Below are 57671 nucleotides of genomic sequence, written 5' to 3'. Positions count from 1 at the left end.
GCCTCGACACACCCGCCCGATAACGAGCCGTGCACCTCGCCGTCCGCGGTAACCACCATCGCCGCGCCCAATTCGCGTGGCCCCGGCCCAGTCGCATCCACGATGCGGGCCAACGCCACCGGCTCTCGATCGGCCAGCTGCACCAACTGCTCGAGCATCGTGCGCACGGCCACCGATCCTTTCCCGGGCGGACCCTTTCGTCGTCGCTGGCATCAAGCGTAGCTACCGACCAGTTCTTATGCGCTGCGCCCGAGTTCCCGCGGTGCTGCGTGCTCGACACCGTCGGAATGCAATCGCTCGGCCTCCTCGGCCAACCGCGCCTGCAGATCCGCGACAGTCAGATGAATGCGGTTGGGCCGCGGCCGCACCAGCATGGTGACCACCGCTGCGATCATGGCGACAACAAGTACGACACTCACAATCACGATGACACTCATGGTCGTCCGCTCCAGACGCCGCACATCAATCGAGAACCGCACGAAGTTGGAAGCCCGCCGGGATATCCCCGGTATGGAAGTAGGTGGCGAATATCTCGGCCGCATATTCGGCGTCGAAGATCTCGTCGGGGTACACGCGCATCGGCTCGGTTCCATTCGGCACGTCGACGCCCGGGTGGCCCACCCGATCGCCGGGCAGGCCGAGCAGGTAGCGGCGCGGCGTCCCGTCGGCCCCGGTGCACAGCTCGATGACCAGCACGTCGGCCGAGCCGATGCACTCCACGTAGTTCCTGCCCGGCGTGGCACTGAGCGTCGCCGTGATCTCGGATGCGGGCATCGGATGCGGGAGCCGGGTGAGATTCACCGAATAGGAATCGAATCCGTCCAGTCGGCGCAGCGGGCGCAGGAAGTTGATCACGGAGTCGTCTGGACCGATGAAGACCCTGAGTCGATTGCTGTAGGTGAATCGATGGGTACTGGTCATCGGTTCCGCTGGCGGACTACCCGCTTCGGTGCCCAACCCGAGTGCGGTACGGGCACGCACCGAACGTCGAACATTCATAGGAAACCCGCCTATTGCCGTAGTTATTGGCTAGCTAACTCAGCATTGCGGTTATCGAGCCGATATGGAAGCTATTGGTGACTGTGACACATCACGGATTCATTGCGGTTTAATGTGAGCTACCTGGGTTGTTGGGGCGCAAGCGAATATCGCGCCGCACCGCTGAACGTGCGGTACCGCGCGGCTGCCCCGATCTCCACTTGGTTGCCAAAGGGTTTCCGGCGGTCGAACTTTTCAGCGTCGGAGGCCTGAGGTCGATCTCGGCTCTGCATCATGCCGGTACACCGGTGTGAGCAGATCCGCATCGACCGGTTCACCGGTGGAACGGTCGTAGCGCACCGCGACCAGCACCGAAAACAGATGTGTCGCAGCGCGTTCGTGCAGGGTCGCCAATCTGGTTGCGAGCAAACGGATTGCGCCGAGCGAGCCGGGCGGATGCAGACCGTCGATGATCAGCGCCGTACCACGCCCATCGGGACGCGGGAGGCGCGCGACATAGGCAATATCGTGCGGCTCCGGACCGCCCGGCCGGTATATCCGCCTGGCCGCCCGATCCTCGATGCCGCGCCGGGCATCTCCTGCCCGCGCGACCGCACGCCGCAATCGCGGATCGGCCGCGATGAGCTGACGAATACTGGGCGAGAGTTCGGGCCCGCCGAGCACGATCAGCCCCTCGCGATTCAGGTCGACGGGTCGGCCCGGCAGGAAGTGTTCGACCGCTGCGGTGAAGCCGAGTTCGCCCAGTAGCTCCACCAGCCGTTGTGCCGCACTCGGATCCGGCGCACCGAGCACTCGGCCGCCGCGCACCTCCGGTGCGATTACCGTGAGCGATCCGTGTCCGAAAAACAGACCTTCCGGTGCGGGCCCCTGGGTACTCACCTGATGGATCCGCGCGCGGGAAAGTCCCGCCGCCGCACCGATTCTGGCGAAGGTCCAGCCTTCGGCATGAAGTTCCCTGATCACCGCCCTGCGGATCCGGGTCAGCTCATTGATGGTCTGCTGGGCCGCCGCCACCCCATCAGTGGCTGCCTTGAGTCGCTCGACTTTATCTTCGATCGCGAAAACGCGCGCCACGTCATCGGCCGACATGTGCGAAGTCTAGACATCTCGACACGATCAAGCGTCTAGTCTGCTTGACGTAACAGACTCGTTGCGACCCTTGGAAACCACAACGGAGCGAGTCTTACGGGCGACCGTTCGCGGCCCGTCGCATGTCCGAGGAGTCGAAGCGCATGCGCCGAAGTTTGCGAGTCTCGACTATCGGGCCCGCGTGCATCAGGGCCGGATGTCTCGCATAACCGCCCGCAACGGAGCGAGTCTTAGGGGTCCCGCCGCAGGCACGGCAAAGGTAACTTCACGTCGCGTCGGTATCGATCGGTGGACGTTCGTTGTGCTCCAAGGGCTTTTCGAACTTGGGCATCGGGTAGTCCGGCATGCCGCTATTGGTGCCGAGCAGGTCCTGCTTATCCGGGATCGCCTTCTCGAATTCGCGGAAAACCGAATCGTCGCCATTCAGAAGATGTTTGGTGACCATCTGGCGCGGCGACATCTGGCGCAACTCGTTCAGGTCGGCCAGCGGCTTACGCAGGTCCTCGAATTCGGGTCCGAGTTCCTGCTGCAGCTGCTGGGTCGCACCGCTGGCGTAGTCGCGGACCTTGCGCAGGCTCTGCGTGGTCCAGCGAATCGCCCCGGGCAGTCGCTCCGGGCCGAGGATCACGAGGGCGGCGACGAGGAGGATGATCATCTCGCCCCAGCTGATGTTGCTGAACACGAGTCCAGGCTACCTGGGCCGACGTTGCCGAGCCGCTCGGGATTGCATCCGCGGCTCAGTCCGATTCCAGGGTGACCGGCACGTCCACCTGCCTGCCATCGCGGATCAACTGCACGTTCACCGTCTCGCCGATCTTGCGCTGCTGTACCGCGACCACCAGCTCGTCCGGACCGGTCACCTCGCGATCGCCGATCTTCACGATGACGTCGTTCTCGACGATTCCGGCCTTGGCCGCGGGTCCGCCGGGTTCCACATCGGCAACGGCCGCACCGCTCATCACATCGTTTGCGACCTGCTTGCTGCGGGCACTGAGACCGATCTTGGGGTGGTGCACCTGGCCGTCGTGGATCAGGGCCTGCGCGATATTGGTCACCATATCCACCGGAATCGCGAAGCCGAGGCCGACCGAACCGCCGGTCTCACTGCGGATCGCGGAATTGATGCCGATTACCCGGCCCTCCATGTCGACCAGTGCGCCACCGGAGTTACCCGGGTTGATCGAGGCGTCGGTCTGCACCGCGTCGATGACGGCCTTCGTATCGCTGCCCTCACCGGACAGCGCCACGGGACGGTGCAGGGCACTGACGATGCCGGACGTGACGGTTTTGCTCAGGCCGAGCGGCGAACCGATCGCGAGCACGTCGTCACCCACCTGGACGTCCTTGGACTTGCCCAGATTGGCGACAGTGAGATTCTTCACATCGACCTTCAGTACCGCCAGGTCGGTCTTCGGATCGCGTCCGACGATATTGGCGGGCACCCGACTGCCGTCGGAGAAGGTCACCTGAATGGCGGCCCGGTTCGACTTGTCCTGTGCCGCCATCGAAATCACGTGATTGTTGGTCGCGATATAGCCCCCACCGTCGATCACCACGCCGGAACCGGTCGCGCCGTTGTCGCCGACCGTGACCCGGATCGAGACGACCGAGGGCAGCACCGCATTGGCCACTTTCGCGATCAGACCGTGCGGACGCTCGACCTCACCGGACTGCTCCAAAGTGACCTTGCGTGAGGTCAAAGGGGACGTCGCCTCCGCGGTCAACCGGCCGACCAGGCCGCCGAGCACACCGATGGCCAGCGCGACGGCCGCGAGCAGGGCCAGCGCCTTGGGCGCCACCCGGGAACCGAAGAGCACCTCCCTGGCCGCGAGCTTGCGCGCCTGGGGCAGCGATGCGGGACGCGGGGTAGCGACGGCGGGTGCGCCGAGGCGTGCGGCGGCATCCGGATCGCGCCACGGATCGGCCGGACCAGCCACGGGTGCGCCGGTATCAGCGGCGTCCGGATCACGCTGGAGGAGTTCGGTGGAGCCTTCCGGGCGTCCGAAGGCCTCGGCGAGTACCGCGTCGGGCGGGCTGTTGTGCAATTCCGGACCGACCTGCGGCACAGCCGAACCGGTCGACCTCGGCTGCTCGCCGAAGGAACCGGACTGGCCGGTGGGGCGGCGGAATGCGCTCGCCGTGTGATTGTCCACATGGGGGCGGTAGACCGGGCGCGGTCCGAGGGTCGGCGCATCCGACGGCCTCAGGGGGGTGGTAGCCGGCGGAGCCGGCGGGGCGGGTGAATCCAGCTTCCCCCGGGCTGCCGAATCGTTCGTGTCGCCTGCGGAGGGCCGCGATTCCGACGGCCCGGAATTCGTCGATTCGGTGGTCACTCGGCAAACTCTACTTGCGCCACCAGGTGGTCCACCGGGTCGCGGTGAACGAATCGGTCAGAAATCCGAAAACCGCCTCGTTTCGGGAGCTTCCGGCGGGCGGCCGGGCGGTGGCGCTCGTCGCGCCGCCGGGCAGTTCGGCGAGCGGAATGCGGGTGAGGCTGTCGTGCAGATCGGTCGGAATCGACACCTGACCGGCCCGACGCAGTGCGATGCGCGCCTGCTGCTGTGCATCGACCTCCGCCGCGCATTCGGGGCACACGGAAAGATGTTGGGCGGCACGCAGATAGGCATTCATCCGCAGTTCGCCGTCCACATAGGCCGCGATCGCCTCGCTGGCCAGATGCTCGGTGGGACGGAAACGGGGACGACCTGACGTGCTGGCGTCGCCACTCATTCAGTGCTCACCCTTCCAACCGACTCATCCACTTCTGCGCTCGACCGGACGGATATCCGGCCGCCGGGTGCTTACGGCTCGCGCCGGATCACCCCAGGTTCGCGTCAGCGGCGAACCGCTGCTCACTTCCATTATGCGCAAGGTAGTCGCGCAGCGCCTGACGGCCGCGGTGGATGCGGCTACGCACGGTGCCGAGTTTGACACCGAGGGTCGCACCGATCTCTTCGTAGGACAGACCCTCGATATCACAGAGCACGACCGCCGCGCGGAACTCCGGAGCCAACGAATCCAGGGCGGATTGCAGGTCAGGATCCAGGCGAGCGTCGTGATACGCCTGCTCCGGGCTCGGGCCCTCGGCGGGCACCCGGTCGTAATCCTCCGGTAGCGCCTCCATCCGGATCCGGTTGCGCCTGCGCACCATGTCCAGGAACAGATTTGTGGTGATGCGGTGCAGCCAGCCCTCGAAGGTGCCCGGCTGGTAATTCGACAGTGAACGGAATACCCGGATGAAGGTTTCCTGGGTCAGGTCATCGGCGTCCTGAGCGTCGCCGGAAAGTCGGTAGGCCAGCCGGTACACCCGGTCGGCATGTTCGCGGACCAGCTCGTCCCAGGACGGCATCGCGGAACGATCGCCCGTCGCGTCGAAGGCCGCAGTGCCGGTCAGCTCGAGTTCGTTGATGTCATCGTCGTGCATTTCGGCCTCCGTCGGGAGAACTTGCGCTGCTTCCGTCGGGAGAGCTTGCGCTGGCAGGGTGGCGAACTCGCGCGCCGCCCCGGCGTGAGCGACGTCCCAGGAGGCGGTAGCTGGCGTAGCCACGGAGGGCACCGGGAGCGCCGAAAATGACCCTCTGTCCATGTGGATGGTGATACCTCCTACTCGAGACCGTGGCTGCGGATCTAGTGGCGATCCGGGTCTCGGATCGTCATGGACGGTTACAACAGTCGATCGGTATGTCGTTGTTCCCGCGCCCCGTGCCGCGGTCGGCTGGTCTTGCTTGCCCATACTCTTTCTTCCCTCGATATGCCGAGGGTGAGGGGATCCTGAGGGACACCTGAGAATCCGCCCCCGCCCCCGACAAACAATTAATCGCACGGCCACGGGATAACGCTTCACCGATGAGCCAAACTTGCGACTTCGTGCCCTAGATTCATAGGCGTGGCATCGAATCTGGAGCGAAATCTCTCCTACGTGGAGGAATCCGTCGTGGAAGACGAGGTCCTCGTCAGCGCGCGTGAGCGGGCCACTGAACTCGGTGCGTTACCCGTACCACCCTCGGTCGGCGCCCTGCTGAGCATGTATGCCCAGTTGCTGAGCGCACGCGCGGTGGTCGAGGTGGGGACGGGCGCGGGGATCAGCGGGCTGTGGCTACTGGATGGCATGCGCGAGGACGGGACCCTGACCACGATCGATTCCGAACCCGAGCATCAGCGGGCGGCCAGGGAGGCATTCCGCACCGCCGAGATCCCGCCCGCGCGTACTCGGTTGATCAACGGCCGTGCCCTCGATGTACTGCCCCGGCTCGCCGACGGTGCCTATGACCTGGTGTTCATCGATGCGGCTCCGCTCGAGCATCCGCAATACGTCACCCAGGCCGTGCGGCTGCTGCGCGCGGGTGGCGCGATCCTGCTGCACAACGCGCTGCTCGGCGGCCGGGTTCCGGACCAGACCCAGCGCGATCCCGCGACCCAGGCCGTGCGCGCCGCGACCAGGGCGATCGCCGAGGATCCCGAACTCACCAGCGTGCTGATCCCGGTCGGTGACGGTCTGCTCTGCGCATCGCGCGGCTAGTAACTGTTCGGCTATTCATAAACGTTGGGCGCGTTCGGATTTCGTCAGCCGGGCGCTGATTTCGCCGCCCCCGGACGGGTATTCGAGCTCATGCCAGGTTCGACGACGGCAAGGTATGCCCATGTGGGAGCGCGGAATCCAGATTCTAGAAATCGGCCATATCGGCCACGCGATCAATGCGGGACGAGAACGCGGCGGTTGTCTGCTGCCCGCACTCGGCCTGCTGATTTTCATCATGGTGCTGGCCGTGGTGGTGCTGGTGTGGGTCAGTAATGCTGATTTCGGCACCGAGCGGACAAAAGTCCCGCTGACTCCCGGTCCGTGCGAACCGTTCTGCACCGTCACGCCACCACAGCCCGGTCCGGGATAACCGCCGGAAATATTTTGCGCGAAACCGCCGCCGACGGGGTATCCAAGGAGTAGAGGATGTCCCAGGGGGCCATCGGGGAGAGGTTCAGCGTGTTTCGCGATGATAATGATCGTGACCCGATCAACTGGGGCCGGTCGGCGATCATTCTTGTGCTGGTGCTCGGTATCGCCGTTGTGCTGATGCTAATGGTCGTCACCGCCGATTTCGGCGATAAGTCGCCGGCCACCACCGTGCCGAAAACACCCGGCGCCTGTGCGCCGTTCTGTCCATCGAAATCGCAGTAGCGATTTCGGCTAGACCCAGACGCCCTTGCCGACGGTCACCACGCCGCCGTTGCTGACCGCGAAGCGATCCCGATCCCGATCCAGATCCACGCCGATGATCTCGCCTTCGCCGACGACCACGTTCTTGTCCAGAATCGCGCGCCGCACCACCGCGCCGCGCCCGATCCGGACGCCGGGCATGATCACACTGCCCTCCACGGTCGCGCCGTCGTCGACCATGACATTGGAGCTGAGCACCGAATTGCGTACGGTCGCGGCCGAAAGGATGCAACCGGCGCCGACCACGCACTCCTGCGCGAGACCACCCTGCGCGAACTTGGCCGGCGGCAGATTCTCCGCCGCACCGCGAATGGGCCAGTGCTTGTTGTAGAGGTTGAAGACCGGATGCACCGAGACCAGATCCATATGGGCCGCGTAGAAGGCATCGATGGTGCCCACATCGCGCCAGTAGCCGCGGTCGCGCTCGGTGGCGCCGGGCACCTCGTTATCGGCGAAGTCGTAGACCGAGGCCTCGCCCGCGGCGACCAGCGCCGGGATGATGTCGCCACCCATATCGTGATCGGAATCGGAGTTGTCGGAGTCCGCGCGGATCGAATCGACCAGCACCTTGGTGGTGAAGACGTAGTTGCCCATCGAGGCGAAGGTGACGTTCGGATCGTCCGGTGTGCCCGGCGGATGCGCGGGTTTTTCCAGGAATTGGGTGATTCGTCCGGACTCGTCGGAGTCGATGCAGCCGAACGCGCTCGCCTCGCTGCGCGGCACGCGGATGCCCGCGACGGTGACGCCCGCACCGGAGTCGATGTGGTGCTGGACCATCTGCTCCGGATCCATCCGGTACACGTGATCCGCGCCGAAGACCACGATGTAGTCCGGATCCTCGTCGTAGATCAGGTTGAGCGACTGCATGATCGCATCGGCGCTGCCGGTGTACCAGCGCGGACCGAGCCGCTGCTGGGCGGGCACCGGCGTGATGTATTCACCGGCGAAACCCGATAGTCGCCAGGTCTGCGAGATGTGCCGGTCCAGTGAATGCGATTTGTACTGGGTGAGCACACACAGGCGTAGATAGCCCGCGTTGACGAGATTGCTGAGTACGAAGTCGATCAGTCGATAGGCACCGCCGAAGGGAACTGCTGGTTTCGCCCGATCCGCGGTGAGGGGGAACAGGCGCTTACCCTCGCCACCGGCGAGCACGATCCCGAGTACGTGCGGCTGGCTCCTCACACCTGCCAAACTACCGCGCGAGGCGGGTACAGGTGGCCCATGCCGAAGTGAACGTCTAGTTTGAAGCCGTGAGTTTCGGCACGGGCGGCGGGGGTGCGGGGGCGGGAGCCGGCGATCACGACCGGCTGCGCGTTGCTATGTTGACGCGCGAATATCCCCCCGAGGTGTACGGCGGGGCAGGTGTCCATGTCACCCAGTTGGCCGCGCAGTTACGGCAGTTGTGCGAGGTGACCGTGCACTGCATGGGTGTGCAACGCACCGATGCCGTGGTGCACCAACCGGATCCGATGCTCTACGCCGCCAATGCCGCGATGCAGATGATGTCGGCCCAGCTACGCATGGCCGATGCCGCCGGTGACGTGCACGTGGTGCATTCGCATACCTGGTACACCGGGCTCGCCGGACACCTCGCGGCGTCCCTCTACGGCATCCCGCACGTGTTGACCGCGCATTCTTTGGAGCCGCGGCGGCCGTGGAAGGCCGAACAACTCGGCGGCGGCTACCGGCTCTCGTCCTGGTCGGAGCGCAATGCCGTGGAATATGCCGACGCGATCATCGCGGTGAGCGAAGGTATGCGTCACGATGTGCTCGACGCCTATCCGACGATCGATCCGGACCGGGTGCACGTGGTGCACAACGGCATCGATGCGACCGTCTGGCATCCGGGACCGTCCGCCGAGGGATCTCGCCCGATTCTGGACGAATTGGGTGTGCGGACCGATCGGCCGATCGTGGCCTTCGTTGGTCGCATCACCCGGCAGAAGGGCGTCGGGCATCTGCTCGCCGCCGCCCGCGAATTCGATCCGGAGATCCAGTTGGTGCTGTGCGCGGGCGCGCCGGACACCCGCGAATTGGAAACCGAGGTGGCCGCGGCCGTCGCCGAACTCAGCGCGGCGCGCGGCAATGTGTTCTGGGTGCGCGAAATGCTGCCGACCGAGCAGATCCGCCAGATCCTGGCCGCGGCCACGATGTTCGTCTGCCCTTCGGTTTACGAACCGCTGGGAATCGTGAATCTCGAGGCCATGGCATGTGCGACCGCGGTGGTCGCCTCGGATGTCGGCGGCATTCCCGAGGTGGTGGTCGACGGACAGACGGGTCGTCTGGTGCACTACGACGCGAATGCGCCGGAGCAGTACGAACACGAGCTGGCGGAAGCGGTCAACGAGGTCGCCGGTGATTCGGTGCTCGCCGCCGAATTCGGGACGGCCGGACGACACCGTGCCATCGCTGAATTCGACTGGCTGCAGATCGCCGCCCAAACCGTTGCGATCTACGACCAGGTTCGCAAATTCTGACGTTGGTAGGTCCAGACCTGGACCGAGGCGGTTACCTCGAACGTGTCCGGTAGGGCATCCAGGTGGTTGGTCGCGTGGTGGGCGGACGGGCCCATCGCCACCACGTTGCGAATATCGGTGCGGCTGAGTTGCATCCGATATTCGACGACGGTGCGGTCTACCGCGTCGAAGTGGCCGGACATGGCGTCGGTGAGACGGCGTTCCTTATCCGGATCGACCGTAACCATGCCGAGTGGCCGGATAAGTTCAGCCAGGTGGCGTGGGGTAGGTGTGGCGACGACGAAGCGGCCATCGGAAGTAAGAACCCTGGCGACCTCGCTCGGATTACGTGGTGCGAATACCGAAACCACCCGCTGCAACGCACCATCTCGAACCGGCAGTCCGCGCCAGGCGTCGGCCAGTACCGAGGCGGCACGCGGATGGGCGCGGGCGCAGCGTCGGGCCGCGGGCTTGGCCACGTCCAAGGCGATCCCGACGGCCGGGACGGCATCGAGCACGGCGGCCAGGTAGTAACCGGTTCCGGCACCGACCTCGAGCACGGCGGCACCGTCGAGCACCGGATCGTCGGCCGCGACGGCCATGGCCACCGCATCGGCGATCGGCGCGAAATGTCCCCCGACCTGGAACGCGGCACGCGCGTCCAGCATCGCCGACGTATCGCCGGTCATCTTCGTCGACGCACCGGTCAACAGACTGACGTAACCCTGTTTGGCGATGTCGAAACTGTGCCCGCGTCCGCAGCGCAGCACCCGATCTTGCGACTCCATTTCGGAACCGCAATCGGGACAGGCCAGCAGACCGGCCACATCAGCGAGTGTGGGATTAGCTGGTGACACTCTTCAGTTCGTCACCGAGCGCTGCCGCTTCATCCGGCGTGAGCTCAACGACCAAACGCCCGCCACCCTCGAGTGGAACCCGCATCACGATTCCACGCCCTTCCTTGGTTGCCTCGAGGGGACCGTCCCCGGTGCGGGGCTTCATGGCCGCCATCCTCTGCTCCCTCCAGATCTGCGCGATATGCTGCGCACTTTCTTGGAACTCCAGTTGTCACCAACTAGTGAGCTCGCCGGCATTTGGCGAGCTACACCCGTCCCATTCTTCCCTATCGCCGGAGTGGACGGATACCTGAGTTCGAAATGTGACCGCTCGGCCTGTGTTGGGCCGTCCTCGTCAGACCCAACAATCGACCAAGTGGTCATCGACCATTCCGGTCGCCTGCATCAACGCGTAGGCGGTCGTCGGACCGACGAAGCGGAACCCGCGCCGCTTCAATTCTTTTGCCAGAGCTATGGATTCGGGGGTGGTCGCGGGCACCTCGGCAATCACGCGCGGACGCGGCCGGGCGGCCGGTGCGAAGGACCAGCTCAACTCGTCCAGTCCGATATCGAGGTCGGCGGCCACTCGGGCGTTGGCGATCGACGCTTCGATTTTGGCCCGATTGCGGACGATACCGGGATCGGTCAATAGCCGCGCCACATCGTCATCCCCGAAGGCGGCGACACGCTCGATCGAGAACCCGGCAAATGCGCTACGGAAGGCCGGACGCTTACGCAGAATGGTGATCCACGCCAGCCCCGATTGGAATGCCTCGAGACACATCCGCTCGAACATTGCGTCATCGCCATGCAGCGGTTTGCCCCATTCGTTGTCGTGATAATCCCGGTAAAGCTGGGACCCCTCCGACCACGGACAACGGATCTTCCCATCGGACTCGGTCGCCGCCGACCCGGACACGGTTTCTGCCGTCATTACTGGCCCACCCCGAACCGCATGTGTTGCTGCGCGGACGGGCCGTGCTGCGTTCCCGGGACTTGGTCTGCGGCTGGGTGGTGCTGTGCGTTCGGGGACTGCTGTGCAGCCGGGACTTGCTGCGTCGTCGGGGGTTGCTGCACGGTCGGGGACTGTTGCGTCGCAGGGACTTGCGGTGTGCTCGAGACTTGGCCTGTGGCTGGGGGTTGCTGTGCGGCTGGGGCCTGCTGTGCGATTAGGCCATGCTCGACGCCTGGGGCTTGCTGGGCAGTCGGGAGTTGCAGCGTCGTCGGGGGTTGCTGCACGGTCGGGGACTGTTGCGTCGTCGGGGGTGGCTGTGTGCTGAGGACTTGGCGTGCCGCTGGGGTCTGCTGTGCGGTTAGGCCGTGCTCCACGCCCGGGACGTGCTGTGCAGCTGGGACTTGCTGCACGGTCGGCGTCTGCGATGCGGTTGGGACTTGCAGTGGGCTCGGGCCGTGCTGTGCGGCCGCCTGCGGGGTGGCAGTGGGCTGCGTAGTTGGCGGCTGGGCGATCGCGCTGTTCTGCGGGACGGTCGTGGTCTGCCCGGCAGTCGGCAGTTGGGGTGGGGCGACTGAAGGCTGTGCGATCGGCGCCGCTTCGGTTGAGCCGTTCGGTCGACTGGTCATCGGCTGCGGCGGGGCGGCTGATGGCTGTGCGGTGAGTGTTTGGGTTGTGCCGGTCGGCGGGGTGGTCAGCGGATGTGGTGGCGCCGCAGGCGGCTGGACGGTCGGTGTCTGCTGGGGAACCGAGCCGTTCGGCGGGGCAGTGGGGGGCTGGACGGTCGGGGCTGGGGGCTGGGTGATCGTGCCGGTCGGTGCTGGTTGAGCAATCGTGTCGTCCGGCTGGAGGGGTGTGGCGTGCCGAGCACTCGGCGGCTGGGGCGGGGCGGCTGATGGCTGTGCGGTGGGTGTTTGGGTTGTGCTGTTCGGCGGGGTGGTCAGGGGATGCCGTGGGGGCGCAGGTGGCTGGACGGTCGGTGTCTGCTGGGGAATCGAGCCGTTCGGCGGGACAGTGGGGCCCTGGGGCGGCCGGACGTTCGGGGCCGGGGGCTGGGTGGTGGTGCCGTTTTGCGCGGTCGGTGCCTGGGGCTGTTGGTATGGCGGGCTCGGCTGGGCTGGCTGCTTCGGCAGCTCGACGCTCGGGGCATGAGTGCCGCGCGCTTCGGCCAGTTGGAGTTGCAGCTCGTCGATTCTGGCGGCGAGGCGGGTCAGCGCCCAGTCGACTTCACCGGCCTTATAGCCACGTACCACCTGTTGGAAGCGCAGGGCGCGCACATCCGCGCCACTGATGCCCTCGGCGGGCAGCACGGTCGCCGTTGTTCCCTCGGGCAGTGGTCCGAGTTCCTCGGCTCGCCCGAAGACCGCACTGGCGAGCAGGAACAGCACCGCGGCGACCAAGCCGACAATCAGCACGTACAACAGCAGGGTGAGCATGTCCCCGAGCTTATTGGCCCACGCCGACACCTGACATCCGCCCGCCCGCGAAAATTGGACCTCGAATTGCGGCGACCATGTCATCGGCAGCCCGAGCTGCAAATCGCCCCGTCCATCCGAGTCGACGCATTGCCTGGGCCTGACCGTCATCGCGATGGCGCCGCGGGGGCGTTGGACCTCGAATTGCGAGCGACCATGTCATCGGCAGCCCGAGCTGCGCATCGCCGCGGTCCATCCGAGTCGACACAGGGCCTGGGCCTGACAGTGGCCACGCCATCGCGATGGCGCCGCAGGGGCGTCGGCAATATCACCCCGCTTCGTTACTGTGGCGCACTCTGACGGCGCGAACCGCAGTGACAGCTGTGGCGCCCGGGTGGCAGCTGTGCGCGGCGGTGACGAGCGGCCCCCGGTGACGGTGCGGCCCTGCGGCCCGCCCAGTGACAGCTGTGCCCTGCAGTGACATGTGGGACGGTCCGCGTTTGACAGGTGCGCAGCGGTTACAGTGTGGTCCGCAGTGATAGGTGCGCCTCGGGCCACAGGTGGCGTGTCGTGCCGATTCTGAGCGGCGTGCGTGCGAGTGTCGGCGTGCCGGAGGAATGAGGTGGTCGCGGATACCGCCGCGTTGTGTCGATTCGGTGCGGCGTGCTTGGGAGTCGTGAGTTTGTCCGCAGCGGGTTAGTGGCCGGTGTGGCCTGTGGTGACAAGTGGCGCTTGTGAGGTGGACCGCTGCGTCGTGTCGATTCAGGGTGGCGTGCCTGAATTCGTGTCGGCGCGTCGTGGTTTGTCGGCGGCAACGTCTCAGCCGCAGGTATGGCCTCTGGCTAGAGGTGGCGTGTCGTGTCGATTCCGAGTGACATGCCTGCGAGTCCGCGGCGCCGCACCGCGAGTTTGTCGGCGACCTCGAGTAGTGCCTTCGCAGCCGGATTCTCCGGATCGCACAAGACGATCGGGGTGCCCTCGTCGCCTGCTTCGCGCAGGCGCTGTTCGATCGGAATCTGGCCCAGCAGTGGCACGTTCGCTCCGACGGCTCGGGTGAGGCGGTCGGCGACGGATTGGCCGCCGCCGGAACCGTAAAGGTCCATTCGGGTGCCGTCGGGCAGATCGAGCCAGGACATATTCTCGATGACGCCCGCGATCCGCTGCCGGGTCTGCAGCGCGATCGCACCGGCGCGTTCGGCGACTTCGGCGGCCGCGGGCTGCGGGGTGGTGACGACCAGGATCTCCGCATTCGGGATCAGCTGTGCGATGGAGATCGCGACATCGCCGGTGCCGGGGGGCAGGTCCAGCAGCAGTACATCGAGATCGCCCCAGAACACATCGGCGAGGAACTGCTGCAGTGCCCGGTGCAGCATCGGACCGCGCCACACCACCGGCGTATTGCCCTGGGTGAACTGCGCGATGGAGATCAGCTTCACATTGTGCGACTGCGGCGGCATGATCATCCGCTCGACCTGAGTCGGGCGCGCGTCGGTTCCGAGCATCCGCGGAATCGAGTGGCCGTAGATATCCGCGTCGAGCACACCGACGGACAGTCCACGCGCGGCCATCGCGGCGGCGAGATTGACCGTGACACTGGACTTTCCGACGCCGCCCTTACCGGAGGCCACCGCGTACACGCGGGTGAGCGAACCGGGCTGGGCGAATGGGATCACCGGATCGGCGGAGTCTCCGCGCAACTGCTTGCGCAGATTGGTGCGCTGCTCATCGCTCATCACATCGAGGTCAACCGTGACCGCGCCGACGCCCGCGACGTCGGCCACCGCCTTGGTGACCCGCTGGGTGATCTCGGTGCGCAGCGGGCAGCCCGCCGTCGTCAGGTACACCTCGATATGGACATTGCTATCGGCACCGATCGCGATGCTCTTCACCATGCCCAGTTCGGTTATCGGTTTACGGATCTCCGGGTCGTCGACCTTCGCGAGGGCTCCCCGCACATCCGCTTCCGTTACCACTGGCATGGCACGAATTTTACGTTGTGTCAGATTCGCGGCAGGTCACCGGGCTTGGGTGCGATGCCGGAGGCGTAGGACCCGGCCCACGCCATGACATTCGCGACATAGGCCATGGAGTTGTTGTAGCGCAGGATTGCACGGGTCTGCTGGGTGAGATCGCGCATATTCAGCCCGCCGTCGCACAGGTACCGCCCTGCGGTCAGTGCCGCGTCGAACAGATTCTGCGGATCGGCGATGCCGTCGCCGTTGCCGTCGGCGCCGTAGCGCTTCCAGGTCTCCGGCAGGAACTGCATCGGGCCGATGGCCCGGTCGTATCCACTGAGTCCGTCCAGCGCGCCCCCGTCGGTATCGCGAATGACGTGGTTGCCCGAGAGGCTGCCGTCGAGCACCGGGCCGTAGACCGGTGTCAGCGGATTGCCGTCCGCATCGGCCTTACCGCCGAAGGCGTGCGTCGATTCGACCCGACCGATACCGGCGAGCATGGACCATGGCATTCCGCAGACCGGATTCTCGGCGGCGAGTATGTTTTCGGCGTTCTGATAAGCCGCGACGGCGACGCCGGGAATGCCGAGCGGGCCGGATGGCAGGGCAGCCGGTTGCCTACCATCCGGCAGCGCAACGGTTTTCACGATCGGCGGTGCACTCGGTGCCTGCTTTGCCATTGCGTTCGCGACGAATTCGGTCGCCGCAGGTTCCGCGGCGACCGAAAGTCTCGCCGCTTGGTCGTCTTGATCGTCCCCCGGAATGTGTTGCAGGACAGAAGATGCGGTCGGATCGCCGGTGCCCGCGGACGCGGCGACAGCCACCAGTCCAGCGGGAACCAATCCGGTCAATGCGATAACGGAACTGCGCTTGATCGTCGCTGGCGACTGCTTTCGGTGACGCCCCACTGTGCGGTGACCCTCCCATTGACTCGATAACGAGCCCTTCGTGATGGACGAAGAAGAGAGTACCGCATCCGAGACCTTTTTGTTACTGCTTCGTTATCAGGTCTCGGTGTGGCGTAGTCCGTTAGCTATCGGCCCTGGTCTCAGCCCTGCGGGGCCGGTGCGGGCGCGGGCAAGGGGATCACGATGCCGAACGGCAGCGTAATGCCCGGGGCGGGCGGCGGGGTGGCTGTCTCGGTCTGCGTCGGCTCCGGAGCCTCGGCCACGCCGGGCTCGGGTGTCTTCTCCGGGGTGCTCTGCGGCGCTTCGCCCGGCGACTGCGCCGGATTCTGCGGATTCGGTGCGGGCACGGGCTGGGCCGCATCGGGTTGGGCCGGAGTGCAATTGGCGGGTTGCTGCTGCGGCTGCTGCTGATCCGGGTGCTGCTGGTCCTGCTGCCCGGGATCCTTCGGCTCACCGTTTTCGGCAGCACCGAAGGTCTGCGCGGGTGCGATGGGCGACTGTGCCGGATCGCCGGGTGCTGGCAATTGCGCCGGAGCCACCTGCTGCGGATCGCACGGCGGCTTGGGTACCGGCCGCGGGCAGAAGATGCCACACGGGATCGGCGGCAGACCGGGAATGGTGATCATCACCTCGGTCGGTGTCGGGATGATCACCGTGTTCGAGGGAAGTTCGGGCTTGGTTGTTGTGGTCGTCGGTGCCGCCGAGGATGCGGCCAGCATGTCCGGGCCCGTGGTGATCGGCGCGGTACCCGGCGGGATCAGGTCGGGAGAGATATTCACCTGGCTGGGCGTGCCGCCGGTGCGGTAGGCCGCCGACCAGCTCAGCACATTGGCGGCGTAGGCGAGGGAGTTGTTGTAGCGCAGCACCGCACGCAGTTCCTGCTGCGGATCGCGCAGATTCAACCCGCCCGAGCACAGGTACTTGCCCGCGGCGAGCGAGGCGTCGAAGACATTGTGCGGATCGGCGACACCGTCACCGTTGCCGTCGGCGGCGTACCGGCTCCAGGTGCCGGGCAGGAACTGCATCGGCCCGATCGCGCGCACCGCACTGCCGTCGGCCGCCTTGATCACCTCGTTGCCCGGTAGCGAGCCGTCCAGCGCGGGTCCGAAGATCGGCGTCACGGTGGTGCCCGCCGCATCGGTGCGTCCGCCGCCCGCGTGCAGCGATTCGATCCGCCCGATTCCGGCAAGCAGGCTCCACGACAGACCGCAGCCCGGCATCGAGGATTCCAACGCGAGTTCGGCATTGCGATATGCCGCGAGCACGATTTCCGGGATGCCGAGTGCGCCGCCGGTCGCGGGCAGGGCGATGTCGTGCAACGGCACCGAACCCGCGAACGGCGGGGTGCCATCGGCAAGCGGAGTCATTGCTCGAAGTTTGCGGGGTGCTTCCGGCGTTACCGAAAGGAGACCAACTGTCCGGGACAATGCGGCGTCGCTGGTGTTGCCGGATGTTCCGTCGGTGCCGGACGCGCCGGTTGACGCCGCGAGCAAGGCCTCGGGGGCGGTGTCGGGAGTGGTGGTCCGCGTGGCATTGGTACCCGAGCCGGTGGCCACAAGACCAGCGACGACCAGGGCCGAGACGGTTATCGGAGCAGAGATTCGCATTCGGCCACACCAATCCTCTACGTCGTGAGAGCGCCTGTCCGGGACATCCCTGCCCCTTCGCTCGGGACAACGTCGTCCAGGTTACCCGTGGGTCAGAACGTTATTGAGCATTTCCTGTCAATCGTCAGCAACAGGCGGTGAAACCTGAACTGTGCCCTGCTTTCTGCCGGAGCTTTTCTTGCGAACGGCCTTCGCGGGTTTATCGGGGCTCGACCCCGGCTCGGATGACCCCGCGGCCTCGATCCGGTCCAGCATCTCTCGCATTTCCTCCAATTCCCTGCGCAGGTAGTCGCGCGTAGCAACCTCGCCGATCGCGATCCGCAGCGATGCGAGCTCGCGGGCAAGGAATTCGGTGTCGGCCTTGGTCTGGGCGGCGCGAGTGCGGTCCTCCTCCAACGACACTCGGTCGCGGTTGTCTTGTCTGTTCTGCGCCAACAGGATCAGCGGCGCGGCATACGCGGCCTGGGTGGAGAACGCCAAGTTGAGCAAGATGAACGGATAGGGGTCCCAGCGCAGCGCGATTACGAAGACGTTCAGCAGGATCCAGACGATTACCACCATCGTCTGGATCGCCAAATACCGTCCGGTGCCGAGGAATCGGGCGACCCGCTCACTGGAGCGGGCCAGCGCCTCGGCGTCGTAGTCGAAGCGGAACCGCGATTCCAGCGGCGTTTCCAGCCGCTGGCGCGCCGGATTCTTCTCACTCGGCATCGGCTACCCCCTCATGTCCGACGACCGCGTCGTGGCCCGTATCTTCCTGCTCGCGCCAATCCTCCGGTAGTAGATGATCGAGCACATCGTCCACACTGACCGCGCCGAGCAGATGGTTCTCCTCGTCCACCACTGCGCCGCAGACCAAGTTGTAGGTCGCGAAGTAACGGGTCACCGCACCGAGCGGGGCATCGGGACGCAGTGGGGCGAGGTCGGTGTCGAGGATGCCGCCCACCAGGTGTGCCGGTGGTTCGCGCAGCAGTCGCTGCAAATGCACCGAGCCGAGGAAGCGGCCGGTCGGCGTTGCCGTCGGCGGCCGCACCACGAACACCATGGTGGCCAGCGCGGGTGTGAGATCCGGATTGCGTACTCGGGCAAGCGCTTCGGCAACGGTGGTGGCGGGGGTCAGCACCACCGGTTTCGGTGTCATCAGACCACCCGCGGTATCGGGGGAGTGCTCGAGCAGCCTGCGGACCGGTTCGGACTCCTCCGGATCCATCAGTGCCAGCAGCGATTCGCGCTCACCCTTCGGCAGTTCGCCGAGTAGGTCGGCGGCATCGTCGGGATCCATCGCCTCGAGCACATCGGCGGCGCGACGCACCTCGAGGTGACCGAGCAGATCGACTTGGTCGTCATCGGGGAGTTCCTGGACGACATCGGCGAGTCGCTCGTCGTCGAGCGCGATCGCCACCTCGATGCGCCGTTTCTCCGGCAGTTCGCGCAACATATGCGCGACATCGGCGGGACGCAGGCCTTCGAACTGCTCGAGTAGCTGGGTGACATCCTGGCCCGGCCTGCCGATCTCGTACGGCGTCAGCCCGCTGACCTGCGACCAGTCCACGACGTGCACGGTCCGGCGGCGGCCGAGCCTGCGATGTCCGCGCACCGCGACCCTGGTCACCCGCCAGTCCCTGGTCCGGCTCTGTTCGATCCCCAGGTCGACCACGAGCACATCGACATCGGCGAGGTCGGGTAGATCCGGATCAGCAACGCGCACCGAAGAATCCACGATCTGCGCGAGGGCGAGCATCTCGCCCGGACGCTGGGTGAAGCGTCGCAGACTCACCGTGCCCGTATTCAGCGCGACAACACCGGGTTCAATTGTGGTCACCCGCAACATGGGGACGAAAATCCGCCGTCGGGACGGCAATTCGACAACCAGACCGTGCACCCTCGGTTGCTGGCGGTCGTAGCGGATGGCCACGACGACGTCGCGGATGCGGCCGATAGACTCGCCGTCCGGGCCGAGTACCACCAGCCCGGCCAGCCTGGCGACGTACACCCTGGTTGCTGCCATGGCTGTCAGGTTAGAGGGTGCGCGGACCGGTATTCGCACCATGCCACGATCGACGGGAGTGATCATGAAGCCGCGCCGCTCGGTGCTCGCCTGCCCCGGTAGCAGCAAGAAGATGATCGATAAGGCCAAGGGCTTGCCGGTCGACGAAGTATTTCTCGATCTGGAGGATGCGGTCGCACCCGCGGCGAAGGCCGAGGCCCGCGCGAATATCGTGGCCGCGCTGAACGACACCGGCTGGGGTGAGCAACTGCGGGTGGTACGGGTCAACGATTGGACCACCCAGTGGACCTACGCCGATGTGATCACCGTGGTCGAGGGGGCGGGCGCGGCGCTGGACGCGATTCTGCTGCCGAAGGTGACCGATGCCGGTCAGGTGCGGGCACTGGATCTGCTGCTCACCCAATTGGAGAAGGCCAGCGGGCTCGAGATCGGACGGATCGGTATCGAACCACAGATCGAGAACGCCATCGGGTTGCGCAATATAGATGAGATCGCCACCGCGAGCCCGCGGGTGCAGACCCTGGTCTTCGGTCCGGCCGACTTCATGGCCAGTATCAATATGCGCACGCTGGTGGTCGGTGAACAACCTGAGGGCTATGACACCGGCGATGCCTACCACCACATTCTGATGACCATCCTGCTCGCCGCTCGTGCGCACGGGCTGCAGGCAATCGATGGCCCTTACCTGCAAATTCGGGATATCGATGGATTCCGCAGGGCGGCCGGGCGCACCGCCGCACTCGGTTTCGACGGCAAATGGGTGCTGCATCCCGGACAGATCGAGTCAGCGAACGAGATCTTCAGCCCGCGCCAGGCCGATTACGATCGCGCCGAGTTGATTCTGGATGCCTACGCCTTCCACACCTCCGAAAAAGGCGGTGCGCGCGGCGCGGTAATGCTCGGCGACGAAATGATCGATGAGGCCAGCGCCAAGATGGCTCAGGTAATCGCAGACAAGGGCCGAGCGGCGGGGATGACGCGTACCACGCGTTTCACACCCCCGAACTCCGGCCAGGAATAGCAGAATAGAGATATGACGAATCCCTTGGGGAACTCGAATCGCGCGCGCCAGGGCTTGCCGACGCCGCCATCGGGCTGGCCGGTCGGCTCCTATCCGACCTATGCCGAGGCCCAGAAGGCTGTCGATTTCCTGGCCGACAACCAGTTCCCCGTGCAAGACGTGACCATCGTCGGCGTGGACCTGATGCAGGTCGAGCGCGTGTTGTACCGACTGACCTGGGGCAAAGTGATCGGCGGTGGGATTGTTTCGGGCGCGTGGCTCGGTCTGTTCCTCGGTCTGCTGCTGAGCTTGTTCACTACCAGCGGCGGTTTCGCCCCGGTGCTGGTCGGTTTGGTCGGCGGCGTCATCTTCGGCGTCATCTCCACCTCGATCCCGTACGCGGCGACCAGGGGACAGCGCGACTTCGCCTCCACCATGCAGTTGGTGGCTGGCCGCTATGACGTGCTGTGCGACCCGAAGTCGGCCGAGCAGGCTCGGGACATGCTGGCGCGGTTGGCGATCTGAGCGCATGGAGGTTGTGGACAAGGTCCGCGCCGAGGTGCTGGATCACTTCGGTGCCGCCTCGACAGGTGTCGACTCCGCATCGGTGACCTTCCTCGGTCTCGAGCCCATCGAAATCCTGCGCATTCCTGGCGGGGAACTGGTGCACTATGTGACTCTCGGCGGATCGCGTCACCCCATGGGCGATCCCGGCGACCTGCATGCCGATCCGGTGCGCGGGCCGCGGGCCGAACTGGTGCTGACGCTGCGTGCCGGGGTGGGCCCGAGTTCCGGACTCGCCCGCACCCTCGGCGTACTCGTCGCGGCTCCCGCGGTGGAAGGCGTTGTGCTGCAAGCGGATGCGCTGCTCGATCTGGGCGAGCCGATGTGGCGCGACGCGCCATTCACCGCGGTGTTGTTGGGAGACAGCGATATTCCCGAAGTCGCGCTGCCCGAGCCAGCCGAACCGGTGCGGTACTTCGCGGTGGTTCCGGTGACCGCGACCGAGGCGGCCTGGGTGCGGGTGCGCGGTGCGCAGGCATTGCGTGATGCGTGGGCGGAGGCCGGAATCGATGTGCACGATCCCGCGAGAGGCGCTGCGTCGCTGTAGTTCTCAGAGCCAGTTGTTGCGGTGGAAGTTGACGTACAGCCCTACACAGATGGCGAGCGTCACGGTGATGACGAGCCAGAAGGCCCAGGCCGATTCCAGCCCCGGTATCTGCGTGAAATTCATGCCGTAGATGCCCGCGATCATCGTCGGCACCGCGGCGATGGCGACCCAGGCCGAGATCTTGCGCATATCGGTGTTCTGCTGCACGCCGATCTTGGCCAGTGCGGCGCTGACCAATTCGCTCAGCGATTCGTCGAAGTCGGTAATGCGCTCGGCGACGGCGGTGTGGTGGTCGGCGACATCGCGCAGGTAGCGCCGAATCTCCTTGGGCAGTGGTAGGTCCGTTTTCTGGCCGAGCATTTGCAGCGGCAGCTGCAGCGGATTGACCGCGCGGCGCAGTTCGACGACCTCGCGTTTGAGTTGGTAGATCGATTCGATGGTCACGGTGGTGCGCGGGGTGAACACCTCCTCTTCCATCTCGTCGATATCGTTCTCGACCGCCTGCGCGACATCGATATAGGAGTCCACCACGTGGTCGGCCACGACGTGCAACACCGAACCGGGACCCAGCCTGAGCTGATCGGGCCTTTCTTCCAATTCCCTTCGCACACCGGCTAATCCGGTGTGCTCACCATGGCGCACGGTGACCGCGAATTTGTCTCCGGTGAAAACCATGATGTCCCCGGTCTCGACGATCTCGCTGATGCTGTGGATTTCGTGCGGGACATAGCTGACGGTGCGCAGCACGAGGAACAGGGTGTCGTCGTAGCGCTCGAGTTTCGGTCGCTGGTGGCCGTGCACGGCGTCTTCGACGGCCAGTGGATGCAGGTCGAAGATTTCGGCGATATCGCCCATCTGGTACTCGTCGGGCTGATGCAGTCCGACCCAGACGAACCCGGTGCCGCGCTTGTCGACCTCGGCCAACGCCTCCGCATGGTTGAACCGGCCGGGCAGCCGTTGGCCGTCGATGTAGACCGCGCAATCGACTATCGCGCGCGCGGTCGGCACCGGTATGCGGGGCAATTGCTTGGCCGTTCTGGCTTGGCCGCGGAACGACGGCAGCGGCGGAATCGATGGCACCGACCGATGCTACGTCGCGTGCGCGTGCACGCGCCCTGCGAGCGCACGGTATGAAAGAAGGCGTGCGCATCGACCTGCATACCCATTCGACCGCGTCCGACGGCACCGATACCCCGGCCGAACTCGTCCGCAATGCGGCGGCGGCCGGCTTGGACGTCGTCGCGATCACCGACCACGACACCACCGCCGGGTGGGTCGAGGCGGTCGATGCGCTACCGAAGGGATTGACGCTGGTGCGGGGCATGGAAATGTCGTGTGTCGGGCTCGGTGAGGACGGGTGGCCGGTGCCGGTACATCTGCTCGCATACCTCTTCGACCCGACCGATCGGTCTTTCGCCGACGAACGGGAACGTTTACGCGCCGAACGGGTCGAGCGGTTGCGCGCGATGGCCGAGCGCATGCGTGACGACGGACTACCCATCGATCCGGACGCGGTGCTGGCCTCGGCCGGACCGTCGGCGGGCCGCCCGCATCTGGCGCGTGCGCTCGTCGCGGCCGGTGTGGTGCCGACCGTGGACTCGGCCTTCACCGAATTGCTGGCACCGCACGGCCGCTACTACGCGGAGAAGGCGGATACGCCGCTGCGCCGGGCCGTCGAAATGATCGCGAGTGCAGGCGGGGTGAGTGTGCTGGCACATACCCGGGCGCGTAAGCGCGGTCGGCTGCTGGCGATCGACGATATTCGCGACCTGGCCACGCTCGGACTCGGCGGGCTCGAGGTCGATCACCCGGACCATTCCGCGGCCGATCGCGCGCTGCTCACGCAGTTGTCCGCCGAACTCGGTCTCATCACAACTGGTTCGTCGGACTATCACGGATCGAACAAAATCATTCGGTTAGGGGAATTCACTACCGATTCCGCGCAATTCGAGGAACTCGCGGGCAAAGCGACGGGTGTGCCGGTGATCGCCTCGTGAGAGTGCTGCGCGGACTCAGCGGAATCGTCGCCGGTGGGATGTTCGTGCTGGCCCTTGTCGTCATCGGTACCGCGGTAATCGCTGCTCGTCGTGGCTTTCCCGGACCCGGCGGCGAATCGGTGACGTGGCATGTGGCCACCTCGGCGATCGGCCTCGGCGCACAGATTTTTTCGGATCGGCATCGCGGTTTGGCAGCTTTTTCCGGATCGGTCGTCGTTTTTATTGTCGCCGGAATATTGCTGTGGACGCAGTGGTGGAGCTGACAAATCTGTAATGGTTGCGGCCGGATGAATTGTGGCCGAACATTTCTATTTGTGACGGATTTCGAGACGGATGTGCTCGTGCTCGGCGGTGGTCCCGCCGGGAACTGGGCCGCCATCTCCGCCGCCGCCGCGGGCGCTCGGGTTGCGCTCGTCGACAAGAGCCGCTGTGCCGCGAGCGGGCCGACCGCCGCCGGGACGACTTCGCTGTGGAATATCCCGCCGGGCGCGGCGCGGGATGAGGCGATGCGCCGCACATACGCGCACGGCGGCGGACTCGCCGAACCGGAGTGGATGCTGCGGGTGCTCGACGAGACGCACCGGCGGGTCGAACAGTTGGTGGCCTGGGGTTATCGGTTTCCCGGTGCGGCCAGCGGTGCCACGTCGTTGCGCGTATGCCTGGACGGCGCGGGCTATCTGCTCCGGTTGCGCCGCAGCCTGCTCGAAGCCGGGGTGCGCATTCTCGATCATCATCCCGCGCTGCAACTGCTCGTCGATCGCGACGGCGTGGTCGCCGGTGCGGTCGGTATGCAGCGCCGCAACAGCTTTCGGCCATGGACCATCCGGGCCGGGGCCGTCGTCGTCGCCACCGGCGGCTGCGCCTTCCTCTCCGGCGGTGCTGGCACCGATGTGGATACCGGCGACGGACTGCTGCTGGCCGCCGAGGCGGGTGCGCAACTGTCGGGTATGGAATTCTCCAGCGGCTACGGTCTCGCACCGGTGGTCTCCCGCGACAGTGCCTTCGCTCCCGGGCTGGCATTGCATTTCGCGACGCTCTACGACGAATCCGGCACGCAGATCACCGGGCATCGCGCCGCGGCATTCAACGCGATCGCGGACGGTCGCCGGATCTACGCGGCCTTGGACGATGTGCCGTACCCGGTCCGGCGCTGGCTGTCCAGACAGGGAGTGATCGACCACACCCGCCGGGTGCCGTTACGTGCGGTGCTCGAGGGCACAGTCCGTGGGACCGGTGGATTGTGCATCGCCGGGACGGACTGCGCGACCACGGTGAGCGGACTCTACGCCGCGGGCGATGTGCTGACGCGCGAGCCGATTACCGGCGCGGTCAGCGGCTTCGGCGGTCAGGGCGGAGCATGGGCCATCGCCTCAGGGGTATGGGCAGGGAGGGGCGCTGCGCGATTCGCGCGCGGGCGCGGCGTGGTCGGTCCGGTGCGCGAGGTGGCCGGTGCGGGACTGAACCCGGTGGCTCGCATCGATCCGCGCGCGGTGGTCGGGCTGGTCCAAGAGCACACCTTGCCATTACGGCGCAGCTACTGGCGCAGCGCCGGGAGTTTGCGCGACAGCATCGGCGAACTCGATGCCATGTGGCCGGGCGCCGAATTCGACCTCGGCGGCTTCGGGGCGGACCGGTTGCGGGCCAGACAGGCGGCGGCGCTGCTGGCGGTGGCGCGCTGGACCAAATACAGTGCGCTCGCGCGCACGGAGAGCCGGGGCATGCACCGACGCACCGATCATCCTGGCCCAGCGACCGATTGGCGGGTGCGGCTGACCTGCGGCGGACTCGAAACGGTGTGGATAGACGCGGCCGCACGGCAGACAGTTGCGGATACGATGCTCGCGCCGGAGCTCACCGCGGCAGATCCGCTGCCGATGTGACAGCTCACCGGATACCGCTGCCGAACTGCGAGTTTCTGCTTACCCCCTGGTAATTCCCGCGCCCTACCCTCGAAAGATGACGCTGGACCGGGATACGACACGCCGGTTTGGCAATGCGTCCGCTCGGCTGGCAGAATGTTCCGGATTCCCGCCTACGCCACCGCCGGGTTCGGGAACAACGGCGATCACCGCCTCGCGACGCACCGTCGCGACCCGAGGATCCCCCCGCATTTCTACACGGACACACCCGTCCGGCTCTCGCTCTGCGGATCAGTGCCGCGCCACGTTTGGATATCGGATCGTCGGATTTCCGACGATTTTTTACGACACGAAACGTCCCGGTCAGCGCACTCGATGAGCGTGTGAAATACCTAATACCCATTACCCGGCGGTAACCCGTTCCCCGGCTTGTCCGACCCGATCAGGAGTGAAATCGTGTCACCTGTGACTGACGCAGCGAATGCCACCGCAAGCCTTTCAGAAATCACCCAAGAAGAAATTTTCGCGGGCCACCTAGGCGGCAAGCTCTCGGTCGAACTCACCGCACCGCTGGAGACCCAACGCGACCTTTCCATCGCCTACACCCCTGGTGTCGCGAAGGTCAGCCTGGCCATCGCGGAGGATGCGGCGCTGTGCAAGCGCTACACCTGGACCGACCGGCTCGTCGTGGTGGTCAGTGACGGCACCGCGGTCCTCGGTCTCGGCGACATCGGTCCGCGTGGCTCGCTGCCCGTGATGGAGGGCAAGGCGGCGCTGTTCAAGAAGTTCGCCGGACTGAACTCGATCCCGATCGTCCTGGACACCAAGGACGTCGACGAGATCGTGGAGACCATCATCCGGCTGCGCCCGAGCTTCGGTGCGGTGAACCTGGAGGACATCTCGGCGCCGCGCTGCTTCGAGATCGAGCAGCGGCTCATCGAGGCCCTGGATTGCCCGGTCATGCACGACGACCAGCACGGCACCGCCATCGTGGTACTCGCCGCCCTCAACGGCGCGGCCAAAGTGCAGGATCGTGCCATCGATGACATGAAGGTCGTGGTGTCCGGCGCCGGTGCGGCCGGTGTGGCGTGCACGAATATCCTGCTCGCCGCGGGCGTCAAGGATGTGGTCGTGCTCGATTCGAAGGGCATCGTCAACATCGAGCGCGGCGATCTCAATGCGGTGAAGGCAGAACTGGCGCAGCGCACCAACCCGCGCGGGCTCGCCGGTGGTGCGGCCGAGGCGCTGGCCGGTGCCGATGTGTTCCTCGGACTCTCCGCGGGCACCATCGCCGAGGAACTGATCGCCTCGATGGCGCCGGAGTCGATCGTGTTCGCGATGTCGAACCCGAACCCGGAGATCCACCCCGAGGTCGCGCACAAGTACGCCGCGATCGTGGCCACCGGACGCAGCGACTTCCCGAACCAGATCAACAATGTCCTCGCGTTCCCCGGCGTCTTCAAGGGTGCGCTGGACGCGGGCGCGCGCCGCATCACCGAGGGCATGAAAATCGCCGCCGCCGATGCCATCCTCAGCGTGGTCGCCGATGAGATCGCCCCGGACAAGATCGTGCCTAGCCCGCTCGACCCGCGGGTCGCTCCGGCCGTGGCCGAGGCCGTGGCCGCCGCCGCTCGCGCGGAGGGCGTCGCGTAATTCGACCCGAAAATACGGGGCTGCTCACCGGGGTGAGCAGCCCCGTATTGCGTGCTGCGGCTGAATCAGTGCGGAACGAAGACCGCCGAAACGAATTCCGCGATTTCGGCATCGCTGAGGTTCTTGGCGATATCGGATTCGCAGATCATGCCGACGAGTCGCTTCTTGTCGTCGATCACCGGCAGTCGTTTGATCCGGTCGTGCTCCATCATGTCCAGCACTTGGCGCACATCGGCATCGGCCGATATCCAGCGCGGGGTGCCCTCGGCCAGATCCCCGGCCCGGACCTTGCTCGGATCATGGCCCATCGCAATGCATTTCACGACGATGTCGCGATCAGTCAGCATGCCGACGAGACGGTCGTCGCTGCCGATCGGCAATGCGCCGATATCCAGCCTGCGCATCATCTGCGCGGCCCGATCCAGCGTTTCGTCGGCGGGGATCCACTCCGCGTTTTCGTGCATGATGTCGCGCGCCTTCATAGAGCGACTGTTCACGGTACGCCTCCTGGTCTCGGATGAGTGATCCCGCAGAATTCGACTCCGCGATCGTGGGTCGAGCATCCGCGAAGCAAACTTCTGCGGCCACGTCACATCGTGACCCATGTCACATCATTGGTCAATGCCTGGACGGTCAGCGAAGGCGAGCCGTCATCGGCGCGACGCCGTCGCCGGTGAGCAGGTCCATTGCCGCCGTGCGGCCGGTAACCAGGAGTAATAGCGCGGTGATCGGGCCGAGAATCTCGGGTCCGCCGCCGTGGCTCCAGTCGACGTCGGAGGCGACCAAGCGGACTCCGTCGATGCGGTGTTTATCCCACACCGGCCATCCGATGGTTACCGCACGGGCGGCCGCTGCGGCCGCGGCCGCTGGTGCGCTCCCCGGGTTCGGACCTCGCCTAGGATTGGTCAGATAGACTTATCAATGTAGTAAGATAATCTGACCAATGTCAAGGAGCGGGATGGCCGACGGCGAGATGAATGTGGGCCTGCTGATGTTCATTGCCTACCGATCGATGGAGGACCGGATCTTCGCCGACTTGGCCGAGTCCGGATACGACGACGTCACCGTTGCCCAGGGACGGCTCGCGGCGCGCATCGGCGCCGATGGCAGCCGCCTGACCGAGTTGGCCGAGCAGGCCCAGGTCACCAAGCAAACCGCCGGATTCCTGGTCGATCAGCTCGAACGCGCTGGATATGTGCGGCGGGTACCGGACCCGAGCGACGGTCGAGCTCGGTTGGTGGTGCTGTCCGAACGTGGGGTGAAGATGGCGGCGTACGCCAACTCCGTCGCCGACCGGATCGAGGCCGAGTGGGCGACGCACCTCGGTGCGCAGCGCATGCGGCAGCTGCGCGACATCATGGCCCGGCTGCGCGAGATCACCGATCCCTATGCCTGAGAGCTCGAGGTCTGCTGGATTCCGGCGGCGGTGACGGGCAGCCGAGAGCTGCGGCGCAGGCGGCCCGTGCCGGGGACGCTGGCCCAGACCGCGAAAGCCAGCAGGCCGTCCATGACCATGGCGAGGACCGCGACCAGCAGTGCACCCACGAGGACGCGGTCGTAGCGGTAGATGGCGATGCCGTCGAAGATGTAGCGGCCGAGACCGCCCAGGTTGACGAAGGCGGCGATGGTGGCGGTGGCGATGACCTGCAGGGTGGCTCCACGCAGGCCGGTGAGCAGGATCGGCAGCGCGTTGGGCACCTCTACGCGGAACAGGATCTGGCGCTCGGTCATGCCCATGGCGCGCGAGGCGTCCACGACATCGGCTGGGACATTGGCGATTCCGGCGTAAGCACCGGCCAGTAGCGGCGGAATCCCGACCGTGACGAGTGCGAGCAGGGGTGGAATCAGGCCGAGTCCGAGGCCGAGCACCAGGAAGGTGAGCAGGCCGAGGGTGGGCAGGGCGCGCATGGCATTGGCGAATCCGACCAGCACCGCGGCACCGCGACGGGTATGTCCGATTACCAGCCCCAGCGGGACCGCGACCGCTGCGGATACCACGACGGTCAGGAAGCTGTACCAGAGGTGCTCGGCGATGCGATGTTGGATACCCGCCGGGCCGGTCCAGTTCGCGCCGTCGGTGAAATAGTGCCAGGCATCGATGAAAAGATTCATGCCGCAGCACCTTTCGCTGTCCTGGCGTCCGCGCGCGTCCACGGGGTCGCCCAGCGTCCGATGACATACACCAAGCGGTCGAAGATCAGGGCCAGCGCGAGCGTCACGATGATGCCGGCGATGATTTCGTCCGGATAGTCGCGCTGATAGCCCTGGGTGAAGAGTTTACCGAGCCCACCGACACCGATCAGCGCGCCGACCGAAACCATGGCGATATTGGTGACCACCACCACGCGCAGGCTGGAGACGAAAACCGGTATGGCCAACGGCATATCGACGGTCACGGTGCGCCGCAGCGAACTGAAGCCCACCGCGTCGGCGGCGTCGATGACGGTGGGTGAGACCGAATCCAGCGCCGTCGGCACGGCGATCACCAGCAATGCGGTCGAATACACGGTGAGCGCGATGATCACGTTCAGCGGAGCGATGGTCGAAATTCCGGCCAGCGGCGGAATGATCACGAACAGGGCCAGCGACGGAATGGTGTACGACAGGCTGGCCACCGTCACCGTGACGCGCCGCAGCCAGGAGATTCGACGCACCAACGCGCCCACTGGAATCGCGATGATCAGCCCGAGCAGTAGCGGCACCAATGCGAGATACAGGTGGGTTCTGGTGTAACCCATGATCTCGGAGAAGTTGTCGATCAGATACTTCATGCGTTTTCGGTTTCGAAGAAATGCCGATTGCGCTCGTCGTCCTCGAGCGTGCGCTGTCCGGCGAGTTGCTCGAGTACCTCGGGAGCCCGGATTCCACCACGGGCCGCACCGGAATCGTCAACGGCAACACCGATTCCCGACGGCGAGGAAATCGCCGCGTCCAGCGCCTGCCGCAGATCGCCGTCGGGCGGAAATAGTGATCCACCTGCGGCGATGCTGTCGTGCAATGCTCGTCCGGCCCGGATGCTCTCCACACCGGTGACATCGATCCAGCCGCGCGGAACACCGGAATCGGTGACCACCAACACCCATTCGCCCCGGTCCAGGCGCAATTCGGCGAGTTCGGGTTCGGTTGCGGTGTGAATATCGTGCAGTATCAAGGTATCCGCGTTGCGGAACGACAGTGCGCGATAGCCGCGATCACGTCCGACGAAGCCCGCTACGAAATCGGTTGCGGGCGCGGCGAGTACGCGCTGAGGTTCGTCGTACTGCTGGAGGACGCCGCCCGGTCCGAATACCGCGATCCGGTCGCCGAGTTTCACCGCCTCATCGATGTCATGGGTGACGAAGACGATGGTTTTGTGCAATTCGGCTTGCAGCCGCAGCATTTCGGCCTGCAACTCCTCGCGCACCACCGGATCGACCGCACTGAACGGTTCGTCCATCAACAGCACCGGCGGGTCGGCGGCCAGCGCCCTGGCCACGCCGACTCGCTGCTGCTGTCCGCCGGAGAGTTGGGCGGGATACCGGTTGGCCAGCGATCGGTCCAACCCGACCCGGTCCAGCACCTCTAGTGCGGCCGCGCGGGCCGCTCGGCGCCGAACCCCTTGCAGCACAGGCACTGTCGCGACGTTGTCGACGACCGTTCGGTGCGGGAGAAGTCCGGCGCTCTGGATCACGTATCCGATACCGAGCCGCAACTCGACCGGATTCACCGTCGAAATGTCCGCGCCGCCAACGGTGATGGTGCCCGAACTGGGCGTGATCATCCGGTTGATCATGCGCATCGAGGTGGTCTTACCGCAACCCGATGGTCCGACGAAGACCGTGAACGAGCCGGATTCGATGCGCAGATCGAGTTCGGAGACGGCATGCGTGCCGTCGGGATAGGTCTTGCTGATACGGCTGAATTCGATATCGGACACGCTGGCTCCTACCCGGTGGGCTTGTTCAACCCCTGGGCGGTAACCCATTGCTGTGCTGCGGCCTTGGGCTCGGTCTTGCTGCTACCGGAGACCGCCTCGTTGAGCTTCAGCAGTTCATCGGTGGTGAGTTTCGCCGAGACAGCATTGAGCGCGGCGAGTGCTTTATCGGTCTTCTTGGCGGAGTTGAACAGCGGCACCACATTCTGGGCGGGGAAGTTGTGCTTCGGATCCTCCAGCACCACCAGATTGTTCTGCGCGATCGCGGGGGAGGTGGTGAAGATATTGGCCGCGGTAACCGTGCCTTCCACCAGCGCGCGCACCGTCGCGGGCCCGCCGCCGTCGGCGATCGGCACGAAGTTGTTGGCGGCGATGTCCAGGTTGTAGTTCTTCTTCAGACCGGGCAGACCGCCTGCGCGCTCCTGGAATTCGGCGGGCGCTCCGAATTTCACCTCGGCCGAATGTGCCGCCAGATCGGCGATGCTGTGCAGGTTCCAGCGCTCTGCGGTGGCCTTGGTGACCACGACCGCGTCCGAGTCCTGGCCCGGGGCCGGGGTGCCGACAGCGAGATCGGAACCCAGCGCCTTGGCGAGTGCGGCGTCGATATCGGTCGAACTGGTCGCGGTGGCGTTCTTGTCCAAGTACTGCAGCAGGTTGCCGTTGTATTCCGGAATTACTGAGATCGCGCACTGGCGCAGTGCCGGGATATAGGCCTCCCGGCTACCGATATCGAGTTTGGTGTCGACATTGAATCCGTTGACGCGCAACACTTCCGCATAGATGTTCGCGACTGTTTCCGATTCCGGGAAGTTCGCAGAGCCGACGGTCAGCCCGTCACCCTCACAATTGCCCTTGGCCGCAAGCGGGTCGGAGTTACCACAGGCGGACAGGATCATGGCGGCGGCCAGTGCCGCGGCGGCGACGAGAATACGGGCGGCGCGCAGCGTCAGCCGCAGCGCGAACCGCCCGTGCCGCGGGGCATCGGGGTTGATCGTGGTTTTCACTGGAGTCCTTCCGGCATGACGAGCGATCCGAGGAGCCGTGCACGCACGGCCACCCGGTACATTCTGGTTGTTCATATTGCCCGCTGCATGCAGTTCCTGTTCACTACCGAAGGTTGGTGTCGCCGGATGGGGTTGGCCGCGTCGAGGCGGATGCTGGCACGGGTCGTGGTTGTCACGGCCTTCGGGCTGGCGGTTTCCTGCGGAAGTGACAATCCGGGCCCGACGATAGCGGTCGGCGCGGGCGATTCGATGGAATCAAATCTCCTTGCGCAAATCTATGCGGGCGCGTTGGCGCGGACCGGTGCGCGCACCTCGGTCACCGCCGATCTCGGCAGTCGGGCGGACTATCTGGCCGCATTGGACGCGGGCACGGTGACGGTGGTCGGCGACCACAGCGGCGAACTGCTCACTTTCCTGAATCCCGGTGCGCGAGCGCTCGAGCCCGAGGTGACGACCGATGTGGCGGACACGTCCGCACCGGTTCGGCTGTCGGTAACCGAGGAGTTGAACCGGTCGCTACCGGAGGGGCTCGCGGTCTCCGATCCGGCCGACGGCACGGATATGCGGGCTCGGGTGCTGCTGACCGAAGCCGCGGGCAAGGACGTCCGGTCGCTCGGCGCTCTCGCACCCCGGTGCGGCGGAATCCAGGCCGGGGTGGCACCGGTACCCGGTGCGGTGCAAACGACGGGCCCCGTGCGGATTTCCGGTTGTGACTTCGCTGCTATCAGGCCCTATCCCGATGCGACGGCGCTGCGAAAGGCATTGCTGGACGGCGAAATCCAGGCCGGAATCCTGGCCGGGCCGCCCGCGCTGGTCCTTGGTGCGACCGATGGGCTGACCGTCCTCGCCGATAACGACTACGCGGTGCGGGCCGAGAACGTGCTCGCGGTGTATCGCAAGGGTCTGCTCGACGATCGGCAGATCAAGAAGCTGAACTACGTCTCGGGTGAGCTCACCACAGATGACTTGGCGGAGATGATCCGCAAGGTCGGCGAAGGTGCCGCTGCCACGGAGGTGGCACGCACCTGGTTGGACAACCACGCGCTCTAGAAAGTCCCTGGTCACGACGGCCCGAGCGGTTCGCGCTCGGGCCGTTTGCTATGTCGCCGATCACAATTCCGCGCGACGTCACCGTCTTGCGAGTGGCGTGTTCCACGCCGTATATTCCATGTGGAGTATTTGATGTGGAGTATGTCGGTGGCCGCAGCTACCGTGCTCCCGGGGATTCGATCTCGCATCCGCGAGTGTTGTGCAGGAGGTGATCGAAATGGGGCAGCACGCGCGCCCAGGGGTGACGCCATTGGCGATCGCCGTGCTCGCGCTGCTCGAAGAGCGGCCAATGCATCCTTACGAGGCGTATCAGCTGCTGATCGCGCGCCGGGAGGACATGCTGGTGAAGCTACGGCCGGGCTCGCTCTATCACACGGTGACGCGGTTGGCCGACCAAGGATTGGTACGGGCCGAGGGGGTCGACCGGGACGGGAATCGGCCGGAGCGCACCACCTACCGGATCACCGAAAGTGGCCGGGAAACATTGCGTTCCCGAATCGCCGAGATCCTGCGCAATCCCGGGCGCGAGTACCCGATGTTCCCGGTCGCGCTCAACGAGGCGCACAACCTGCCAGCGCCGGACGTGCTCGCGCTATTGCGAGAGCGGGTAGAGCGGTTGGCGCAGGACCTCGCCGACGTCGAGATGATGAGCCGGTGGGCGGGGATGCACGCCGTGCCGCGTCGCTACTGGCTCGTGCTCCCGTATCTGCAGGCCACCATCGCGGCCGAAATCGCGTGGGTCCAGAACCTCATCACCGAACTCGACAGCGGCGAAATGGAGTGGGACGAATTCGACCCGGCCACCGGCGTTCGCATAACCGAACATCAGCACCCCTGGTCCAACCAGGACCGGTCCGAACCACCCCCGGTGCCGCGCCGCTGGAACGAAACCAGCGCGTCACCGCCCTGATGAGTACCGGCGCACGGCCTCCGGTACAGACATCCGAGATAGGAACCAAATCCATGACCACTCAACGCAATCCGTGGCTGGCGCTGTTCGCGCTGGTCGTCGGCTTCTTCATGATTCTGCTGGATATGACGATCGTCGCGGTCGCCAATCCGGCGATCATGACGGATCTGCAAGCCGACATCTCCCAGGTCATCTGGGTGACCAGCGCGTATCTGCTGACATATGCGGTGCCGCTGCTGGTCACCGGTCGGCTCGGTGATCGTTACGGGCCCAAGAATCTGTACCTGGTCGGTCTGGCCGTGTTCACCGCCGCCTCGCTGTGGTGCGGTCTGTCCGGATCGATCACCATGCTGATCGCCGCGCGGGCCGTACAGGGGCTCGGCGCCGCGCTGATGACGCCGCAGACCATGGCGGTGATCACCAGGACCTTCCCGCCGGATAAGCGCGGTGCGGCCATGGGTCTGTGGGGCGGTGTCGCCGGTCTCGCCACGCTGGTCGGTCCCATCCTCGGCGGTGTGCTGGTCGACGGGCTCGGCTGGGAGTGGATCTTCATCGTCAATGTGCCGGTCGGCATCGTCGCCTTCGCGCTCGCGGTCTGGTTGGTTCCGGCACTGCCGACGAATGAGCACAAGTTCGATATTCCGGGTGTCGTGCTCAGCGGAATCGGAGTGTTCCTGCTGGTCTTCGGTATCCAGGAGGGCAATACCTACGACTGGTCGCTGCGCATCTGGCTGATGATCGGCGCGGGTGTCGTCGTGCTCGCGGTGTTCCTGGTGAATCAGTCGCGCAATACCGGTGAGCCGCTGCTGCCGTTGGGACTTTTCCGTGAGCGCAACTTCGCGCTGTCGAATGTGGGTATCGCGGCCATGGGTGCCGCGGTCACCTCGTTCATGGTGCCGTCGTACTTCTACCTGCAGGCGGTGCGAGAGATGTCACCGACCAAGTCCGCCTTGGTATTCGCACCGATGGCGATCGTCACCGGCGTTTTCGCACCGATCGTCGGCAAGGTCTCCGACAAACTGCACCCGCGTCTCGTGCCGACCATCGGCTTCATCGGATTCTCGGTGTCGATCTTCTGGTTCTCGGCACTGATGACGCCGGATTCCGCGCTGGTGTGGTTCCTGCTCTCGGCCGCGCTGGCGGGTTTCGCCAACGCTTGCATCTGGGCGCCACTGGCTTCCACCGCTACGCACAACCTGCCGATCCAGCAGGCCGGTGCGGGCGCCGGCGTCTACAACACCACCCGCCAAGTGGGCTCGGTCCTCGGTAGCGCCGTGATCAGCGCCCTGGTCGCGGCCCGCATGAGCGCCAATGGCCTCGGCGGTGGCAAGATCTCCGAAGGCGGTGCGGGCCAAGGCCCCATCCCCGAATTCGTCAAGGATGCCTTCAGTACCGCCCTCGGCCAAGCCGTCCTGCTTCCCGCGGGCATCCTGGTGGTCGGCGTAATCGCCTCGGCCCTGTTCATCCGCCACGGCCAATCCGCCGTATCCGGCCCGAAGACCGACCTGGCCAAGGCCGACACCGTCGGCGTCTGAGTCGTCGGTAGTGCGCCCTGCGGCCGATCAGTCCGCAGGGCGCATTGCGCTCGTGCTGGTGGCGCGCAGTCGAAGTGATCGGACTCAGCCGACGGTGACAGTGGTCGAAGGGTAGCCGGTGGCGCCGTCGGGAACTACCGAGGCGCGGGCTTCGGTTTGGGTTTCGCCGGTGCCGTCGGTGGCGCGGGCGCGGATGGTGTGCGAGCCGGGGGTGGCATTCCAGTCGTAGACCCATTGACGCCAGGTGTCGATGGATTGTTCGGTGGACAGACGGGCGGGTTGCCATGGCCCGTTGTCGATTTGGACTTCGACGGCTCGGATGCCCCGATGTTGAGCCCAGGTGACGCCGGCAATGGCGGTGCTGCCCGGTTGCAGTTTGGCGCGGGCACGCGGGGTGTCGATGCGGGTGCCGGTTTTGATGGGGCCGTAGGCGGACCAGCCGCGGCGGGTCCAGTAGGCGGTGGCGCGGTCGAAGCGGGTGATCTCCAGTTCGGTCACCCATTTGGTGGCGGAGACGTATCCGTAGAGGCCGGGAACCACCAGGCGGGCCGGATAGCCGTGTGCGACGGGAAGGGGTTCGCCGTTCATACCGACGGCGAGCAGCGCATCGCGGCCGTCGGTGAGTACGGCAAGCGGGCTGCCCGCGGTGAAACCGTCGATGCTGTGCGAAAGGACCATATCGGCGTCCGGATGCGGGCCGGCCTCGGCGAGCAGTTCGTCCAAGCGGTAGCCGCGCCAGCTTGCATTGCCGATCAGATCGCCGCCGACCGGATTCGAAACGCAGGCGAGCGTCACCAGCTTCTCGACCGGCGCGCGTTTGGCGAGATCGTCCCAGCTGAGCTGGATTTCGCGATCGACCATTCCGTGGATGCGCAAGGACCAATCGTCAACTGATACCTGTGGGAGGATCAGGGCGGTGTCGATCCGATAGAAGTCGCTATTGGACGTCAGGTACGGTGTCAGCCCCGGCAATTTCAAATCCGCGTCGGGTGCGAGCGCCACCGTCGGTCCACTCGGTTCCGGCAGCTGAATCGCTGCCCGCTCCCCAGAGACATCGCGCCGCCGCGCTCCGATCAGGCGACCGCCCACTCCGCTGAGCAGCGCCAGTCCACCCGCGACCGCGATGCCCCGCAATACCTGTCGTCGCTGAGGACCCCCAGCCGAATCCGCCGCGTCGACCACAGGTTCGCTCTCGGTCGCCGAGATAGAACTGGCCGGGGGAACCACCGGCGCCGCCTCCGTAGCGCTCGCCTGTGGAACCCGGGCGCGACCTGCTGTTTGCCCGCCAGCACCTCGAGCCTGCTCAGCCGACGTTTCCGGCGCCGACGCTGCGGTGTTGCCTGGCGCAGCGGTGCTGCTCGACGCTTGTTCGTCCGCGGAAGCAGAACCGGTTGCGGGTATCTCCGGCGCGCCTTGCTCGGACGAGGCGCGGTGGCCAGCGGGAGTTTCCGATGACGATGCTGTCCCGCTGCCAACCGCTTGCTCACCGGGTGTGGTCGTTCTCGGCGCGGCCGATATGCTGGGGTCGGCCTCGGTGGCAGCGGTTTTCGGCGTTTCGGACCCGACTGAACTCGGGGTCGCGGTCTGACGCCGACTCGCTGTGTCCTCGCCGGATGCGGTGTGGACTGGCCCGGGAGTCGGCGCGGCCGCGACCGCATCGTCTATTCGGGATGTTAGGGCGCGCAGGGCGTAAATGCCTGCGGCGACGCCGATTACGGTCGGCCAGGCGGCGGACAATCCGGCGCGTCCGAAGACGATGGCCGCGGTGAGTAGACCGAGAGCGCCCAGCAGCCACGATCCGCGAGGGCGGTCGGTTCGTTCGATGACTCCGATGAATCCGGCGACCAGCACCGCCACGAGCGCCATGCAGACGAACAACAGGGTCTTGTCATTGGTGCCGAAGGTTTGGATGACCCATTCGCGCACGCCGTCCGGCGTGTGGTCGATGACGGTCGAGCCGAGTGCGTTCGGGGGAGCGCTGTCGGGGCCGATGAAGGCGGCAACCAACTCGGCGACGCCGAGTGCCAGACCGGCGGCGACAATGCCCGCCGCCACCCGAAAGCGCAGTTCAGCCATGGTCCGAGCCTACTGCCGGGTGCGCTCGGGGAGTATGACCATTCGGTGACGTGCACGTCAGTCCACGCACTTGTGCCGCCGGTAGTAGCGGGCGACGCGGACCCGGTTTCCGCAGCGTTCGGCCGAGCACCAGCGACGGCGCGGGTGAGCGGGCAGGAACAGCAGAACGCAGTCGTCGGCCTCGCAGCGCTTCAACTTGCCGATCGACGGATCGGCGAGCAGGTCGGCGGCGGCTTCGGCCAAGACTGCGGCCAGCCTCTCGGCGACCGTGCCATCGCGGCGCTGGATCGCGATCACCGCATCGCCACCCCATTCCAGCTGTCGGATCGCTGGTGCGGCGGCCTGCGCGGCATTGAGTCCGCGCAATGCATCGGCGGGCGGGCGGCGATCGTGCAGCCGTGCGTCCAGGGCGGCGCTGATCTGGTCGCGCACCGCATGAACGGCAGCCAGGTCGGCGGAAGTGGGACGTGCGACCGCCAGCTCCGGAAACCGCGCGGCCTGCAGCGCAAGCCAATTCGCCAGGTCATCCGGGGTCGCCAGCAGATCGACACCGGTCGGCCGGGTATTGACCAGGTCCAATGCCAGCGGCTCGCCGATCAGCGGAGCTTCATTCATGAAGCTAATGGTACATCGAACAGTTGACACATTAGAAGGTCGTCAGCTAGAACTAATGCAACATCGCAGATAGAAAGCATGTGAGCGCATGATCGAGCTGCCAGTCATCCAGTACCGCCACATCGATGTCGATGGCGTCGAGGTCCACTACCGCGAATCGGTCCCCAACACTGCGGGCGCGCCGGTGTTATTGCTGCTGCACGGTTTTCCGTCGGCATCGCACCAGTTCCGCAGGCTGTTCGATGTGCTCGGCGCGCAGTACCGATTGATCGCCCCGGACTATCCGGGCTTCGGAAACACCGCCGCAGCACCTGATTTCGACTACTCCTTCGACCGACTGGCCGATGTGGTCGAAGGTTTTGTAGCGCAGCTCGGACTGCGTGAATTCACCATGTATGTCTTCGACTTCGGCGCTCCGGTCGGCTTCCGCGTCGCGGCGCGCCACCCTGAATGGATCAATGGCCTCATCGTTCAGAACGGCAATGCCTACGAGGCCGGGCTATCGGAACTCGCTCGCGACTTCACCGCGCTGTGTCCCGAGGACGAAGGAGCCGAAGACACCATTCGCGGCCTGCTCACCTTGGAAGGCACTCGCGGTCAGTACGAGCACGGCGTCCCCGATCCGACCGTGCTCAGCCCAGAATCGTGGATCCTCGATCAGTACTTCCTCGACCTGCCCGGCCGCAAGCAGGCCCAGGTAGCCCTCGCCTTCGACTACAAGTCGAATGTCGCCGCCTACCCCGAATGGCAGCAGTGGCTGCGCAAGTACACGCCGCGCACCCTCATCGTCTGGGGCGCGAACGACCCCTTCTTTCCGGAGCCCGGCGCGCACGCCTACCTCGCCGATCTCCCCGACGCCGAACTGCACGTCTTCGATACGGGCCACTTCGCGTTGGAGACGCACCTTGCCGAGATCGCGCCGTTGATCGCCGAGTTTCTGGATGCTCGCACTGTGCGGCAGTGAGTGACCTCAGCGCCCACTTTGCCGAATCCGCAAGCTCCCGCGAAATTGGGCAAAGAGTGGGCGCTCAGACTAGTGATCGGCCGAAAGCAAAGGCGCCGTCCGCAACTCGCGGACGGCGCCTTTGCTTTCGGCGTCAGCTGTAGATCTTCTCCACCTCGGACGCGTACTGCTTCATCACCACGGCCCGCTTCAGCGACATCTTCGGCGTCAGCTCGCCGGTCTCCTGGGTCCAGTCGACGGACAGAATGCGGATCTTCTTGATCGCCTCGGCATGCGAGACCTTCTTATTGGTCTCCGCGACCGCCGCATTGATCTCCGCGACCAGCGCCGGATTCTCGATCACCTGCTCGATCGGGGTCTCGACGGGCAAGTTGTTGCGTTCCTTCCAGCCCGGCAGCGCCTCCGGATCGAGGGTGACCAGCGCGCCGACGAAGGGCTGTCCGTCGCCGACCACCATGACCTGGCTGATCAGCGGGTGTGCCCGCAGCGAATCCTCCATCAGACCCGGGGAGACGTTCTTACCGCCCGCGGTGACGATGATTTCCTTCTTGCGGCCGGTAATGGTGACGTACCCGTCGCCATCGATGGCGCCCAGGTCGCCGGTCTTGAACCAGCCGTCGGTGAACGCGTCCTCGGTGGCCTCGGCATTGCCCCAGTAACCGTTGAAGACAACCGATCCGCGCAGCAGCAGTTCGCCGTCCTCAGCGATCTTGACCGCATGGCCCTCGATCGGCTTGCCGACGCTGCCGACGCGAATATTGCCGGGGGTGTTCACGGTGACGGCCGCGGTGGTCTCGGTGAGGCCGTAACCCTCGTAGATGGTGACGCCGACGCCGCGGAAGAAGTGGCCGAGGCGCGCGCCCAGCGGTCCGCCGCCGGAGACCGCGGCCTCACACTGACCGCCGAGCGCGACCCGCAGTTTGCTGTAGACGAGCTTGTCGAAAACCGTGTGCTTGAGCTCGAGCACCAGGCCGGGCCCACCGTTGTCGAGGGCCTGGCTGTAGGCGATCGCGGTCTCGGCGGCCGCGTCGAAGATCTTGCCCTTGCCACCGTCGTGCGCCTTCTGCTTGGCGCTGTTGAACACCTTCTCGAATACGCGTGGCACCGCGAGGATGAAATGCGGACGGTAGCTGCCGAACTGTTCGACCAGGGTGGACCAGTCGGCGGTGAACGCGACGATCACCTTGGCATCGAAGGCGGCCAGCGTGACCGCACGCGCGAAGACATGGGCCAGCGGCAGGAACATCAGCGTCTTCTTGCCCTCGGCAACGTACCTGTTCAGCGCGATCCGGTCGGACTTCGACTCCGCGTACAGATTCGAATGCGAGAGCATGACGCCCTTGGGGCGGCCGGTGGTGCCCGAGGTGTAGATCAGGGTGGCCGGGGACTTGGCATTGACCTCGGCGCGGCGCGCGTGCACCGACGCGTCGTCGAGGTCGGCGCCACGCGCGATCAGCTCGTCGACCGCGCCCTTGTCGATCTGCAAGGTCTCCTTCAGATCCGGCAGCGTGCCCGCCTCGATCTCATCGATGACCTTGCGGTGCTTATCGCTGTCGACCACCAGCAGTTTGGTGGCCGAGTCCTGCAGGATCCACTTGGCCTGTTCGGCGGCCGAGCTGTCGTAGATGGCGACGGTGCAACCGCCGGCGGCCCAGATGGCGAAGTCGAGCAGCACCCATTCGTAGCGGGTCGGGGCCATGATGGCGACGCGGTCGCCGATCTCGAGACCGGAGGCGATGAGGCCCTTGGCCACACCGGTGACCGTCTCGGCGAATTCCGCGGCCTTGATTTCCCGCCATCCGCCACCGGCTTGGGTGACGTTGAACAGCACCGCGCCCGGCGACTGCTCGGCATGCCGGAAGACGTTATCGGAATTGTTCGCGTCTTCCGGGATGGTGTAGGAAGCCGGGACTTCGAACTCTCGCATCAGTGCCCTTCCACGTGGGTTTACTCGCCAGTAATCTACGACACCTGTGACCGGGACGTCAGCTCGGCCTGCTCACAGATCTATCCTAAGTCGCGGATCGAGACCGGTTGAACGGCTTTTCGCAGGAAATCTGCCAGTTCGGTCAGTGCGGCGGCCGCGGGACCCACGAGCGCGGCCTGTAGCTGTGCGACGTGCCATAGCCCCTTGCTCTCAGTAAAGCTGGCGTGTACGCCCGCCGCCCGCAGTGCCGTCACGAATTCGACACATTGCGAATGCAGCAGCTCGCTGACATCGACCTGGACGAAGGTCGGCGGCAAACCCCGCAGTTCACCGTGCAGCGGTGCGTACCCGGCGTCTTTGCCGTCCCCGTCGCCGAGATAGGCCGCGGCGCACGCGCGCGACCATGCTCGATTGATCACCAGATCGCGGAACTTGTCCGGTGTCTGATTCGGGTCGACCCATGGTGCGATCAAGCCGAGCGCCGCCGGGGTATAGCCGTGTTCGGCGATGAGCCGCTGTGCGGTGGCGAGCGACAGCCCGCCGCCCGCCGAATCGCCCGACAGCGCGATCTGTTCCGGTCGATAGCCGATATTGCCGACCAATTCCATGAAGGCCGCTTCGGCATCTTCGAGTCCGGCCGGGAATGGGTGCTCCGGCGCGAGTCGGTAGTCGAGAACGTAGACGGTGCAACCGGTTTCGTGCGCCAGCCGGGCGGCCAGCGAGCGATGCGTCGCCAGCGACCCGACCGCATAGCCGCCGCCGTGCAGGTAGAGCACAGCGCCCGCGTTCAGGTTCGGCCTGGCCGAGCCGGCCGTGATTCGTTCCGCGGGTCGGCCGCCGAGCCGCAGCCGGTGCACGGTCGTGCCCGATGGCAGGAACTGTGCGCGCGAACCGATATCGAGCAGCAGCCGCTGCATCTGCCAGGGCAGCCGTGCGTTCAGCGAGACCCGGAAGATCGGACCGAGCAGCGCCCGCGCGACGGGTAGCGGAAGGTTGATGTCACGCATGGGTTTCCTCGCGCGGTTCAGGGTAGGAAGGGGCGGTTCACCGCGGCGGCGATGCGCTGGTAACCGGAGGCGGTGACCCGGACGAACAGGTCGAGCACCTTGGCTTCCCAACCGATCAGCACGCGGCCGTGCCCCTTGCGGACACCTTCGGTAATGGTCTGCGCGGCCATTTCCGGTGTGTGAATGGCCAACTTCTTGTCGAAAAGCGATGCGGTGCGCTCGCTGTCGATGCCCTCGGCATAGGTGGCATTGCGGGCGACGGCGGTCTTGATGCCGCCGGGATGCACACAGGTCACCTTGACCGGATGCTTGGCGACCAGCATCTCCTGCCGCAGCGATTCGGTGAATCCGCGCACCGCGAATTTAGCCGCGTTATAAGCACTCTGGCCCGGGACGGCGATCAGGCCGAAAAGGCTGGAGACATTGATGACGTGGCCGTCGCCGGATTCGATCAGCAGCGGCAGGAAGGCCTTGGTGCCATTGACGACACCCCAGAAGTCGACGTCCATGATGCGCTCGATGTCCTTGAACTCCGAGCGGATGACCTCGCCGTGGTAGGCGATGCCCGCATTGTTGTAGATCTGGTGCACCTTGCCGAAGTGCGCCTGCACGGCGTCGGCATACAGCAGCACCGCTGCGCGCTCGGCAACATTGAGCCGGTCGGATTTGATCTCGGCCCCGTACGCTTCGCAGCGGCGCACTGTCTCGGCCAGGCCGTCGGTATCGATATCGGAGAGCGCGAGTTTGGCACCGCGCCTGGCGAGATTCTCCGCGAGCGCGCGGCCGATGCCGGAACCCGCCCCAGTGATCACACAGACCTTGCCCTTGAAGTAAGCATCATCGCTCACTGTCCTGCCACCACTTTCAGTTCGTTACGGGAACTTTCGACGCTAGTTGTCTCATAGGCGGAGACGTCGAAATTCTTTGTAATCCTGCGGAATTCAAAGGTGAAGTCCGGCCAGAGCGTGGTGTTGTTGCCGTGCTTGTCCAGGTACCAGCTGGCACAGCCTCCGGTATTCCACACGCTCTTGACCAGTTTGCCCTGCAGATCCTCGTTGTAGGAGTCCTGCACCGCGCGCTTCACCTCGACGGTGCGCAGGCCGAGGCGGTCGACGGTGGCCAGGGCGTCGGCGATGTAGTTGATCTGCGATTCGATCATGTACACCATCGAGGTGTGGCCCAGGCCGACATTCGGGCCGAGCAGGAAGAACATATTGGGGAAGTTGGCGACGGCCGAACCCTTGTAGCCCTGCTGGCCGATCTCGTCGAACACCTCCGCCAGCGTACGACCGTCCTTGCCCGAAATAGCGTTGTAGGTCGGCGAATCGGTGACATGGAAGCCGGTCGCGACGATGAGTGCGTCGATTTCGCGCTCGGTGCCGTCTTTGGTGACGATGGAGTTGGCGCGTATCTCGGCGATGCCGTCGGTGACCACGTCCACGTTCGCGCGGCTCAGCGCCGGATAGTAGTCGTTGGAGATCAGCATGCGCTTGCAGCCGATCCGGAAGGCCGGCGTTACCTTCTTGCGCAGCTCCGGATCGCGAATCTCGAGCCGCAGCTTGGCTTTTGCGAGGAGTTCGAAGGCCCGCATCAGTGCCGGAACCTTGGCCAGGCCGACAACCTGGGTTTCGCGCGCGGCGTAGATGGCGGCGCGGGACAGTCGTTGGAAGCCCGGGATGTGTCGGAAGGCGAGACGCTCGGGCAGGGTGTACGGGCGGTCCATGCGGGGGAGCAGCCAGGGTGCGGTGCGCTGGTAGACATCCAGGTGCGCGACCCGCGCGGCGATGGACGGCACGATCTGGATGGCCGAGGCGCCGGTGCCGATGATCGCGACGCGCTTGCCGGTCAGATCGGCGTCGTGGTTCCAGCGGGCGGAGTGGAAGGTCTCGCCCTCGAAACCCTTGATGCCCTTGATATCCGGGAGTGCGGGCTCGCACAGCGCGCCGACCGCGGACACCACGGTATCGGCGGTGAAGCTGCCCCGGGTGGATTCGATATGCCACAGATTGGTGGCATTGTTCCAGCGGGCGGCGGTCACGTCGCAGTTGAACAGGTGCTTGTCGAGCACGTTGTATTCGCGCGCGACGCCCTGGATGTACTGCTGGATCTCGCCCTGCTTGGAGAACGAGCGCGACCAGTCCGGGTTCAGTGCGAACGAGTACGAGTACAGGTGCGACGGCACATCGCAGGCCGCGCCGGGGTAGGTGTTGTCGCGCCAGGTGCCGCCGACATCGCTGCCACGTTCCAGCACGAGGTAATCATTGCGGCCCTGCTTGCTCAACCGGATTGCCAGGCCCAAACCAGCGAAACCGCTACCGATGATGATGGTCTTGACGTGGCGGTTGCCGACAGCTTTGTCTGTAACCTTGCGACTCATATAACCCAGACTACGGTCCTATTGAGCACGAGTCAACAGTATTGACCAGCGTTCAGTAAGATGGCCCCGTGAGTAGTCGAGGCACCATCAAGCGCACCCGGCTCAGCCCGGACGAACGCCGTCTACAACTGATCACCCTGGGCGCGAAGATGCTCGGCGACCGCGCCATCGAAGACATCTCGATCACCGAAATCGCCGGGGAAGCCGGGATCTCCCGCGGCCTGCTCTTCCACTACTTCCCGACCAAGCAGGACTTCCAGCTGGCGATAGTCCGCCACGCCAACGCCGAGCTACTGGAACGCGTCGCCCCCGACCGCACCCTCGGAATCTTCGAGATGTTGCGCGATTCGATCGAGCGCTACATCGACTACGTCGGCGAGAACCGCAATTCCTACGTATCGCTGCTGCGTGGCCCGGCCAGCGTCAGCGCCGAGGTGCTCCCACTCGTCGACCAGACCCGCAACGCCATCATCGACATCATCCTGACCGAAGTGCCTGTCGATATCCCGGACGCCGACCGTCCTCGTCTCATCCTCGCCATGCGCGGCTGGATCGCCTTCGTAGAAGAAACCACCCTCACCTGGCTCCGCCACGAAACCATCACCCGCGAACAGTTGGTCGAGCTCTTGGTCGAATCCCTACTCGCCGTGGCCCTTTCGCTGAACCCCGCGCTTGCTACCGCCATTCGCGGCTGACGAGCACTTCGAGCGGCGGATATCCTGACGTATGGGTCTGTCTCGTCGGCAGCTGTTGAGGATGGGTACGGCTGGATCGGTCGCGGTGTTGGTGGGGACATCGGCGGCCAGCAGTGGGCGGTTTCGGGCGCCGCGGTCGTTGGGGGATCCGTTCACGTTGGGGGTGGCTTCGGGGGATCCGCTGCCGGACGGTGTGGTGCTGTGGACGCGGCTGGCGCCGGATCCGTTGGCGCCGGACGGGCTCGGGGGGATGGCGCAGCATCCGGTGACCGTCGATTATGAGGTTGCCAACGATGAGCGATTCCGGGACGTGGTGGCGCGGGGGAGTGCGGTCGCCACGCGCGAACTCGCACACACCGTGCATCCGGAGATCGGTGGACTCGAGCCGAATCGGTGGTACTTCTATCGATTCCGCGCAGGTTCGGCGATTTCGCCGGTAGGTCGCACCCGAACGGCGCCGGCGTCCGGACAGTCCACTGCGCGAATGCGTTTCGCGTTCGCGTCCTGCCAATCGTGGACCTCCGGCTACTACACCGCCTATGAGCATATGAGCGCCGAAGACCTCGATCTCGTTGTGCACCTCGGGGATTACATCTACGAACGCGGCTGGAACCGTGGTCGCGAGGGCATGTCGGTGCAGCCCTATCTCGCCGCGGAAGCGGTCGACCTCCCCGGCTACCGACTGCGCTACGCCCAGGCCAAGGCCGAACAACCGCTGCGCGCGGCGCACGCGGCCTTCCCATGGTTGGTCACCATGGACGACCACGAGATCGACAACAACTGGTTCGCCGACCACCCCGGCCTCGGCCTCGACATCTACCGCATCCCCGCCCTGTTCCGCCGCCGCAAAGCCGCAGCCTTCCAGGCGATGTACGAACATCAGCCACTGCGCATCGCGGCTCTGCCGTCCGGCCCGACCATGCGCATCCATCGGCGCTACACCTTCGGCGACCTCGCCGAGGTCACCATGCTCGACACCCGCCAATACCGCACCGGCGGAGCCTGCGGTAACGGCAATGTCGGCGACGCCTGCCCCGGCCGACTCTCCCCCGATCGCTCGATACTGGGTGCACCGCAACGAGATTGGCTGCTCGAAGGCCTCGCCCGATCCACCGCGCGCTGGCAGATCCTCGGCAACCAGGTGGCCATGTCCGAATCCGACTACGACCCCGGTCCCGGGACCAATTTCGGCACCGACGCCTGGGACGCCTACGTAGCCGACCGCAACACCGTTCTCGCCACCGCCGCCGCCCGCGATATCCACAATCTCGTCGTCATCACCGGCGACCGCCACCACAACTACGCCGCCGAACTCCGCCCCGACTACACCACCCCCGAATCTCCGGTCGTAGCAGCCGAATTCACCGGCACCTCGATTACCACCGGCGGCGACGGCACCGACATGAACTCCACCGGCCGTAACCTGCTAACCGCCAACCCGGACATGAAATTCTTCAATTCCCAACGCGGATACGTCCGAGTCACCCTGGATCATGCCCTGTGGCGCACCGACTTCCGCGTCGTCCCCTACATCCGCCGCCCCGGCGCCCCGATCCACACCCGCGCGAGTTTCGTTGTGCAAGATCGGATCCCGGGAGTCAGCCCGGCTTCGCACACCGATGCCGATCGCGCGCCCAGCTCTGGAAGCGCCGGAGTTACACCCCGCCCACGATAACGGCGACGAATACTAACCACCCTCCAGCGGCCGCGACTCGACGACGCCGAGATTGGATTGCTCGTTGTCGCAGAGTTCTACGACACCGACGCGCGCGGCTGGGCCGCCGGCAGGCAATGCCCACCGACGGCCCAGTCGCATTCACTGTCAGACGTAGATGAAAGCGATACCGTTACTGGTGCCGCCCGCTGTCGTGGCAGTGATCTGCACCGTCCCTGCCGCCCCCGCCGGGGCCACGGCGGTGATCTGGATGGCGGAGTCGACGGTGAAGGAAGTGGCCGGTGTGCCACCGAAATCCACCGCGGTCGCACCGGTCAGGTCCGTGCCGGCGAGAACGACGATCGTCCCACCAGCGACCGGGCCTACGTTCGGCACCGCCACGGTCAGGCTAGGAACCGCGACATAGATGAACGCGACGCCATTGCTCGTTCCGCCCGGTGTCGTGACGGTCACCTGCACCGTCCCCGCCGCCCCCGCCGGGGCGACGGCGGTGATCTGGGTGGCGGAGTCGACGCTGAACGAGGTGGCCGGTGTCCCACCGAAATCCACCGCGGTGGCTCCGGTCAGGTTCGTTCCGGTGAAGACGACGGTGGTTCCGCCGCTCACCGGGCCCACGTTCGGCACCGCCAGGGTCAGGCTGGGAACCGCGACATAGGTGAAGGAGACACCATTGACTGTTCCACCCGCGGTGGTGACGGTCACCAGCACTGTCCCGGCCGATCCGGCGGGAGCGACCGCGGTGATCTGGGTGGCGGAGTCGACGGTGAACGAGGTTGCCGGTGTGCCACCGAAATTCACCGCCGTCGCGCCGGTCAGATTCGTTCCGGTCAGTACGACGCTGGTTCCGCCGGTAACCGGGCCCACGTTCGGCACTGCCACGGTCAGGCTGGGAACCGCGACGTAGGTGTAGGCGACGCCGTTGCTGGTTCCACCCCCGGTGGTAACAGTGACCAGGACCGTCCCCGCCGTCCCGGCGGGGACAACCGCCGTGATCTGGGTGGCGGAGTCGACGGCGAACACGGCCGGTGTCCCACCGAAACTCACTCCGGTGGCTCCGGTGAGGTTTGTCCCGGTCAATACGACCGTGGTCCCACCGGTCACCGGACCCACGTTCGGCACCACCGCGGTCAAAGTGGGCACCGCGGCATAGATGAACGCGGCACTGTTACTCGTTCCACCCGCGGTGGTAACGGTGACAAGCACCGTCCCCGCCGATCCGGCAGGGGTCACCGCGGTGATCTGGGTGGCGGAGTCGACGGTGAACGAGGTGGCCGGTGTGCCACCGAAACTCACCGACGTCGCTCCGGTCAGAGCCGTGCCGGTCAGCACAACGGTTGTCCCACCGGCCACCGGGCCCACGTTCGGCACCACCGTGGTCAAACTGGGCACGGCGACGTAGGTGTAGGCGACCCCGTTGCTGGTGCCACCGGCTGTCGTGACGGTGACGAGCACTGTCCCGGCCGACCCAGCTGGGACGACCGCGGTGATTTGAGTCGCCGAGTCGACGGTGAACGAGGTTGCCGGTGTGCCACCGAAACTCACCGACGTCGCTCCGGTCAGAGCCGTGCCGGTCAGCACAACGGTTGTCCCACCGGCCACCGGGCCCACGTTCGGCACGATCACCGTCAAAGTGGGAACCGCGATGTAGGTGTAGGCGACGCCGTTGCTGGTGCCACCGGCTGTCGTGACGGTGATCTGCACTGTCCCGGCCGATCCGGCAGGTGCCACCGCGGTGATCTGGGTGGCGGAGTCGACGGTGAACGAGGTGGCTGGTGTGCCACCGAAGCTGACTCCGGTTGCGGCGGTGAGGTTTGTCCCGGTGAGGACGACGGTGGTTCCGCCGGTCACCGATCCGACGTTCGGCACCGCCACCGTCAGGGTGGGAACCGCGACATAGGTGAACGCGACTCCGTTGCTCGTTCCACCCACGGTGGTAACAGTGACCAGGACCGTCCCGGCCGATCCGGCAGGAGCGACTGCGGTGATCTGGGTGGCGGCGTCGACGGTGAACGAGGTGGCTGGTGTGCCACCGAAACTCACCGACGTCGCTCCGGTCAGGGACGTGCCGGTCAGTACGACGGTGGTTCCGCCAGCGACCGGGCCCACGTTCGGCACCGCCACGGTCAGCGTGGGAACCGCGATATAGGTGAACGCGACCCCGTTGCTCGTTCCGCCCGCTGTTGTGACGGTGACGAGCACGGTCCCGGCCGATCCGGCAGGAGCGACCGCCGTGATCTGGGTAGCGGAGTCGACCGTGAACGAGGTGGCCGGTGTGCCACCGAAACTCACTCCCGTTGCGGCGGTGAGGTTTGTCCCGGTCAGTACGACGGTGGTTCCGCCGGTCACCGGGCCCACGTTCGGCACGATCACCGTCAAAGTGGGAACCGCGATGTAGGTGTAGGCGACGCCGTTGCTGGTGCCACCGGCTGTCGTGACGGTGATCTGCACTGTCCCGGCCGATCCGGCGGGAGCCACCGCGGTGATCTGGGTGGCGGAGTCGACGGTGAACGAGGTGGCTGGTGTGCCACCGAAGCTGACTCCGGTTGCGGCGGTGAGGTTTGTCCCGGTGAGGACGACGGTGGTTCCGCCGGTCACCGATCCGACGTTCGGCACCGCCACCGTCAGGGTGGGAACCGCGACATAGGTGAACGCGACTCCGTTGCTCGTTCCACCCACGGTGGTAACAGTGACCAGGACCGTCCCGGCCGATCCGGCAGGAGCGACTGCGGTGATCTGGGTGGCGGCGTCGACGGTGAACGAGGTGGCTGGTGTGCCACCGAAACTCACCGACGTCGCTCCGGTCAGGGACGTGCCGGTCAGTACGACGGTGGTTCCGCCAGCGACCGGGCCCACGTTCGGCACCGCCACGGTCAGCGTGGGAACCGCGATATAGGTGAACGCGACCCCGTTGCTCGTTCCGCCCGCTGTTGTGACGGTGACGAGCACGGTCCCGGCCGATCCGGCAGGAGCGACCGCCGTGATCTGGGTAGCGGAGTCGACCGTGAACGAGGTGGCCGGTGTGCCACCGAAACTCACTCCCGTTGCGGCGGTGAGGTTTGTCCCGGTCAGTACGACGGTGGTTCCGCCGGTCACCGGGCCCACGTTCGGCACGATCACCGTCAAAGTGGGAACCGCGATGTAGGTGTAGGCGACGCCGTTGCTGGTGCCACCGGCTGTCGTGACGGTGATCTGCACTGTCCCGGCCGATCCGGCGGGAGCCACCGCGGTGATCTGGGTGGCGGAGTCGACGGTGAACGAGGTGGCTGGTGTGCCACCGAAGCTGACTCCGGTTGCGGCGGTGAGGTTTGTCCCGGTGAGGACGACGGTGGTTCCGCCGGTCACCGATCCGACGTTCGGCACCGCCACCGTCAGGGTGGGAACCGCGACATAGGTGAACGCGACTCCGTTGCTCGTTCCACCCACGGTGGTAACAGTGACCTGCACTGTCCCGGCCGATCCGGCAGGAGCGACTGCGGTGATCTGGGTGGCGGCGTCGACGGTGAACGAGGTCGCCGGTGTGCCACCGAAACTCACTGCCGTTGCGCCGGTCAGGTTTGTCCCGGTCAGGACGACGGTGGTTCCGCCGGTCACCGATCCGACGTTCGGCACGATCGTGCTCAGCGTCGGGACTGCCACGTAGGTGTAGGAGACACCGTTGCTGGTACCACCGACTGTCGTGACGGTCACCTGCACCGTCCCGGCCGATCCGGCAGGAGCCACCGCGGTGATCTGAGTCGCGGAGTCGACGGTGAACGAGGTCGCCGGTGTCCCACCGAAACTCACCGATGTCGCACCGGTCAAAGCCGTGCCCGTCAGCACGACGGTGGTTCCGCCGGTCACCGATCCGACGTTCGGCACCACCGCGGTCAGGGTAGGCACCGCGATATAGGTGAACGCGACGCCGTTGCTGGTGCCACCTGCGGTGGTAACAGTGACCAGGACCGTCCCGGCGGCCCCTGCTGGGGCGACCGCGGTGATTTGGGTGGCGGAGTCGACGGTGAACGAGGTGGCTGGTGTGCCACCGAAACTCACCGCTGTCGCACCGGTGAGGTTTGTCCCGGTCAGTACGACGGTGGTTCCGCCGGTTACTGATCCGACGTTGGGCACGATCGTGGTGAGGGTGGGGACCGCGATGTAGGTGTAGGAGACGCCGTTGCTGGTGCCACCGACTGTCGTGACGGTTACCTGCACTGTCCCGGCGGCCCCTGCTGGCGCGACGGCGGTGATTTGGGTGGCGGAGTCGACGGTGAACGAGGTGGCTGGTGTGCCACCGAAACTCACCGATGTCGCACCGGTGAGGTTTGTCCCGGTCAGTACGACGGTGGTTCCGCCGGTTACTGATCCGACATTGGGCACGATCGTGGTGAGGGTGGGCACCGCGATGTAGGTGAACGCGACGCCGTTGCTGGTTCCACCGACTGTCGTGACGGTTACCTGCACTGTCCCGGCGGCCCCTGCTGGGGCGACCGCGGTGATCTGGGTCGCGGAGTCCACGGTGAACGAGGTTGCCGGTGTGCCACCGAAACTCACCGATGTCGCACCGGTGAGGTTTGTCCCGGTCAGCACGACGGTGGTTCCGCCGGTCACTGATCCGACGTTGGGCACGATCGTGGTCAGCGTGGGGACCGCGATGTAGGTGTAGGAGACGCCGTTGCTGGTGCCACCGACTGTCGTGACGGTTACCTGCACTGTCCCGGCCGATCCGGCGGGAGCCACCGCGGTGATCTGGGTGGCGGAGTCGACGATGAACGAGGTCGCCGGTGTGCCACCGAAACTCACCGATGTCGCACCGGTCAGGTTTGTCCCGGTCAGCACGACGGTGGTTCCGCCGGTCACTGATCCGACGTTGGGCACGATCGTGGTCAGCGTCGGGACCGCGATGTAGGTGTAGGAGACGCCGTTGCTGGTGCCACCGACAGTCGTGACGGTTACCTGCACTGTCCCGGCCGATCCGGCGGGAGCCACCGCGGTGATCTGGGTGGCGGAGTCGACGATGAACGAGGTCGCCGGTGTGCCACCGAAACTCACCGATGTCGCACCGGTCAAAGCCGTGCCCGTCAGCACGACGGTGGTTCCGCCGGTCACTGATCCGACATTGGGCACGATCGTGGTCAATGTGGGGACCGCGATGTAGGTGTAGGAGACGCCGTTGCTGGTCCCCCCCACTGTCGTGACGGTGACGAGCACCGTCCCGGCCGACCCTGCTGGGGCGACTGCGGTGATTTGGGTGGCGGAGTCGACGGTGAACGAGGTGGCTGGTGTGCCACCGAAACTCACCGATGTCGCACCGGTGAGGTTTGTTCCGGTGAGGACGACGGTGGTTCCGCCGGTCACCGATCCGACGTTCGGCACGATCGTGGTCAGCGTCGGCACCGCGACATAGGTGTAGGAGACACCGTTGCTGGTACCACCGACTGTCGTGACGGTCACCTGCACCGTCCCGGCCGATCCGGCAGGAGCCACCGCGGTGATCTGAGTCGCGGAGTCGACGGTGAACGAGGTCGCCGGTGTGCCACCGAAACTCACCGATGTCGCACCGGTCAGGGCCGTGCCCGTCAGCACGACGGTGGTTCCGCCGGTCACCGATCCGACATTGGGCACGATCGTGGTCAAGGTGGGGACCGCGATGTAGGTGTAGGCCACGCCGTTGCTGGTTCCACCTGCGGTGGTAACAGTGACCAGCACGGTCCCAGCCGCTCCGGCAGGAGCCACGGCGGTGATCTGGGTCGCGGAGTTCACGGTGAACGAGGTTGCCGGTGTGCCACCGAAACTCACTCCCGTCGCACCGGTCAGGTTTGTCCCGGTGAGGACGACGGTGGTTCCGCCGGTCACTGATCCGACATTGGGCACGATCGTGGTCAAGGTGGGTACCGCGATGTAGGTGTACGAGACGCCATTGCTGGTGCCACCCGCGGTGGTGACAGTCACCTGCACCGTCCCGGCCGAATGAGCGGGAGCGACGGCGGTGATCTGGGTGGCGGAATCGACCGTGAACGAGGTCGCTGGTGTGCCACCGAAACTCACTCCCGTCGCACCGGTCAGGTTTGTCCCGGTGAGAACTACCGTGGTTCCGCCGGTCACCGATCCGACATTGGGCACGATCGTGGTCAAGGTGGGCACAGCGACGTAGGTGTAAGCGACACCGTTACTGGTTCCACCGGCTGTCGTGACGGTTACCTGCACCGTCCCGGCCGAATGAGCGGGAGCGACGGCGGTGATTTGGGTCGCGGAGTTCACGGTGAACGAGGTGGCTGGTGTGCCACCGAAACTCACCGCGGTCGCGCCGGTCAGGGCCGTGCCGGTCAGCACGACCGTGGTTCCACCGGCGACCGGACCCGTGTTGGGCACGATCGTGGTCAAGGTGGGTACCGCGATGTAGGTGTAGGAGACGCCGTTGCTGGTGCCACCCGCCGTGGTGACAGTCACCAGCACCGTCCCGGCCGAATGAGCAGGAGCCACCGCGGTGATCTGGGTGGCGGAGTTCACGGTGAACGAGGTGGCTGGTGTGCCACCGAAACTCACCGATGTCGCACCGGTCAGATTTGTCCCGGTCAGCACGACGGTGGTTCCGCCAGCGACCGGACCCGTGTTGGGCACGATCGTGGTCAAGGTGGGCACCGCGACGTAGGTGTAGGAGACGCCGTTGCTCGTGCCGCCCGCCGTCGTGACCTTGACCTGCACGGTCCCGGCCGAATGGGCGGGAGCGACGGCGGTGATCTGGGTGGCGGAGTTCACGGTGAACGAGGTGGCTGGTGTGCCACCGAAACTCACCGAGGTCGCACCGGTCAGGTTTGTCCCGGTCAGCACGACCGTGGTTCCGCCGGTCACCGATCCTGCCGTGGGCGTGATGCTGGTCAGGGTAGGTACCGCCGCGTAGGTGTAGGCGACGCCGTTACTGGTTCCGCCCGAGCCGGTGACGGTCACCTGCACGGTCCCGGCCGAATGGGCGGGAGCGACGGCGGTGATCTGGGTAGCGGAGTTGACGGTGAATGTCGTTGCGGTCGTGCCGAACCGGACGGTCAACGGGCCGGTGAATCCGGTGCCGGTGATCGTCACATTGTTCCCACCGGAAGTGGGTCCGGCGGTCGGGGAGATGGAGGTGATGGTCGGAACGACGACATAGACGTAGGTAACCGCGTTGCTGGTGCCACCCGGTCCGGTGACCGTGACCGTGACGATCCCGGTGCCCGCCGGGGTGACGGCGGTGATCTGCGTGTCGGAATTCACGGTGAACGAAGTCGCCGGTGTGCCACCGAAATTCACCGCGGTGACTCCCGTCAGGCCCGACCCGGTGAGCGTGACCGTCGTTCCGCCCGCGGTCGACCCCTGGCTGGGGCTGATGCTGCTCAAGGAAGGAACCGCGAGATAGGTGTAGGAGACACCGTTACTGGTACCCGCCGAGGTGGTAACAGTGACCTGGACAGTACCGACCGAGCCCGCGGGGGCGACCGCAGTGATCTGCGTCGGTGAATCCAGAGTGAAAGTCGTTGCGGTAGTGCCGAACCGGACGGTAGTGGGACCGGTGAACCCCGTACCGGTGATCGTGACGCTGGTTCCCCCTGTCGTGGGTCCCGAGGTCGGGGAGATAGACGTGATCGTAGGCACGATGCATGCCTCCTTGCTGCTGTAATTCCTGTAATGCAACTGAGCGGTTGCCCGAGTTGCTGTGGCGGCCCGCAACTTCCATTAACGTCCCTGAAACACGTCGTGGACCGACCTGAGGCGTTCGGTTTCGTCCGTTATCCGATTTCCGTCGCCTGCCGAAGATCTGGAGACTTCCGTTCGGGTTCGGCAACCTCTACCGGCACTGCGTCCGATAGCCGTGATGCAAGCGACATCGCAGCCGTTGGGTATCACACCGCGCCGGTAGCATCGAGGCCTGCGCCGCAACGGGTTTCGTCATCGGTGCGACCACTCACCGGCGGTGCTCCGATGCGATCACCGTGCGGATTCCGTGTGTATACCCCTCGAAGCCGACACCACCGCAACTGGCAGCCGGGACGCCGCCGCACTACGTCCGACCGCGTGCGCAATGACATCGTCGGTGAGCCGTCGAAGGGTGCGTCGATTCCGGATATTTCGACAATCCGAATTCCGTACGTAATTTCCGATGCACCCGAGAATCGGTTGCTGTCGAACCATCATTTCGCACGGGCACAGCGTGATTGAGACCCGCGCTTTACGGATGCGCTATTCGGCCGAGTGGAAATAGTTACTTGGCGTTCGTCCCGGTGCGGCTTCGCCCGGTTCGAGGCGCGGTCCGCGCCGCGATCGCACCACCGCCGAACCATCGGCCGCAGCGCCGCACTGTCATTCGGGCTCGCGGCCGCTCGAAGGGCGCACACACTGCCGGATCACGCGGGAAACCCTCTGCCCATGGGAATTTCCCGGGCTTGCCGCGGTCGGTCGGGCTCGGTCCGGTTATGCCGCCGGCTAATGACTTGCACCGGAAAATGAATTACCGGACGGGAGGCAAGATCTAAATGTGAAAACGGACGAAAACGGATCAGAGATGCATTGCCCTACAACAGAGTAGGAGGCTTACTGGAAGTAGCCATCCAGTGCAGTCGGGGAATCACCATCGCGGCAAAGGAGCCAGCGTCATGCCTACCGTCACCTCCCGCTCTCCGACATCGGGGCCCACATCGAGAGACGCGAACGTTCTGTGATGGGTATCGACTTCACCGGTCCTTTGATCGCGCGATGCGGTACTACCCCGACCACCTTCACCATCGACTCGGATAGGTAGGTCACCGCCATCGCGCCTGCGGGACGGTGCAGGTCACCGGCCCCGCGGCGGGACTCGGCAACGGTGGCTGTAACGTTGCAATACCTGCCGTGAACAGCACCAGTCCCATCCAAGGGCCTGTCGCAGGCGGTGCTACAGCCCAGCCTCACCGGGACAGGACTGTCGGCCGCCACTGCGATCGCTTTCGTCGGCAGTATTGCGGGCTACCGTGTTGATCATCGACCCGGACTGCAGCTTTGCGCTCGCCCCGGCCGGGAGGGGACGGTACAGCTCACCGTGGCCACGGTGGGTGAGATCGGTAACAGCGTCTCCTACACCATGTCCGAGCGGTACTGCGTCCGGGCGGTCACCGGACAGCGTTGCTGGCCCGTGCGAGCCGCGGTTGTAGATCGAGTCGCCGCCACCAGGGCGGTGATTTCAGGGGTAAGGGGGTTTCATTGGCTACCGTTCTGAAGATGCTGCTGGCGCAGCAGCATCTCAAAAGCCACTCGGATTTCCTGGCGGCGTACGATAGGTTCGCCGCACAGCTGGATCCTCCCATTCCCCCTGGTTACGGGCCCGCGAAGACGCAGTTCTACCAGTGGCTTTCGGGCGGGATGGTCGGGCTTCCCCGCGACTACCATTGCCGGGTGCTGGCCAGAATGTTCCCTGGCTGGACGATCGAGAGCTTGTTTCAGATGGCGGGTGCCGCACCGGTCGCCGGTCGAGCGAACGAGTTGGAATCTCCCGGAACGGATATCGAGCTCGAGGCATTTCTCGGGGCCGAGATGATCACCAGCGGGATTACTCTCGTGTACCCGACCTTCGAACTACCACTGCGGCCACTGCATGCACTCGATTCGGTCGAGGCTCCCTATGGGTGCGCATTCGGGAAGGTTCGCGCATTCGCGGCTGATCATCGCTCGGATGTGTTGGCTGCCTTACCGGAGAAGGAAGTTCGCGGGCTGCTGTACGTATTTTCTGTGCTCCAGCGCCACACTGGCATTTTGACTGAGATTCGGAGTGACCGGGACATCGTTGCGAACAGCGACCGCCCCTATATCAGCTTTGGACTGACTTGCAACGACTGCACACGTATGTACCTCGAAAGCGTCGAGCGTCCCCTTTTCACTCTCAATGTCACCAGTGCCGAAGGCGGTTCCCGTTTCGAGCAATTGGAGTTGACGGACGGTAGTCGGTATGACTCGAGCGGAGATCACAGTATTGGCGTCATCGCGCGGGTGCGACCCAGCCCGGTTCTGCACCCCGACCGATACTGGATATTCTGCGCGGGCTTGGGCCCGCGTGGTACCACCGGGGCAAGCTGGTATCTCGCCAACTCCTGGAGTCCCTTGCAGCGACGTGCCGGTGATCACGAGTTCGTCGCAGTGGTCGGCGTCGATGAGGACTCCGACGATACCGCCCATTTGGAGCATGTGCTGATCGAATCGGGATGATGACGCGCAACTGGTATTGCGTTGTGTTTCACCCGGTTTCGCGTCCCAGGCATGTTCATTCGTCGGCAATCGTAGATGACGCCTGAATAACAACGCCGGGCCGAATCACTCTGCGGAAGAATGGATTCGGCCCGGCGCTTGATCGGTGAAACTATGCGGTCGGCTCGAAGGCCTCGGCGACGATTTCGGCTTGTTCCACCGCGTGGACCTTCGACGAACCCGAGGAGGGGGCCGACATGGCGCGGCGGGAGATGCGGCGGAGCTTGGTGAAGCGCTCCGGAAGCAGCTCGGGCAGGTTCAGGCCGAAGAACGGCCAAGCGCCCTGGTTGGCCGGTTCCTCCTGGACCCAGGCGATATCGGTCGCATTCGGGTAGCCAGCCAGTGCCTCGTTGAGGCGGAACTTGGGCAGCGGGTAGAGCTGCTCGATGCGGACGATGGCGACGTCTTCGCGCTTCTGCTTGGCCTTCTCGGCGACGAGTTCGTAGTAGAGCTTGCCGCTGGTCAGCAGGACCCGCTTGACCTTGTTGCGGTCGCCGATGCCCTGTTCGTAGGTGGGCTCGTCGAAGACCGAGCGGAACTTCGATTCGGTGAAGTCCTTCAAGTCCGAGACCACGGCCTTGTTGCGCAGCATCGACTTCGGGGTGAAGACGATCAGCGGGCGGCGGATGCCGTCCAGTG

General features: G+C 65.5%; 51 protein-coding genes and 1 pseudogene (2 of these 52 cut by a window edge). 19 read left to right on the top strand and 33 right to left on the bottom strand.

Going from position 1 to position 57671, the window contains the following annotated elements; genetic code table 11:
* The 8 genes from ACQP2U_RS35330 to sigE all read right to left on the bottom strand — a co-directional run.
* Positions 1–167, bottom strand: the 5' portion of a protein-coding gene (locus tag ACQP2U_RS35330) for an XdhC family protein (protein ID WP_433711479.1). It extends 910 nt beyond the left edge of the window; 167 of the gene's 1077 nt are visible here — the first part of the coding sequence; it begins with the start codon at positions 165–167; the stop codon falls past the left edge of the window.
* A gap of 69 nt (positions 168–236) precedes the next feature.
* Entirely contained in the window at positions 237–437 is a 201-nt protein-coding gene (locus tag ACQP2U_RS35325) for a hypothetical protein (protein WP_433711478.1), read from the bottom strand.
* 25 nt (positions 438–462) lie between these two features.
* Positions 463–999, bottom strand: coding sequence for a hypothetical protein (locus ACQP2U_RS35320; protein ID WP_433711477.1), 537 nt, complete (start codon positions 997–999; stop codon positions 463–465).
* 234 nt (positions 1000–1233) lie between these two features.
* Positions 1234–2088 carry a hypothetical protein gene (locus ACQP2U_RS35315; protein WP_433711476.1) on the bottom strand — a complete coding sequence of 285 codons (855 nt, stop codon included), beginning with the start codon at positions 2086–2088 and terminating at the stop codon, positions 1234–1236.
* Positions 2089–2353: 265 nt separating this feature from the next.
* Entirely contained in the window at positions 2354–2770 is a 417-nt protein-coding gene (gene tatB, locus ACQP2U_RS35310) for a Sec-independent protein translocase protein TatB (RefSeq protein ID WP_397035938.1), read from the bottom strand.
* A 55-nt stretch (positions 2771–2825) separates the two neighbouring features.
* On the bottom strand, positions 2826–4421 hold the full coding sequence (locus ACQP2U_RS35305; RefSeq protein ID WP_433711475.1) for a S1C family serine protease: 1596 nt from the start codon (positions 4419–4421) through the stop codon (positions 2826–2828).
* A 10-nt stretch (positions 4422–4431) separates the two neighbouring features.
* On the bottom strand, positions 4432–4818 hold the full coding sequence (locus ACQP2U_RS35300) for a hypothetical protein (RefSeq protein WP_397035940.1): 387 nt from the start codon (positions 4816–4818) through the stop codon (positions 4432–4434).
* Positions 4819–4906: 88 nt separating this feature from the next.
* On the bottom strand, positions 4907–5635 hold the full coding sequence (gene sigE / locus ACQP2U_RS35295) for an RNA polymerase sigma factor SigE (protein WP_433711474.1): 729 nt from the start codon (positions 5633–5635) through the stop codon (positions 4907–4909).
* A 339-nt stretch (positions 5636–5974) separates the two neighbouring features.
* On the opposite strand from sigE, the gene ACQP2U_RS35290 reads away from it, so the two are divergent.
* The 3 genes from ACQP2U_RS35290 (at position 5975) to ACQP2U_RS35280 (ending at position 7261) form a co-directional block, all read left to right on the top strand.
* Positions 5975–6607 (top strand): O-methyltransferase, encoded by a 633-nt coding sequence (locus ACQP2U_RS35290; protein WP_397035943.1) that lies wholly within the window; start codon positions 5975–5977, stop codon positions 6605–6607.
* Positions 6608–6728: 121 nt separating this feature from the next.
* On the top strand, positions 6729–6977 hold the full coding sequence (locus ACQP2U_RS35285) for a hypothetical protein (protein WP_433711473.1): 249 nt from the start codon (positions 6729–6731) through the stop codon (positions 6975–6977).
* 56 nt (positions 6978–7033) lie between these two features.
* Positions 7034–7261, top strand: coding sequence for a hypothetical protein (locus ACQP2U_RS35280; RefSeq protein WP_433711472.1), 228 nt, complete (start codon positions 7034–7036; stop codon positions 7259–7261).
* Between the two features lie 9 nt (positions 7262–7270).
* On the opposite strand, the gene glgC is transcribed toward ACQP2U_RS35280, so the two are convergent.
* The gene (glgC, locus tag ACQP2U_RS35275) at positions 7271–8485 is read right to left on the bottom strand and encodes a glucose-1-phosphate adenylyltransferase (RefSeq protein ID WP_364344358.1); all 1215 of its coding nucleotides are present in this window, start codon (positions 8483–8485) and stop codon (positions 7271–7273) included.
* 125 nt (positions 8486–8610) lie between these two features.
* On the opposite strand from glgC, the gene glgA reads away from it, so the two are divergent.
* On the top strand, positions 8611–9780 hold the full coding sequence (gene glgA / locus ACQP2U_RS35270) for a glycogen synthase (protein WP_433716685.1): 1170 nt from the start codon (positions 8611–8613) through the stop codon (positions 9778–9780).
* Here the strand turns inward: glgA and ACQP2U_RS35265 are convergent.
* The 9 genes and pseudogenes from ACQP2U_RS35265 to ACQP2U_RS35225 all read right to left on the bottom strand — a co-directional run bounded on the left by ACQP2U_RS35265 (position 9756) and on the right by ACQP2U_RS35225 (position 19440).
* Complete coding sequence (locus ACQP2U_RS35265; RefSeq protein ID WP_433711471.1) at positions 9756–10586, bottom strand: putative RNA methyltransferase; 831 nt, start codon at positions 10584–10586, stop codon at positions 9756–9758. The two genes, glgA and ACQP2U_RS35265, sit on opposite strands and share 25 nt — an antisense overlap.
* Before the next feature lie 16 nt (positions 10587–10602).
* On the bottom strand, positions 10603–10770 hold the full coding sequence (locus tag ACQP2U_RS35260) for a DUF3117 domain-containing protein (RefSeq protein WP_011211259.1): 168 nt from the start codon (positions 10768–10770) through the stop codon (positions 10603–10605).
* A 180-nt stretch (positions 10771–10950) separates the two neighbouring features.
* Positions 10951–11529, bottom strand: coding sequence for a DNA-3-methyladenine glycosylase I (locus tag ACQP2U_RS35255; protein WP_433711469.1), 579 nt, complete (start codon positions 11527–11529; stop codon positions 10951–10953).
* A gap of 1184 nt (positions 11530–12713) precedes the next feature.
* Positions 12714–12983 (bottom strand): annotated as a pseudogene (locus tag ACQP2U_RS35250) (DivIVA domain-containing protein); the annotation flags it as partial.
* A gap of 821 nt (positions 12984–13804) precedes the next feature.
* Positions 13805–14941 carry an Mrp/NBP35 family ATP-binding protein gene (locus ACQP2U_RS35245; RefSeq protein WP_433711468.1) on the bottom strand — a complete coding sequence of 379 codons (1137 nt, stop codon included), beginning with the start codon at positions 14939–14941 and terminating at the stop codon, positions 13805–13807.
* Positions 14942–14961: 20 nt separating this feature from the next.
* On the bottom strand, positions 14962–15825 hold the full coding sequence (locus ACQP2U_RS35240; protein WP_433711467.1) for a lytic transglycosylase domain-containing protein: 864 nt from the start codon (positions 15823–15825) through the stop codon (positions 14962–14964).
* A gap of 140 nt (positions 15826–15965) precedes the next feature.
* Positions 15966–17432, bottom strand: a complete 1467-nt coding sequence (locus ACQP2U_RS35235) for a lytic murein transglycosylase (protein WP_433711466.1) — start codon at positions 17430–17432, stop codon at positions 15966–15968.
* 117 nt (positions 17433–17549) lie between these two features.
* On the bottom strand, positions 17550–18143 hold the full coding sequence (locus tag ACQP2U_RS35230; RefSeq protein ID WP_433711465.1) for a DUF1003 domain-containing protein: 594 nt from the start codon (positions 18141–18143) through the stop codon (positions 17550–17552).
* A complete protein-coding gene (locus ACQP2U_RS35225) occupies positions 18133–19440 on the bottom strand; it encodes a magnesium transporter MgtE N-terminal domain-containing protein (RefSeq protein WP_397035959.1) in 1308 nt (435 codons plus the stop codon). The genes ACQP2U_RS35230 and ACQP2U_RS35225 overlap by 11 nt, the downstream gene beginning before the upstream one ends.
* 64 nt (positions 19441–19504) lie before the next feature.
* On the opposite strand from ACQP2U_RS35225, the gene ACQP2U_RS35220 reads away from it, so the two are divergent.
* From ACQP2U_RS35220 to ACQP2U_RS35210, 3 genes are read left to right on the top strand one after another with little or no spacing between them, the layout of a single operon-like run.
* Positions 19505–20461, top strand: a complete 957-nt coding sequence (locus tag ACQP2U_RS35220) for an HpcH/HpaI aldolase/citrate lyase family protein (protein WP_433711464.1) — start codon at positions 19505–19507, stop codon at positions 20459–20461.
* Positions 20462–20473: 12 nt separating this feature from the next.
* Positions 20474–20965, top strand: a complete 492-nt coding sequence (locus ACQP2U_RS35215; RefSeq protein WP_433711463.1) for a general stress protein — start codon at positions 20474–20476, stop codon at positions 20963–20965.
* A 4-nt stretch (positions 20966–20969) separates the two neighbouring features.
* Entirely contained in the window at positions 20970–21551 is a 582-nt protein-coding gene (locus ACQP2U_RS35210) for a suppressor of fused domain protein (protein ID WP_433711462.1), read from the top strand.
* Positions 21552–21554: 3 nt separating this feature from the next.
* Here the strand turns inward: ACQP2U_RS35210 and ACQP2U_RS35205 are convergent, their stop codons facing one another.
* Positions 21555–22631 carry a magnesium and cobalt transport protein CorA gene (locus tag ACQP2U_RS35205; protein WP_433711461.1) on the bottom strand — a complete coding sequence of 359 codons (1077 nt, stop codon included), beginning with the start codon at positions 22629–22631 and terminating at the stop codon, positions 21555–21557.
* A gap of 62 nt (positions 22632–22693) precedes the next feature.
* Between ACQP2U_RS35205 and ACQP2U_RS35200 the strand changes: the two genes are divergently transcribed.
* The 4 genes from ACQP2U_RS35200 to ACQP2U_RS35185 all read left to right on the top strand — a co-directional run bounded on the left by ACQP2U_RS35200 (position 22694) and on the right by ACQP2U_RS35185 (position 27060).
* The gene (locus tag ACQP2U_RS35200; RefSeq protein ID WP_433716684.1) at positions 22694–23548 is read left to right on the top strand and encodes a PHP domain-containing protein; all 855 of its coding nucleotides are present in this window, start codon (positions 22694–22696) and stop codon (positions 23546–23548) included.
* Positions 23545–23811, top strand: coding sequence for a hypothetical protein (locus ACQP2U_RS35195; protein ID WP_040695075.1), 267 nt, complete (start codon positions 23545–23547; stop codon positions 23809–23811). The genes ACQP2U_RS35200 and ACQP2U_RS35195 overlap by 4 nt, the downstream gene beginning before the upstream one ends.
* A 51-nt stretch (positions 23812–23862) precedes the next feature.
* A complete protein-coding gene (locus tag ACQP2U_RS35190; protein WP_433711460.1) occupies positions 23863–25428 on the top strand; it encodes an FAD-binding protein in 1566 nt (521 codons plus the stop codon).
* A 435-nt stretch (positions 25429–25863) separates the two neighbouring features.
* Entirely contained in the window at positions 25864–27060 is a 1197-nt protein-coding gene (locus tag ACQP2U_RS35185) for an NADP-dependent malic enzyme (protein WP_397035973.1), read from the top strand.
* Positions 27061–27125: 65 nt separating this feature from the next.
* Here the strand turns inward: ACQP2U_RS35185 and ACQP2U_RS35180 are convergent, their stop codons facing one another.
* Both ACQP2U_RS35180 and ACQP2U_RS35175 read right to left on the bottom strand, forming a co-directional pair.
* Positions 27126–27542, bottom strand: a complete 417-nt coding sequence (locus ACQP2U_RS35180) for a CBS domain-containing protein (protein ID WP_397036244.1) — start codon at positions 27540–27542, stop codon at positions 27126–27128.
* Positions 27543–27693: 151 nt separating this feature from the next.
* A complete protein-coding gene (locus ACQP2U_RS35175; RefSeq protein WP_433711459.1) occupies positions 27694–27879 on the bottom strand; it encodes a hypothetical protein in 186 nt (61 codons plus the stop codon).
* A gap of 139 nt (positions 27880–28018) precedes the next feature.
* Here ACQP2U_RS35175 and ACQP2U_RS35170 point away from each other — a divergent pair, with 139 nt between their 5' ends.
* Positions 28019–28456, top strand: a complete 438-nt coding sequence (locus ACQP2U_RS35170) for a MarR family winged helix-turn-helix transcriptional regulator (protein WP_433711458.1) — start codon at positions 28019–28021, stop codon at positions 28454–28456.
* Here ACQP2U_RS35170 and ACQP2U_RS35165 read toward each other — a convergent pair.
* Genes ACQP2U_RS35165 through ACQP2U_RS35150 form a run of 4 tightly spaced genes read right to left on the bottom strand, consistent with a single transcriptional unit; the run spans position 28447 to position 31917 of the window.
* Complete coding sequence (locus ACQP2U_RS35165; protein ID WP_433711457.1) at positions 28447–29172, bottom strand: ABC transporter permease; 726 nt, start codon at positions 29170–29172, stop codon at positions 28447–28449. The two genes, ACQP2U_RS35170 and ACQP2U_RS35165, sit on opposite strands and share 10 nt — an antisense overlap.
* Entirely contained in the window at positions 29169–29831 is a 663-nt protein-coding gene (locus tag ACQP2U_RS35160) for an ABC transporter permease (protein ID WP_433711456.1), read from the bottom strand. Before ACQP2U_RS35160 ends, ACQP2U_RS35165 begins: the two co-directional genes overlap by 4 nt.
* Positions 29828–30976, bottom strand: a complete 1149-nt coding sequence (locus ACQP2U_RS35155) for an ABC transporter ATP-binding protein (protein ID WP_433711455.1) — start codon at positions 30974–30976, stop codon at positions 29828–29830. The genes ACQP2U_RS35160 and ACQP2U_RS35155 overlap by 4 nt, the downstream gene beginning before the upstream one ends.
* 8 nt (positions 30977–30984) lie before the next feature.
* On the bottom strand, positions 30985–31917 hold the full coding sequence (locus ACQP2U_RS35150; protein ID WP_433716683.1) for an ABC transporter substrate-binding protein: 933 nt from the start codon (positions 31915–31917) through the stop codon (positions 30985–30987).
* Positions 31918–32064: 147 nt separating this feature from the next.
* Between ACQP2U_RS35150 and ACQP2U_RS35145 the strand changes: the two genes are divergently transcribed.
* From ACQP2U_RS35145 to ACQP2U_RS35135, 3 genes are all read left to right on the top strand, one after another.
* Positions 32065–33027 (top strand): glycine betaine ABC transporter substrate-binding protein, encoded by a 963-nt coding sequence (locus ACQP2U_RS35145; RefSeq protein ID WP_433711454.1) that lies wholly within the window; start codon positions 32065–32067, stop codon positions 33025–33027.
* Positions 33028–33244: 217 nt separating this feature from the next.
* The gene (locus tag ACQP2U_RS35140; protein ID WP_433711453.1) at positions 33245–33937 is read left to right on the top strand and encodes a PadR family transcriptional regulator; all 693 of its coding nucleotides are present in this window, start codon (positions 33245–33247) and stop codon (positions 33935–33937) included.
* Positions 33938–33990: 53 nt separating this feature from the next.
* Positions 33991–35472, top strand: a complete 1482-nt coding sequence (locus ACQP2U_RS35135) for a DHA2 family efflux MFS transporter permease subunit (RefSeq protein WP_433711452.1) — start codon at positions 33991–33993, stop codon at positions 35470–35472.
* Positions 35473–35556: 84 nt separating this feature from the next.
* Here the strand turns inward: ACQP2U_RS35135 and ACQP2U_RS35130 are convergent, their stop codons facing one another.
* On the bottom strand, positions 35557–37548 hold the full coding sequence (locus ACQP2U_RS35130; protein WP_433711451.1) for a molybdopterin-dependent oxidoreductase: 1992 nt from the start codon (positions 37546–37548) through the stop codon (positions 35557–35559).
* 57 nt (positions 37549–37605) lie between these two features.
* Positions 37606–38163, bottom strand: coding sequence for a CGNR zinc finger domain-containing protein (locus tag ACQP2U_RS35125; protein ID WP_433711449.1), 558 nt, complete (start codon positions 38161–38163; stop codon positions 37606–37608).
* An 88-nt stretch (positions 38164–38251) separates the two neighbouring features.
* On the opposite strand from ACQP2U_RS35125, the gene ACQP2U_RS35120 reads away from it, so the two are divergent.
* Complete coding sequence (locus ACQP2U_RS35120; RefSeq protein WP_433711447.1) at positions 38252–39127, top strand: alpha/beta fold hydrolase; 876 nt, start codon at positions 38252–38254, stop codon at positions 39125–39127.
* 133 nt (positions 39128–39260) lie between these two features.
* Here ACQP2U_RS35120 and ACQP2U_RS35115 read toward each other — a convergent pair whose 3' ends face one another.
* The 4 genes from ACQP2U_RS35115 to ACQP2U_RS35100 all read right to left on the bottom strand — a co-directional run bounded on the left by ACQP2U_RS35115 (position 39261) and on the right by ACQP2U_RS35100 (position 44438).
* The gene (locus ACQP2U_RS35115; protein ID WP_433711446.1) at positions 39261–41054 is read right to left on the bottom strand and encodes an AMP-dependent synthetase/ligase; all 1794 of its coding nucleotides are present in this window, start codon (positions 41052–41054) and stop codon (positions 39261–39263) included.
* A gap of 80 nt (positions 41055–41134) precedes the next feature.
* Positions 41135–42061: an alpha/beta hydrolase gene (locus ACQP2U_RS35110; RefSeq protein ID WP_433711445.1), complete on the bottom strand. Its 927-nt coding sequence runs from the start codon at positions 42059–42061 to the stop codon at positions 41135–41137.
* Between the two features lie 17 nt (positions 42062–42078).
* Complete coding sequence (locus ACQP2U_RS35105) at positions 42079–42909, bottom strand: SDR family NAD(P)-dependent oxidoreductase (protein WP_433711444.1); 831 nt, start codon at positions 42907–42909, stop codon at positions 42079–42081.
* Entirely contained in the window at positions 42906–44438 is a 1533-nt protein-coding gene (locus tag ACQP2U_RS35100) for a flavin-containing monooxygenase (RefSeq protein WP_433711443.1), read from the bottom strand. The genes ACQP2U_RS35105 and ACQP2U_RS35100 overlap by 4 nt, the downstream gene beginning before the upstream one ends.
* 68 nt (positions 44439–44506) lie before the next feature.
* Here ACQP2U_RS35100 and ACQP2U_RS35095 point away from each other — a divergent pair, with 68 nt between their 5' ends.
* The gene (locus ACQP2U_RS35095) at positions 44507–45133 is read left to right on the top strand and encodes a TetR/AcrR family transcriptional regulator (RefSeq protein WP_433711442.1); all 627 of its coding nucleotides are present in this window, start codon (positions 44507–44509) and stop codon (positions 45131–45133) included.
* A gap of 31 nt (positions 45134–45164) precedes the next feature.
* A complete protein-coding gene (locus ACQP2U_RS35090) occupies positions 45165–46808 on the top strand; it encodes an alkaline phosphatase D family protein (protein WP_433711440.1) in 1644 nt (547 codons plus the stop codon).
* A 147-nt stretch (positions 46809–46955) separates the two neighbouring features.
* Here ACQP2U_RS35090 and ACQP2U_RS35085 read toward each other — a convergent pair whose 3' ends face one another.
* Positions 46956–54413 (bottom strand): IPT/TIG domain-containing protein, encoded by a 7458-nt coding sequence (locus ACQP2U_RS35085; RefSeq protein WP_433711439.1) that lies wholly within the window; start codon positions 54411–54413, stop codon positions 46956–46958.
* Between the two features lie 1599 nt (positions 54414–56012).
* Between ACQP2U_RS35085 and ACQP2U_RS35080 the strand changes: the two genes are divergently transcribed.
* Positions 56013–56993, top strand: a complete 981-nt coding sequence (locus tag ACQP2U_RS35080; RefSeq protein WP_433711438.1) for a hypothetical protein — start codon at positions 56013–56015, stop codon at positions 56991–56993.
* 151 nt (positions 56994–57144) lie between these two features.
* Here ACQP2U_RS35080 and ACQP2U_RS35075 read toward each other — a convergent pair whose 3' ends face one another.
* Positions 57145–57671: the 3' portion of a multifunctional oxoglutarate decarboxylase/oxoglutarate dehydrogenase thiamine pyrophosphate-binding subunit/dihydrolipoyllysine-residue succinyltransferase subunit gene (locus ACQP2U_RS35075; protein ID WP_433711436.1), read on the bottom strand. The gene runs 3268 nt beyond the window's last position; 527 of the gene's 3795 nt are visible here — the last part of the coding sequence; its start codon lies off the right edge, out of view; it ends in the stop codon at positions 57145–57147.

This window comes from Nocardia sp. CA-084685 (assembly GCF_050955785.1).
Lineage (GTDB): Bacteria > Actinomycetota > Actinomycetes > Mycobacteriales > Mycobacteriaceae > Nocardia.
The sequence above is the reverse complement of the archived record's forward strand: the minus strand, read 5'-3'. Positions and strand labels throughout refer to the sequence as shown.

Excerpts from the sequence above, each read along its gene's own strand:
- ACQP2U_RS35130 (WP_433711451.1), bottom strand. The coding sequence starts at position 37,548 with ATGGCTGAACTGCGCTTTCGGGTGGCGGCGGGCATTGTCGCCGCCGGT.
- ACQP2U_RS35090 (WP_433711440.1), top strand. The coding sequence starts at position 45,165 with ATGGGTCTGTCTCGTCGGCAGCTGTTGAGGATGGGTACGGCTGGATCG.
- ACQP2U_RS35280 (WP_433711472.1), top strand. The coding sequence starts at position 7,034 with ATGTCCCAGGGGGCCATCGGGGAGAGGTTCAGCGTGTTTCGCGATGAT.
- ACQP2U_RS35210 (WP_433711462.1), top strand. The coding sequence starts at position 20,970 with ATGGAGGTTGTGGACAAGGTCCGCGCCGAGGTGCTGGATCACTTCGGT.
- ACQP2U_RS35300 (WP_397035940.1), bottom strand. The coding sequence starts at position 4,818 with ATGAGTGGCGACGCCAGCACGTCAGGTCGTCCCCGTTTCCGTCCCACC.
- ACQP2U_RS35120 (WP_433711447.1), top strand. The coding sequence starts at position 38,252 with ATGATCGAGCTGCCAGTCATCCAGTACCGCCACATCGATGTCGATGGC.
- ACQP2U_RS35325 (WP_433711478.1), bottom strand. The coding sequence starts at position 437 with ATGAGTGTCATCGTGATTGTGAGTGTCGTACTTGTTGTCGCCATGATC.
- ACQP2U_RS35170 (WP_433711458.1), top strand. The coding sequence starts at position 28,019 with ATGGCCGACGGCGAGATGAATGTGGGCCTGCTGATGTTCATTGCCTAC.
- ACQP2U_RS35145 (WP_433711454.1), top strand. The coding sequence starts at position 32,065 with ATGCAGTTCCTGTTCACTACCGAAGGTTGGTGTCGCCGGATGGGGTTG.
- ACQP2U_RS35255 (WP_433711469.1), bottom strand. The coding sequence starts at position 11,529 with ATGACGGCAGAAACCGTGTCCGGGTCGGCGGCGACCGAGTCCGATGGG.
- ACQP2U_RS35180 (WP_397036244.1), bottom strand. The coding sequence starts at position 27,542 with ATGAAGGCGCGCGACATCATGCACGAAAACGCGGAGTGGATCCCCGCC.
- ACQP2U_RS35100 (WP_433711443.1), bottom strand. The coding sequence starts at position 44,438 with ATGAGTCGCAAGGTTACAGACAAAGCTGTCGGCAACCGCCACGTCAAG.
- ACQP2U_RS35140 (WP_433711453.1), top strand. The coding sequence starts at position 33,245 with ATGGGGCAGCACGCGCGCCCAGGGGTGACGCCATTGGCGATCGCCGTG.
- ACQP2U_RS35125 (WP_433711449.1), bottom strand. The coding sequence starts at position 38,163 with ATGAATGAAGCTCCGCTGATCGGCGAGCCGCTGGCATTGGACCTGGTC.
- ACQP2U_RS35110 (WP_433711445.1), bottom strand. The coding sequence starts at position 42,061 with ATGCGTGACATCAACCTTCCGCTACCCGTCGCGCGGGCGCTGCTCGGT.
- ACQP2U_RS35165 (WP_433711457.1), bottom strand. The coding sequence starts at position 29,172 with ATGAATCTTTTCATCGATGCCTGGCACTATTTCACCGACGGCGCGAAC.
- ACQP2U_RS35215 (WP_433711463.1), top strand. The coding sequence starts at position 20,474 with ATGACGAATCCCTTGGGGAACTCGAATCGCGCGCGCCAGGGCTTGCCG.
- ACQP2U_RS35115 (WP_433711446.1), bottom strand. The coding sequence starts at position 41,054 with ATGCGAGAGTTCGAAGTCCCGGCTTCCTACACCATCCCGGAAGACGCG.
- ACQP2U_RS35320 (WP_433711477.1), bottom strand. The coding sequence starts at position 999 with ATGAATGTTCGACGTTCGGTGCGTGCCCGTACCGCACTCGGGTTGGGC.
- ACQP2U_RS35160 (WP_433711456.1), bottom strand. The coding sequence starts at position 29,831 with ATGAAGTATCTGATCGACAACTTCTCCGAGATCATGGGTTACACCAGA.
- ACQP2U_RS35315 (WP_433711476.1), bottom strand. The coding sequence starts at position 2,088 with ATGTCGGCCGATGACGTGGCGCGCGTTTTCGCGATCGAAGATAAAGTC.
- ACQP2U_RS35260 (WP_011211259.1), bottom strand. The coding sequence starts at position 10,770 with ATGGCGGCCATGAAGCCCCGCACCGGGGACGGTCCCCTCGAGGCAACC.
- ACQP2U_RS35220 (WP_433711464.1), top strand. The coding sequence starts at position 19,505 with ATGAAGCCGCGCCGCTCGGTGCTCGCCTGCCCCGGTAGCAGCAAGAAG.
- ACQP2U_RS35135 (WP_433711452.1), top strand. The coding sequence starts at position 33,991 with ATGACCACTCAACGCAATCCGTGGCTGGCGCTGTTCGCGCTGGTCGTC.
- ACQP2U_RS35235 (WP_433711466.1), bottom strand. The coding sequence starts at position 17,432 with ATGCGAATCTCTGCTCCGATAACCGTCTCGGCCCTGGTCGTCGCTGGT.
- ACQP2U_RS35230 (WP_433711465.1), bottom strand. The coding sequence starts at position 18,143 with ATGCCGAGTGAGAAGAATCCGGCGCGCCAGCGGCTGGAAACGCCGCTG.
- ACQP2U_RS35080 (WP_433711438.1), top strand. The coding sequence starts at position 56,013 with ATGCTGCTGGCGCAGCAGCATCTCAAAAGCCACTCGGATTTCCTGGCG.
- ACQP2U_RS35225 (WP_397035959.1), bottom strand. The coding sequence starts at position 19,440 with ATGGCAGCAACCAGGGTGTACGTCGCCAGGCTGGCCGGGCTGGTGGTA.
- ACQP2U_RS35245 (WP_433711468.1), bottom strand. The coding sequence starts at position 14,941 with ATGCCAGTGGTAACGGAAGCGGATGTGCGGGGAGCCCTCGCGAAGGTC.
- ACQP2U_RS35285 (WP_433711473.1), top strand. The coding sequence starts at position 6,729 with ATGTGGGAGCGCGGAATCCAGATTCTAGAAATCGGCCATATCGGCCAC.